The sequence below is a fragment of the Arsenicicoccus cauae genome, from assembly GCF_009707125.1.
Classification (GTDB): Bacteria; Actinomycetota; Actinomycetes; order Actinomycetales; family Dermatophilaceae; genus Arsenicicoccus; species Arsenicicoccus cauae.
Genome location: NZ_WLVL01000004.1, coordinates 55,295 through 107,845, shown reverse-complemented (window position 1 = coordinate 107,845; position 52,551 = coordinate 55,295). Strand labels below are relative to the sequence as shown.

At 72.8% G+C, this 52,551-nt stretch carries 53 protein-coding genes; 16 read left to right on the top strand and 37 right to left on the bottom strand.

Annotated features, from left to right (window positions below; translation table 11 throughout):
• Window positions 1–122: 122 nt before the first annotated feature.
• Both GGG17_RS01570 and GGG17_RS01565 read right to left on the bottom strand, forming a co-directional pair.
• Window positions 123–1,025, bottom strand: coding sequence for an oxidoreductase (locus GGG17_RS01570; protein ID WP_154592046.1), 903 nt, complete (start codon window positions 1,023–1,025; stop codon window positions 123–125).
• A 14-nt stretch (window positions 1,026–1,039) separates the two neighbouring features.
• Entirely contained in the window at window positions 1,040–1,882 is an 843-nt protein-coding gene (locus GGG17_RS01565) for a PhzF family protein (RefSeq protein WP_154592045.1), read from the bottom strand.
• A gap of 115 nt (window positions 1,883–1,997) precedes the next feature.
• Between GGG17_RS01565 and GGG17_RS01560 the strand changes: the two genes are divergently transcribed.
• The gene (locus tag GGG17_RS01560; RefSeq protein WP_154592044.1) at window positions 1,998–5,579 is read left to right on the top strand and encodes a proline dehydrogenase family protein; all 3,582 of its coding nucleotides are present in this window, start codon (window positions 1,998–2,000) and stop codon (window positions 5,577–5,579) included.
• Window positions 5,580–5,680: 101 nt separating this feature from the next.
• Window positions 5,681–5,854, top strand: a complete 174-nt coding sequence (locus GGG17_RS01555) for a hypothetical protein (protein WP_154592043.1) — start codon at window positions 5,681–5,683, stop codon at window positions 5,852–5,854.
• Window positions 5,855–5,881: 27 nt separating this feature from the next.
• Here GGG17_RS01555 and GGG17_RS01550 read toward each other — a convergent pair whose 3' ends face one another.
• From GGG17_RS01550 to GGG17_RS01540, 3 genes are all read right to left on the bottom strand, one after another.
• Window positions 5,882–6,706, bottom strand: a complete 825-nt coding sequence (locus tag GGG17_RS01550) for an alpha/beta fold hydrolase (RefSeq protein WP_195849077.1) — start codon at window positions 6,704–6,706, stop codon at window positions 5,882–5,884.
• A 67-nt stretch (window positions 6,707–6,773) separates the two neighbouring features.
• Entirely contained in the window at window positions 6,774–7,769 is a 996-nt protein-coding gene (locus tag GGG17_RS01545) for a hypothetical protein (RefSeq protein WP_154592041.1), read from the bottom strand.
• Window positions 7,759–8,277 carry a SigE family RNA polymerase sigma factor gene (locus tag GGG17_RS01540; protein ID WP_154592040.1) on the bottom strand — a complete coding sequence of 173 codons (519 nt, stop codon included), beginning with the start codon at window positions 8,275–8,277 and terminating at the stop codon, window positions 7,759–7,761. Before GGG17_RS01540 ends, GGG17_RS01545 begins: the two co-directional genes overlap by 11 nt.
• Before the next feature lie 203 nt (window positions 8,278–8,480).
• Here GGG17_RS01540 and GGG17_RS01535 point away from each other — a divergent pair, with 203 nt between their 5' ends.
• The 4 genes from GGG17_RS01535 (at window position 8,481) to GGG17_RS01520 (ending at window position 11,776) form a co-directional block, all read left to right on the top strand.
• Window positions 8,481–9,200, top strand: coding sequence for an amino acid ABC transporter ATP-binding protein (locus tag GGG17_RS01535; protein ID WP_375804490.1), 720 nt, complete (start codon window positions 8,481–8,483; stop codon window positions 9,198–9,200).
• A 33-nt stretch (window positions 9,201–9,233) separates the two neighbouring features.
• A complete protein-coding gene (locus GGG17_RS01530; protein ID WP_154592038.1) occupies window positions 9,234–10,091 on the top strand; it encodes a glutamate ABC transporter substrate-binding protein in 858 nt (285 codons plus the stop codon).
• Between the two features lie 135 nt (window positions 10,092–10,226).
• Complete coding sequence (locus GGG17_RS01525; protein ID WP_154592037.1) at window positions 10,227–10,907, top strand: amino acid ABC transporter permease; 681 nt, start codon at window positions 10,227–10,229, stop codon at window positions 10,905–10,907.
• Window positions 10,904–11,776 (top strand): amino acid ABC transporter permease, encoded by an 873-nt coding sequence (locus tag GGG17_RS01520; RefSeq protein ID WP_154592036.1) that lies wholly within the window; start codon window positions 10,904–10,906, stop codon window positions 11,774–11,776. The genes GGG17_RS01525 and GGG17_RS01520 overlap by 4 nt, the downstream gene beginning before the upstream one ends.
• A gap of 22 nt (window positions 11,777–11,798) precedes the next feature.
• On the opposite strand, the gene yczE is transcribed toward GGG17_RS01520, so the two are convergent.
• The 3 genes from yczE to GGG17_RS01505 form a co-directional block, all read right to left on the bottom strand.
• Window positions 11,799–12,497: a membrane protein YczE gene (gene yczE / locus GGG17_RS01515; protein ID WP_230082570.1), complete on the bottom strand. Its 699-nt coding sequence runs from the start codon at window positions 12,495–12,497 to the stop codon at window positions 11,799–11,801.
• A gap of 248 nt (window positions 12,498–12,745) precedes the next feature.
• Complete coding sequence (locus tag GGG17_RS01510) at window positions 12,746–13,543, bottom strand: D-hexose-6-phosphate mutarotase (protein WP_154592035.1); 798 nt, start codon at window positions 13,541–13,543, stop codon at window positions 12,746–12,748.
• A 66-nt stretch (window positions 13,544–13,609) separates the two neighbouring features.
• Window positions 13,610–14,620, bottom strand: coding sequence for an ANTAR domain-containing protein (locus GGG17_RS01505; protein WP_154592034.1), 1,011 nt, complete (start codon window positions 14,618–14,620; stop codon window positions 13,610–13,612).
• A 247-nt stretch (window positions 14,621–14,867) separates the two neighbouring features.
• Here GGG17_RS01505 and GGG17_RS01500 point away from each other — a divergent pair, with 247 nt between their 5' ends.
• Window positions 14,868–15,977, top strand: coding sequence for a DUF3592 domain-containing protein (locus GGG17_RS01500; RefSeq protein ID WP_154592033.1), 1,110 nt, complete (start codon window positions 14,868–14,870; stop codon window positions 15,975–15,977).
• Window positions 15,978–15,990: 13 nt separating this feature from the next.
• Here the strand turns inward: GGG17_RS01500 and GGG17_RS01495 are convergent, their stop codons facing one another.
• Window positions 15,991–16,596, bottom strand: a complete 606-nt coding sequence (locus GGG17_RS01495; RefSeq protein WP_311966341.1) for a class I SAM-dependent methyltransferase — start codon at window positions 16,594–16,596, stop codon at window positions 15,991–15,993.
• A gap of 80 nt (window positions 16,597–16,676) precedes the next feature.
• Between GGG17_RS01495 and GGG17_RS01490 the strand changes: the two genes are divergently transcribed.
• Window positions 16,677–17,090, top strand: coding sequence for a cupin domain-containing protein (locus tag GGG17_RS01490; RefSeq protein ID WP_154592032.1), 414 nt, complete (start codon window positions 16,677–16,679; stop codon window positions 17,088–17,090).
• A 59-nt stretch (window positions 17,091–17,149) separates the two neighbouring features.
• On the opposite strand, the gene GGG17_RS01485 is transcribed toward GGG17_RS01490, so the two are convergent.
• Together GGG17_RS01485 and GGG17_RS01480 are read right to left on the bottom strand one after the other, a co-directional pair.
• Window positions 17,150–18,172 (bottom strand): Glu/Leu/Phe/Val dehydrogenase dimerization domain-containing protein, encoded by a 1,023-nt coding sequence (locus tag GGG17_RS01485; RefSeq protein WP_154592031.1) that lies wholly within the window; start codon window positions 18,170–18,172, stop codon window positions 17,150–17,152.
• A gap of 109 nt (window positions 18,173–18,281) precedes the next feature.
• Window positions 18,282–19,694 carry a cation:dicarboxylate symporter family transporter gene (locus tag GGG17_RS01480; protein ID WP_154592030.1) on the bottom strand — a complete coding sequence of 471 codons (1,413 nt, stop codon included), beginning with the start codon at window positions 19,692–19,694 and terminating at the stop codon, window positions 18,282–18,284.
• A 56-nt stretch (window positions 19,695–19,750) separates the two neighbouring features.
• Here GGG17_RS01480 and GGG17_RS01475 point away from each other — a divergent pair, with 56 nt between their 5' ends.
• Window positions 19,751–20,332 carry an LOG family protein gene (locus tag GGG17_RS01475; protein WP_154592029.1) on the top strand — a complete coding sequence of 194 codons (582 nt, stop codon included), beginning with the start codon at window positions 19,751–19,753 and terminating at the stop codon, window positions 20,330–20,332.
• 167 nt (window positions 20,333–20,499) lie between these two features.
• On the opposite strand, the gene GGG17_RS01470 is transcribed toward GGG17_RS01475, so the two are convergent.
• From GGG17_RS01470 to GGG17_RS01440, 7 genes are all read right to left on the bottom strand, one after another.
• Window positions 20,500–21,522, bottom strand: a complete 1,023-nt coding sequence (locus tag GGG17_RS01470; RefSeq protein WP_154592028.1) for an NAD(P)H-dependent flavin oxidoreductase — start codon at window positions 21,520–21,522, stop codon at window positions 20,500–20,502.
• Window positions 21,523–21,626: 104 nt separating this feature from the next.
• The gene (locus GGG17_RS01465; RefSeq protein WP_288797533.1) at window positions 21,627–21,833 is read right to left on the bottom strand and encodes a PspC domain-containing protein; all 207 of its coding nucleotides are present in this window, start codon (window positions 21,831–21,833) and stop codon (window positions 21,627–21,629) included.
• A gap of 94 nt (window positions 21,834–21,927) precedes the next feature.
• On the bottom strand, window positions 21,928–22,995 hold the full coding sequence (locus GGG17_RS01460) for a sulfate/molybdate ABC transporter ATP-binding protein (protein ID WP_311966340.1): 1,068 nt from the start codon (window positions 22,993–22,995) through the stop codon (window positions 21,928–21,930).
• Complete coding sequence (locus tag GGG17_RS01455; RefSeq protein ID WP_288797531.1) at window positions 22,992–23,807, bottom strand: ABC transporter permease; 816 nt, start codon at window positions 23,805–23,807, stop codon at window positions 22,992–22,994. Before GGG17_RS01455 ends, GGG17_RS01460 begins: the two co-directional genes overlap by 4 nt.
• On the bottom strand, window positions 23,804–24,616 hold the full coding sequence (gene modA / locus GGG17_RS01450) for a molybdate ABC transporter substrate-binding protein (protein WP_154592027.1): 813 nt from the start codon (window positions 24,614–24,616) through the stop codon (window positions 23,804–23,806). Before modA ends, GGG17_RS01455 begins: the two co-directional genes overlap by 4 nt.
• An 8-nt stretch (window positions 24,617–24,624) precedes the next feature.
• Window positions 24,625–25,029 (bottom strand): TOBE domain-containing protein, encoded by a 405-nt coding sequence (locus GGG17_RS01445; protein ID WP_050347596.1) that lies wholly within the window; start codon window positions 25,027–25,029, stop codon window positions 24,625–24,627.
• Between the two features lie 75 nt (window positions 25,030–25,104).
• Window positions 25,105–26,364 carry a saccharopine dehydrogenase family protein gene (locus GGG17_RS01440; RefSeq protein ID WP_154592025.1) on the bottom strand — a complete coding sequence of 420 codons (1,260 nt, stop codon included), beginning with the start codon at window positions 26,362–26,364 and terminating at the stop codon, window positions 25,105–25,107.
• Between the two features lie 185 nt (window positions 26,365–26,549).
• Here GGG17_RS01440 and GGG17_RS01435 point away from each other — a divergent pair, with 185 nt between their 5' ends.
• A complete protein-coding gene (locus GGG17_RS01435) occupies window positions 26,550–28,055 on the top strand; it encodes a long-chain-fatty-acid--CoA ligase (RefSeq protein WP_154592024.1) in 1,506 nt (501 codons plus the stop codon).
• A 62-nt stretch (window positions 28,056–28,117) separates the two neighbouring features.
• On the opposite strand, the gene GGG17_RS01430 is transcribed toward GGG17_RS01435, so the two are convergent.
• The gene (locus GGG17_RS01430; protein ID WP_154592023.1) at window positions 28,118–28,846 is read right to left on the bottom strand and encodes a sirohydrochlorin chelatase; all 729 of its coding nucleotides are present in this window, start codon (window positions 28,844–28,846) and stop codon (window positions 28,118–28,120) included.
• Window positions 28,847–29,006: 160 nt separating this feature from the next.
• On the opposite strand from GGG17_RS01430, the gene GGG17_RS01425 reads away from it, so the two are divergent.
• On the top strand, window positions 29,007–30,422 hold the full coding sequence (locus GGG17_RS01425; RefSeq protein ID WP_154592022.1) for a sodium:proton antiporter: 1,416 nt from the start codon (window positions 29,007–29,009) through the stop codon (window positions 30,420–30,422).
• 143 nt (window positions 30,423–30,565) lie between these two features.
• Here GGG17_RS01425 and GGG17_RS17030 read toward each other — a convergent pair whose 3' ends face one another.
• Window positions 30,566–31,243 (bottom strand): M15 family metallopeptidase, encoded by a 678-nt coding sequence (locus tag GGG17_RS17030; protein ID WP_195849076.1) that lies wholly within the window; start codon window positions 31,241–31,243, stop codon window positions 30,566–30,568.
• A gap of 59 nt (window positions 31,244–31,302) precedes the next feature.
• Entirely contained in the window at window positions 31,303–32,742 is a 1,440-nt protein-coding gene (locus tag GGG17_RS01415) for an APC family permease (protein ID WP_154592020.1), read from the bottom strand.
• Between the two features lie 173 nt (window positions 32,743–32,915).
• On the opposite strand from GGG17_RS01415, the gene GGG17_RS01410 reads away from it, so the two are divergent.
• Complete coding sequence (locus GGG17_RS01410) at window positions 32,916–33,584, top strand: hypothetical protein (protein WP_154592019.1); 669 nt, start codon at window positions 32,916–32,918, stop codon at window positions 33,582–33,584.
• A 66-nt stretch (window positions 33,585–33,650) separates the two neighbouring features.
• Here GGG17_RS01410 and GGG17_RS01405 read toward each other — a convergent pair whose 3' ends face one another.
• The 3 genes from GGG17_RS01405 to GGG17_RS01395 form a co-directional block, all read right to left on the bottom strand.
• Complete coding sequence (locus GGG17_RS01405) at window positions 33,651–34,778, bottom strand: D-alanine--D-alanine ligase family protein (RefSeq protein WP_154592018.1); 1,128 nt, start codon at window positions 34,776–34,778, stop codon at window positions 33,651–33,653.
• A 108-nt stretch (window positions 34,779–34,886) separates the two neighbouring features.
• Window positions 34,887–36,419 carry a Mur ligase family protein gene (locus GGG17_RS01400; protein WP_154592017.1) on the bottom strand — a complete coding sequence of 511 codons (1,533 nt, stop codon included), beginning with the start codon at window positions 36,417–36,419 and terminating at the stop codon, window positions 34,887–34,889.
• Window positions 36,416–37,189, bottom strand: a complete 774-nt coding sequence (locus GGG17_RS01395) for an alpha/beta fold hydrolase (protein WP_154592016.1) — start codon at window positions 37,187–37,189, stop codon at window positions 36,416–36,418. Before GGG17_RS01395 ends, GGG17_RS01400 begins: the two co-directional genes overlap by 4 nt.
• A 105-nt stretch (window positions 37,190–37,294) precedes the next feature.
• Between GGG17_RS01395 and GGG17_RS01390 the strand changes: the two genes are divergently transcribed.
• On the top strand, window positions 37,295–37,480 hold the full coding sequence (locus GGG17_RS01390; RefSeq protein WP_154592015.1) for a hypothetical protein: 186 nt from the start codon (window positions 37,295–37,297) through the stop codon (window positions 37,478–37,480).
• Window positions 37,481–37,489: 9 nt separating this feature from the next.
• Here the strand turns inward: GGG17_RS01390 and GGG17_RS01385 are convergent, their stop codons facing one another.
• The 8 genes from GGG17_RS01385 to GGG17_RS01350 form a co-directional block, all read right to left on the bottom strand.
• Window positions 37,490–38,719, bottom strand: a complete 1,230-nt coding sequence (locus GGG17_RS01385; RefSeq protein ID WP_154592014.1) for an acyl-CoA dehydrogenase family protein — start codon at window positions 38,717–38,719, stop codon at window positions 37,490–37,492.
• Window positions 38,719–39,801, bottom strand: coding sequence for a phosphotransferase family protein (locus GGG17_RS01380; RefSeq protein WP_154592013.1), 1,083 nt, complete (start codon window positions 39,799–39,801; stop codon window positions 38,719–38,721). Before GGG17_RS01380 ends, GGG17_RS01385 begins: the two co-directional genes overlap by 1 nt.
• The gene (locus GGG17_RS01375; RefSeq protein ID WP_154592012.1) at window positions 39,801–40,256 is read right to left on the bottom strand and encodes a MaoC family dehydratase; all 456 of its coding nucleotides are present in this window, start codon (window positions 40,254–40,256) and stop codon (window positions 39,801–39,803) included. Before GGG17_RS01375 ends, GGG17_RS01380 begins: the two co-directional genes overlap by 1 nt.
• 50 nt (window positions 40,257–40,306) lie before the next feature.
• A complete protein-coding gene (gene fabG / locus GGG17_RS01370; RefSeq protein WP_154592011.1) occupies window positions 40,307–41,068 on the bottom strand; it encodes a 3-oxoacyl-ACP reductase FabG in 762 nt (253 codons plus the stop codon).
• 97 nt (window positions 41,069–41,165) lie between these two features.
• The gene (locus GGG17_RS01365) at window positions 41,166–42,149 is read right to left on the bottom strand and encodes an NADPH:quinone oxidoreductase family protein (RefSeq protein ID WP_154592010.1); all 984 of its coding nucleotides are present in this window, start codon (window positions 42,147–42,149) and stop codon (window positions 41,166–41,168) included.
• Window positions 42,146–42,943, bottom strand: coding sequence for an SDR family NAD(P)-dependent oxidoreductase (locus GGG17_RS01360; RefSeq protein ID WP_154592009.1), 798 nt, complete (start codon window positions 42,941–42,943; stop codon window positions 42,146–42,148). Before GGG17_RS01360 ends, GGG17_RS01365 begins: the two co-directional genes overlap by 4 nt.
• An 8-nt stretch (window positions 42,944–42,951) precedes the next feature.
• Window positions 42,952–43,716 carry an SDR family oxidoreductase gene (locus tag GGG17_RS01355; protein ID WP_288797516.1) on the bottom strand — a complete coding sequence of 255 codons (765 nt, stop codon included), beginning with the start codon at window positions 43,714–43,716 and terminating at the stop codon, window positions 42,952–42,954.
• A gap of 203 nt (window positions 43,717–43,919) precedes the next feature.
• Window positions 43,920–45,065 (bottom strand): acyl-CoA dehydrogenase family protein, encoded by a 1,146-nt coding sequence (locus GGG17_RS01350; protein WP_154592008.1) that lies wholly within the window; start codon window positions 45,063–45,065, stop codon window positions 43,920–43,922.
• Window positions 45,066–45,187: 122 nt separating this feature from the next.
• On the opposite strand from GGG17_RS01350, the gene GGG17_RS01345 reads away from it, so the two are divergent.
• Window positions 45,188–45,787, top strand: a complete 600-nt coding sequence (locus GGG17_RS01345; protein ID WP_154592007.1) for a TetR/AcrR family transcriptional regulator — start codon at window positions 45,188–45,190, stop codon at window positions 45,785–45,787.
• A gap of 103 nt (window positions 45,788–45,890) precedes the next feature.
• Here GGG17_RS01345 and GGG17_RS01340 read toward each other — a convergent pair whose 3' ends face one another.
• Together GGG17_RS01340 and GGG17_RS01335 are read right to left on the bottom strand one after the other, a co-directional pair.
• Window positions 45,891–47,138, bottom strand: coding sequence for an AI-2E family transporter (locus GGG17_RS01340; RefSeq protein ID WP_195849075.1), 1,248 nt, complete (start codon window positions 47,136–47,138; stop codon window positions 45,891–45,893).
• 163 nt (window positions 47,139–47,301) lie between these two features.
• Window positions 47,302–48,240 carry a DUF389 domain-containing protein gene (locus GGG17_RS01335; RefSeq protein ID WP_154592005.1) on the bottom strand — a complete coding sequence of 313 codons (939 nt, stop codon included), beginning with the start codon at window positions 48,238–48,240 and terminating at the stop codon, window positions 47,302–47,304.
• 37 nt (window positions 48,241–48,277) lie between these two features.
• On the opposite strand from GGG17_RS01335, the gene GGG17_RS01330 reads away from it, so the two are divergent.
• Window positions 48,278–49,009, top strand: coding sequence for a ZIP family metal transporter (locus tag GGG17_RS01330; protein WP_154592004.1), 732 nt, complete (start codon window positions 48,278–48,280; stop codon window positions 49,007–49,009).
• Window positions 49,010–49,227: 218 nt separating this feature from the next.
• Here GGG17_RS01330 and GGG17_RS01325 read toward each other — a convergent pair whose 3' ends face one another.
• On the bottom strand, window positions 49,228–49,809 hold the full coding sequence (locus GGG17_RS01325; RefSeq protein ID WP_311966339.1) for a sugar O-acetyltransferase: 582 nt from the start codon (window positions 49,807–49,809) through the stop codon (window positions 49,228–49,230).
• Window positions 49,810–49,836: 27 nt separating this feature from the next.
• On the opposite strand from GGG17_RS01325, the gene GGG17_RS01320 reads away from it, so the two are divergent.
• Window positions 49,837–51,165 (top strand): MFS transporter, encoded by a 1,329-nt coding sequence (locus tag GGG17_RS01320; RefSeq protein ID WP_311966338.1) that lies wholly within the window; start codon window positions 49,837–49,839, stop codon window positions 51,163–51,165.
• Between the two features lie 27 nt (window positions 51,166–51,192).
• Here GGG17_RS01320 and GGG17_RS01315 read toward each other — a convergent pair whose 3' ends face one another.
• On the bottom strand, window positions 51,193–51,501 hold the full coding sequence (locus GGG17_RS01315; RefSeq protein WP_288797510.1) for a hypothetical protein: 309 nt from the start codon (window positions 51,499–51,501) through the stop codon (window positions 51,193–51,195).
• A gap of 13 nt (window positions 51,502–51,514) precedes the next feature.
• The gene (locus GGG17_RS01310; RefSeq protein WP_154592002.1) at window positions 51,515–52,378 is read right to left on the bottom strand and encodes an aminodeoxychorismate lyase; all 864 of its coding nucleotides are present in this window, start codon (window positions 52,376–52,378) and stop codon (window positions 51,515–51,517) included.
• Window positions 52,379–52,551: the final 173 nt, after the last annotated feature.

The following is a 52,551-nucleotide window of genomic DNA, read 5'->3' as shown; positions in this document are numbered from 1 at the left end:
CCTCGTCTGGTGAGTGCAAACGAGCCCCGCAGCGGATCGACCGACAGATCCTGTTAAAGACCCTCAGTCAGTCAGACGCTGAGTCAGGACGACCGCTGCGGGGCTCACTCACATCATCACTGTCAGACGCGGAAGGGGATGCCCGTCAGCTCCTCGCAGAGCTGCCACAGCTGGGCAGCCTTGCGGCGGTCGTGGGAGGCCGCCGTCGAACCGACGGTGCGCGGGTGCCCGTGCGCCTCCATGAACCCGTCCGGCCCGACGAACGACCCACCCGGCAGGTCGTCGACCGTCGCGGCGTACAACGAGGGCAGCGCCCCCATCGCGGCGGGCTGCGCCACCGTGCTCACCTTGTTGAGCTGCAGCATCACCCGGTCGGGCCAGGCGGACCCGGTGCGTCCCTGCAGGTTGGTGGACGAGTAGCCCGGGTGCGCCGCCATCGAGCGCAGCGGCGAGCGAGCACCCGTCAGCCGCCGCTGCAGCTCGTACGCCAGCATCAGGTCGGCGAGCTTGCTCTGCCCGTAGGCGACCCACGGGTTGTAGCGCCGCCGCTCGAAGTTGGGGTCCGCCAGGTCGATCCGGCCCATGCGGTGCATCAGCGAGGACAGCCACACCACGCGATCCGTCAGGCGCGGCAGCAGCTGAGCGGTCAGCGCGAAGTGCCCCAGCACGTTGGTGCCGAGCTGCGTCTCGAAGCCGTCCTCGGTGCGCGAGAACGGCACGGCCATCAGCCCGGCGTTGTTGATCAGCGTCTCGATGCGCCAGTCGTCGACACCCTCGGCGAACTCGCGCACCGAGGCCAGCGAGGCGAGGTCGAGGTGTCGCACCTCGGCCCCGCCGGGCCCGCTCAGGTCCAGGGAGGCTCGGGCCGCCTCGCCCTTGTCCGTGTCGCGGCAGGCCATGACGACATACGCGCCCTTGTCGACGAGCGCTCGCGTGGTCGCGAGGCCGAGCCCGGAGTTGGCTCCGGTGACGACGAAGACGCGGCCGGTCTGGTCGGGGATGTCCTTGGCGGTCCAGGTGCTCATGGCACCAGTGTGGCTCAGAGGGCCATCTGACCGCGCGCGACCTCCTTGACGATGCCGCCGAGCGAGACCTGGCCGTCGGCGTCGATGTCGAGGTGGATCATCGAGGGGCGCTCGATGTCCTCGCCCTGGTAGACGCGGTAGTGCTGGTCGCGCTCGCCCCGGGACACGAGGACCTCGCCGAGCCGGCCGGCGCCGGACGCCGTCGCCGCGACCTCGAGGACGCCGCCCTGCGGTCCGTAGAACATGCGGGAGGCGACGTCGCCGTCCTCGCGCCAGGCCCAGACGTAGATCTGGGGCTCGACGTGCAGCAGCATGGCGTACTGGTGCAGGAGGCGGGCGTCGATCTTGGACTCGCGCACGTCCTGGGCGGTCGCGAGCTGGAGCACGATGGTCGACCGGGTGAAGGTGACCTTGACGGTGGGATCGACGATCGCGGGGATCTTGCGGCCCACGAGCCCGGCCAGGAAGCGCTTCTCCGTGCGGATCTCCTCGATGACCGAGCTGCGGCCGAGCATCGTCCACCGGTCGCCGGAGTCGATCACGTGGATCAGCTGCTTCCTGCCGGCGAGGTAGACGTCGCCCTCGCCGCCGTCCAGCTCTCGCACGACGTGCGCGGTCGCCATGGACGCGCTGCCGGCGAAGCCCGAGGCGCCCTCGGGCTGGAAGAAGCGGACCGTGGCGTGCCCCTCGTCGTCCTTGCCGGTGATGAACGAGCACTCGGTCCCGAGCTGCCGAGCGGTGCGCTTCATGGTCTCCTCGTCGAGACCGCCGGCGTCGGTGAACACGGCCACCGCGTTGCCGGAGAACAGGTCGTCCGGCGTGGTGAACACGTTGAGGATTCGGTAGTCGGAAGGCATGGGCTCAGGGTATCGGCCCTGCCCGCGCACGTCCTCGGGAGCCCGGGACGAGCCGTTGTGAGACGGGTCGCACCCCCTTCGCCCCCTGTCGGTGCCGTGGTCCACAATCGACGGTATGACGGATCAGAGCCGACCCCTCGCGCCCCAGCCCGACGACCTCACCGGACCGGCGGCGGTCGCTGCCGTCGCGGACGAGGCCGTCGAGGTGGCCCGACGCTGGGAGCGCGCCACCGCCGAGGGCGCGACCCGGTCCGAGCGCGCCACGTCCGACCAGCTGGGCGCCCTGCTGCGCGACGAGACGGGTCTGGACCTGGCGGTGACCTTCGTCGACGAGGTGGCCCGGCCCGAGGATCCCTATGTCGCGGCCAAGGTGCTCTCCACGCTCACGGCCGGGGACGCCGGTGCCTTCCTCGGCCGGGTCGACCGCTCGTTGCTGGGCCTCGGCGCCAAGGTCGCCCGGCTCGCCCCTCCCGTGGTCGTGCCGATCGCCCGCGCTCGGCTGCGCCAGATCGTCGGCCACCTGGTGGTGGACGCCGACGACCCGGCGCTCGCCCGGCACCTCGCCAAGGCCCGCGCCGAGGGCTTCCGGCTCAACGTCAACCTGCTCGGCGAGGCCGTGCTCGGCGAGCACGAGGCCGCGAGCCGGGCCGAGCGCACCCGCCAGATCCTCGCCCGCCCCGACGTCGACTACGTCTCGATCAAGGTGTCCTCCTTGGTCAGCCAGATCTCGACGTGGGACAGCGAGGGCACCGTCGACCGGGTCCTGGACCGCCTGCGCCCGCTCTACCGCACCGCCGTCGCCAAGACTCCGCACGCCTTCGTCAACCTCGACATGGAGGAGTACAAGGACCTCGACCTGACCATGGCGGTCTTCGAGCGGCTGCTGGCCGAGGAGGAGTTCCACGACCTCGAGGCCGGCATCGTCCTGCAGGCCTATCTCCCCGACGCGCTGCCTGCCCTGGAGCGCATGCTCGACCTCGCCCGCCGCCGCCGGGCCGCAGGGCACGCCGGCATCAAGGTCCGCGTCGTCAAGGGCGCCAACCTCGCCATGGAGCAGGTCGAGGCCGAGCTGCACGACTGGGAGCAGGCGCCCTACACCACCAAGGAGGACGTCGACGCCAACTACCTGGCGTTCGTCGAGCGCGCGCTGCGCCCCGACGCCACCGAGGTCATGCGCCTCGGCGTCGCCTCGCACAACCTCTTCGACACCGCCGTCGCCTACCTCCTCGCCCAGCGGCGCGGGTGCCTGGACGCGCTGGACATCGAGATGCTGCAAGGGATGGCGCCCAGCCAGGCTCGCGCGGTCAAGGCCGCCGTGGGGTCGGTCCTGCTCTACACCCCCGTGGTCGCGCCCAAGGACTTCGACGTCGCGGTCAGCTATCTGATCCGGCGCCTCGAGGAGAACGCCCAGAAGCAGAACTTCCTGCACGCAATGTTCTCCGCCGACGGGGACGGCACGGGAGCCTCGCCGAAGGGCCGGCCCGGCGCCGCCGACCGACCGCACGACGCGATGGCCGACCAGGAGCGACGTTTCCGCGAGTCGGTCGCCGCCATGGCGACCACGCCCGTCGGCCCGCGCCGCTGCGCCGAGCGCGCCCGCATCGGGGACCGCTTCGCCAACACCCCCGACTCCGACCCGTCGCTGCCCGCGACCCGTGCCTGGGCCCGGGACGCCCTCGCCGCCGACCCGCACACCTGCACCTCGCCGGTCCTGTCGACCCCGGACGAGGTCGACGCGGTGGTCGCCCGCGCGGTGGCGGCGGCCCCGGGATGGGCCGGGCGGTCGGCATACGACCGGGCGCAGGTGCTGCGTGACGCCGCCCGCGCGCTGGAGGCCCGGCGCGGCGAGCTGATCACGATCATGGCGGCCGAGGGCGGCAAGACCGTCGCCGAGGCCGACCCGGAGATCTCCGAGGCCATCGACTTCGCGCGCTACTACGCCGAGCGCGGGCTGGAGCTCAGGACCGGCGCGAGCGCGCACACCGACGGGTCGCGCTTCACCCCCGACCGGGTCGTGCTGGTCACCCCGCCGTGGAACTTCCCCGTCGCCATCCCCATCGGCGGCGTGCTGGCCGCCCTGGCAGCCGGAGCGGCGGTCGTCATCAAGCCCGCGCACCCCACCCCGGGCTGCGTGGAGGTGGCCGCCGAGGCGCTGTGGGAGGCCGGCGTCCCCCGCGAGGTGCTGCAGGTGGTCCGCACCGACGAGCGCGAGGCCGGCCGCGCCCTGGTCTCGCACCGGGAGGTCGACACCGTGATCCTCACCGGGGCCTCCGAGACGGCCCGCATGTTCGCCGGGTGGCGCACCGAGCACCCCGCCGGGCCCCGCGTCTACGGCGAGACCTCCGGCAAGAACGCCCTGGTCGTGACCCCCGCCGCGGACCTCGACCTCGCCGCCGCCGACCTGGTCCGCAGCGCCTTCGGCCACGCCGGCCAGAAGTGCTCGGCCGCGTCGCTCGGCATCCTCGTCGGCTCGGTGGCGCGGTCGGAGCGCTTCCGGCGCCAGCTCGTCGACGCCGTGCGCTCGCTGCGCGTCGGCTGGCCGCACGACCTCGGCACCACCATGGGCCCGATCATCGAGGTGCCCGAGGACAAGCTGCGCCGAGCGCTCACGACGCTGGAGCCCGGCGAGTCCTGGCTGGTCGAGCCCGAGCAGCTCGACGACTCGGGTCGCCTCTGGTCGCCCGGCCTCAAGGAGGGCGTCCGGCCCGGCTCGTTCTTCCACCTCACCGAGGTGTTCGGCCCGGTCCTCGGCCTGATGACCGCCCGGACGCTCGAGGAGGCGGTCGAGCTGCAGAACGCCACGGCCTTCGGCCTCACCGGCGGGCTGCACAGCCTCGACCCCGACGAGATCGCCTGGTGGACCGAGCACGTCGACGTGGGCAACGCCTATGTCAACCGCCACATCACCGGCGCGATCGTGCAGCGGCAGAGCTTCGGCGGGTGGAAGGACTCCGTGGTCGGCCCCGGCGCCAAGGCCGGCGGTCCCAACTACGTGGCCCTGCTCGGCTCGTGGAGCGAGGACGGGCTGCCGCAGCACGGGGCCGAGCCCTCGCCCCGCGTGCGCCGGCTGGTGGGCCGGCTCGCGCCGCTGGTCGTGGGCGCCGGTGGCGCGGGCGACGCCGGTGACCTGGAGCAGGCCCGCACCTGGCTCGACGCGGCCCTGCGCTCGGACGCGCAGGCGTGGCGCTCCGAGCTCGGCGTGGAGGTCGACGAGACGGGGCTGTCGGTGGAGGCCAACCTCTTCCGCTATCGCCCGCACCCCGAGGTGACCGTCCGGCTCGAGCCCGGCGCCCGCCCGGTCGAGCTGGTCCGCCTGCTGGCGGCCGCCGAGCTCGCCGGGTCGGCCGTGCGCATCAGCGCCGACCCCCAGGCCGCCGGCCCGCTGGAGGCACTGCGCACCGGCGACGGCGAGGCCCGCCAGGCCGCCGACGACCTGGGCGAGCTGCTCACCATCGAGGACCGACCGACCTTCGTCGAGCGGCTGCAGGGGAGCCAGACGTCGGCGCGGGTGCGCGCGGTCGGGCAGGACGGCGAGGTCGCGGACCTGGTCCACGCCCTCGCGGGATCCCCCGTCACGGTGCTCGCCGACCCGGTGCTGGCCAACGGTCGCCGCGAGCTGCTGACCTTCCTGCGCGAGCAGGCGATCAGCCGCACCCTGCACCGGTACGGTCACGTGGCGCCGGACCTCGCCCGATGACGGTCCGCCGCTCCCCGGCCCCCCCGCACCAGCCCGACCCCGCACACGAGGGGAGGGCCGGGCGCAGGAGCCGGTCGTGGGGGTCGCGCCTGGGCGAGGGCTTGGTCCTGTCCGTCACCTTCCTGATCTTTCGGCTGGTGATGGGCTGGCTCGGGCTGTTCGAGCGCGAGCCGTTCCTGGCGAGCGCCTCGGCGGCGCTGCTGTTCGGCGCGTTCTGGGTCGTGGTCGACCTGGCGTGGGACGTCTGGCGGCGCCGGCGGGAGGAGCGCCGGTGACGCGGGGTCGTCCCGTCGTCCGGGCGCTCACCGTCGCTGAGCCGACCGCCGAGGCGCGACCCGCCGCAGGACGACGTCCGCGATCTCGGCCGCGTGCTCGACCGGCAGCCCGTGCCGGGCGCCGCGCAGCACCACCAGCTCGGCCCCGGGTATGCGGCGGGCGAGCAGCTCGCCGTTGCCCAGCGGGTTGACGCGATCGGCATCCCCGTGGACCACGACGGTGGGCGCGGCGATGCGGGGCAGCGAGTCCCACGCGTCGTGGCCGTGGGAGGCGCGATAGTGCAGGCCCCGCTGCGCCGATCGGGTCGTGGTCGCCGCGTCGGCGGACTCGGCGAGCTCGTGGTGCGCCCCGAGCCAGGCGGGGGTGTAGCTCAGCAGGGCCATCTCCATCGGGTCGCACCGCGCGATGGTGGCGTCGACGTCGTCCGCCCGCGGGACCCCGTGCCGGTCCCCCGGCGAGGTGCACAGCAGGGTCAGGCTCGCGACGCGCTCGGGGTGCCGGATCGCGAGCCACTGCGCGATGCGTCCACCCATGGAGTGGCCGACCACGTGCGCCCGCCCCACGCCCAGCCGCTCCAGCACCCAGGCCGCGTCGTCCGCGAAGGATCCCGTGGTCGGCGGGTCCCTCCGGTCCATGTCGTCGCTGTCACCGGTGCCGCGCTGGTCGATCGCGATGGTCTCGACGTCGCCCTCGAGCACCCCGCGCGCCGCGAGCTCGGCGACCAGCACGTCGTAGAGCCGGTGGTCCTGGCTCATGCCCGGCAGCAGCAGCACCGGCGCGCCGCCCTCGACGCCGGACCGCCACACCGCCAGGCGCGAGCCGTCGGCCAGCTCGACCACGTCCTTCGGCATACGGCCCCGTCCTCCCTGGCGACCCGCGAGTGAACGCATGGCGACCGACGACGGCCGCTCCGCCAACCTAGCGCCCCGTGACGAGCGTGGTCGGCTCGGCGTCGGGCTGGGCGCGCACGGTCACGCGCCCGGAGTCCATCTGCCAGACCAGCTCGTGCGGGGCCCCGGTGCCCTTGACGGTCACGCCCTCGCTGGCCCAGCCGACGATCTCGCCCTGCCACTCCTCGGGCACGATGTAGGACGCGCGCGTGCCCGGCTGACCGACGCGGTAGGCCTCGAGCCGCTCGCCGCCGTCGTCGTGGATCGCCACGACGACGAAGCGGCCGTTGGGGCTGGTCGCGAAGCTGTGGGCCGAGCCGTTGCCCGCCGAGGCGAGCACGATGGCCGACCCGTCGCTCGCCACGCTGAGGAGCCGCGCCTGGTTGGGCGGTGCCGAGTCGGTCGTCGAGTCGTGGGACCCCACGAGGGCGACATAGCGGTCCCCGACGCGGGTGCCGGCGATCTTGACGCGGGCGCCGGTGGGGAACCCCACGGGACCGAAGGGGGTGTCGAAGCTCTCGCCCGACGCGGTCCCGCCCGTCGCGGTCGGCGTGCTCGCCGGGGTCGGTGTGCTCGCCGGGGTCGGTGTGCTCGCCGGGCTCGACGTCGACGTGGCCGATGGGACGTCCGTCGGCGACGCCGACGTGGAGCGGGGGGCAGACGGCTCGTCGGAGGTAGCCCCCGGAGTGCTGGTGCGGGGGCTCGGCCCCCCGCCGGACCGGGTGCTGCTGGGCGCGGGCGTCGGGTCGGCGGGCTCCGTCGTGACCTGCGACGTCGGGGGTGTCGCAGGCACGACCTTGTCCTCGGGGTCCTGACCGTCCGAGAGCCGCGGCACGAGGACCGCCGCCCCCACCACCAGCGCGAGCGTCGTGCCCGCACCGGCCATCGCGGTCACGCGACGGCGGCGACGCACGACCTTGCCGCGCTCCACGACCCACTCACCGAGGTCGGGCGAGGGCCGCACGTCGTGGGCGTGCCCCTCCAACGCCCGCCTCACCAGGCGTCCGAGATCGTCATCCCGCATGACCCAACCCCCTCTCCCACACCTCGTCACGGGCAGGCACGACCTTGCGCAGGTTGGCCAGGCCACGTGAGATCTGGCTCTTCACCGTGCCCAGGGAGCACCCCATGACGTCTGCTATCTCCGCCTCCGGGAGGTCCTCGTAGAACCGGAGCACGAGCGCCGTGCGCTGACGCGACCCGAGCGTCTGCAGCAACGCCCACATCCCGTCCCGCTCGTCGATGTCGTGCCGGTCGTCGACGGCCTGGTCCGGTGTCGTCTCCGTTGCGTACTCACGCCGCCCGACCTTGCGCCACACCGAGATGTTGGTGCGCGTCATGGCCGTGCGGGTGTAGGCATCGACGGACCTGTGGTCCGCGATCTTGTGCCACGACAGGTAGACCTTGACCAGAGTGCTCTGGAGCAGGTCCTCCGCCGCGGCGTGATCACCCGTCAGCAGGTACGCGTAGCGGAGCAACGGTCCGGAGCGTGCTGCCACGAAGGCAGTGAACTCCTCGTCGCGCTCGTCCATGGGGCTCCATCCCTCCCCCAAGAGGTGCTGACACCCGAAGGACGCGGGCGCCGCTCCTCAGGTTGCACACCATGGTCACGATCTGCCAACCGTTCCCCTACCTAGGCCGATAGGGGGAGACCGCGTCGGAGTCGGGGGCTACTCTCCCCTCCATGAGCACCGCCGCCAGCGCCCCCTCGGGCGACCGCCGTCCCCTCGTGGTGATGGAGCAGGTCAACAAGCACTTCGGGGACCTGCACGTCCTCCGCGACATCGACCTGACGGTCCACGAGGGTGAGGTCGTCGTCCTGATCGGCCCCTCGGGGTCGGGCAAGTCGACCCTGTGCCGCACGATCAACCGGCTCGAGACCATAGAGTCCGGCTCCATCTCCATCGACGGCCGCCCCCTCCCCGAGGAGGGCAAGGCCCTCGCCCAGCTGCGGTCCGACGTGGGCATGGTCTTCCAGTCGTTCAACCTCTTCGCCCACAAGACGATCCTCGACAACGTCACCCTCGGCCCGACCAAGGTGCGCGGGGTCGGCCGCAAGGACGCCGAGGCCCGGGCCCGCCAGCTCCTGGACCGGGTGGGCGTCGGGCACCAGGCCGACAAGTACCCCGCCCAGCTGTCCGGCGGCCAGCAGCAGCGCGTCGCGATCGCCCGCTCCCTGGCCATGGACCCCAAGGTCATGCTCTTCGACGAGCCGACGTCGGCCCTGGACCCCGAGATGATCAACGAGGTCCTCGACGTCATGACCCAGCTGGCCCGCTCCGGCATGACCATGATCGTCGTCACCCACGAGATGGGCTTCGCCCGCAAGGCCGCGGACCGTGTCGTGTTCATGTCCGACGGGCGAATCGTCGAGCAGGCCACCCCCGAGCAGTTCTTCACCAACCCCCAGTCGGATCGCGCCAAGGACTTCCTCGGCAAGATCCTCACCCACTGAGCCGGCCCGCCGGCCACCACCCGAGGAGATCTCATGACGATCCGTCGCACCACCACCGCCGCGGCAGCCATCGCGCTCGCCGCCACCTCCCTCGCCGCCTGCGGCAGCTCCGGCGACCAGGCCGGCTCCGGCTCGTCCGGCTCCGGCGCCTCCTCCGGCGCCGGCGGGGGGACCGTCAAGGTCGGCATCAAGTTCGACCAGCCCGGCCTCGGCCTCAAGCAGGGCTCGACCTATTCCGGCTTCGACGTGGACCTGGCGACCTACATCGCCAAGGAGATGGGCAAGACCCCCGAGTTCGTCGAGGCCGTCAGCGCCCAGCGCGAGGCCATGCTGCAGGCCGGCAAGGTGTCCTACATCGTCGGCACCTACTCGATCACCGACAAGCGCAAGCAGAAGGTCGACTTCGCCGGCCCCTACTTCGTGGCCGGCCAGGACCTGCTCGTCCGGGCGGACGACACCACGATCACCGGCCCCGACGCTCTCTCCGGCAAGAAGCTCTGCTCGGTCAAGGGCTCCACCTCGGCCACCAAGATCAAGGACCAGTACCCCAACGTCCAGCTCCAGGAGTACGACACCTACTCCAAGTGCGTGGAGGCCCTGTCCAGCGGCTCCATCGACGCGCTGAGCACGGACAACACGATCCTCGCGGGCTACGCCGGCCAGTCGCAGTACCAAGGCAAGCTCAAGGTCGTCGGCAAGACCTTCAGCACCGAGAACTACGGCGTCGGCATCAAGAAGGGCGACACCGCCACCTGCCAGAAGGTCACCGACGCGATCACCAAGTACATCTCGTCCGGCGAGTGGCAGAAGTCGATCGACAAGAACCTCGGCACCGGCGGCTTCAAGGTCGACACCAGCAAGAACCCCCCGAAGCCCGCGGCCTGCGCCTGACCTCGGGCTCGCGTCCTCCCCGCCGCACCCTCCTCGCGGCGGGGAGGCGCCTCGCACGGTGAGCCCGTATGCCGGGGCGCCCCGGCATACGGGCTCACCGCACCCCCGCCGGCCCCCCACCCCCAAGGAGTCCGGATGCAAGAGCTCTTCAGCGAGTTCGACATCCTCGGCGCGTTCTGGATGACCATCAAGCTGACGGTCATGTCCGGCATCGGCGCCCTCGTCATCGGGACGATCCTCGCGATCTTCCGCCTGTCCCCCGTCCCGATGCTGCGCTTCCTCGGATCGCTGTACGTCAACGTCGTCCGCAACACCCCGCTGACGCTGATCGTCGTCTTCTGCTCGCTCGGGCTCGTCGCGCAGCTCAACCTGCGCCTCGCCAGCGCCCAGTCGCCGACCTTCATCAGGGACAACAACGTCAGGTTCGCGGTGGCGGCGCTGTCGATCTACACCGCCGCGTTCGTGTGCGAGGCGCTGCGGTCGGGCGTCAACACCGTGCCCGTCGGCCAGGCGGAGGCGGCCCGTTCCCTCGGCCTGGGCTTCCGCCAGACGCTGACCCAGGTCGTGCTGCCGCAGGCCTTCCGCGCCGCGTTGGTGCCGCTCGGCAACACGCTCATCGCCCTGACCAAGAACACCACGGTCGTGTCCGTCATCGGCGTCGCCGAGATCTCCTACCTGCAGGCCCAGGTCATCGAGGACCGGCCCGACGCGATCATGGCCTTCTTCGTGATCGTCGCGCTGGGCTTCGTGATCCTCACGCTGCCGATGGGGCTGCTCTTCACCCGTCTCGCCACCCGCCTGGAGGTCAAGCGATGAGCTCGGACGCATCCGTCCTGTTCGACGCCCCCGGTCCGCGGACCCGCCGCAACCAGCGCGTCGTCGCCGGGGTCCTCCTGCTGGTCGCCGTCGCGATCGGGGTCTGGGTCCTGATGCAGCTCGGCGCCAAGGGCCAGCTCGCGGCCGCCAAGTGGCGCCCGCTGCTGTGGACGGACGTCTGGTCGGAGTACCTCCTGCCCGGCATCCTCGGCACGCTGCGCGCCGCCGCCATCTCGATCGCGGCCGCGTCGGTGATCGGTCTGCTGCTGGGTGTCGGGCGCCTGTCGGGGATGACCCCCGTCCGTTGGCTGTGCGGGGCGGTCGTGGAGGTCTTTCGTGCGATCCCGGTGCTCGTGATGATGCTCGGGTCGTACGCCCTCTACGTCGACCGCGGGATGTTCCCCGGCTACGAGTCCCTCGCGGGCGTGGTCACCGGGCTCACGCTCTACAACGGCTCCGTCATCGCCGAGCTGGTCCGCTCCGGCGTCAACAACCTCCCCAAGGGCCAGGCCGAGGCGGGGCTTTCGATCGGCCTGCGCCCCGGCCAGGTGATGCGCTCCGTGCAGCTCCCCCAGGCCCTCACCGCCATGCTCCCGTCGCTGGTCAGCCAGCTGGTCGTGGTGCTCAAGGACACGGCGCTGGGCTACGTCATCCTCTACGAGGAGCTGTTGCGCAAGGCCGACCAGATCGGCTCCTGGCAGGGCAACGTCGTGCCGGCGCTGATCTTCGTGGCGGTCCTCTACATCGTGATGAACTACGCCCTCACCACGCTGGCCGGCCTCATCGAGCGCCGGATGCGTCACCGCGGTCACACGGCGGCGCTCCCGGCCACGCCGAGCGCCGCCGAGGGTCAGCCGGCCGCTCCCTAGCCCTCCCACCCCCGCCGACTGGTCACTTCCCGGCGCGCGACGCCGTCGGGAAGTGACCAGTCGGCGAGGGGGTGGTGGGGGCCGTGACCGGCACGATGCACCAGGGCAGCAGGTGCTGCACGATCGGCCCGATGCCCACGGCATACAGCACGGTCCCGAGGCCCACGCCGCCGCCGAGCAGCCAGCCGACGGCGAGGACGGTGACCTCCAGCGAGGTGCGCACGAGCCGCAGCGACAGGCCCGTGCGGTGCGCGATGCCGGTCATCAGGCCGTCCCGCGGGCCAGGCCCGAGCTGCGCCCCGATGTAGAGCGCGCCTGCCAGCCCGTTGAGCACGATCCCGGCCACGAGGAGAACCGCGCGCACCCACAGGGACGACGGCGCGTCGAGCCAGCTCAGCGTCCAGTCGGTGGCGACGCCGATCCAGACCGCGTTGGCCACCGTGCCGAGACCCGGCCACTGCCGCAGCGGTATCCACGCCAGCAGCACGGCCACGCCCACGACGATGACGGTGACCCCGATCGACATCGGCAGGTGCAGGGCAACCCCGACGTGGAAGACGTCCCACGGGTCCAGGCCGAGGGCTGCGCGGATGATCATGCTCATCGACACGCCGTAGAGCGTGAGCCCCACCATCAGCTGCGTGATCCGTCGCGGCAGGCGGCCGGCACGCAGCTGCTGCACCGGGGTCATCGGCTGGAGGGTGCGGGTGGGGCGCGTCATACGACCATCATCACCGACGACTGGATTGGTCGGACATGGCCACTGGAGCGTTGGCGGACCGTATGCCGCCCCGCCGCCTCTCGGTGCCCGTGACCACCTGCACACCCTCGTGACCGCGGCCCTGCCCGGCTGGGAGGCCCAGGTGCCCCGCGGCGGCCTGAGCCTGTGGTGACGCCTGCCCCGACCGCGGTCGTCCGCGCTGGTCACGGCCGCCGCCCGGCGCGGGGTGCGGCTGGCACCCGGGCGGGCTAGAGCGCGAGCACCTCGATCTCGTAGCGCAGCGTGTGCGTGTCCCCCGGCGCGAGGGTGATCTCGTCCGCCAGCACGTTGCCGCCCTCCACGCACAACATCCCCGGCCACTCGTCGTCTCCCATGTCGGCGAGGCCGGCGGCCTTGTCCGCCCAGGGGTTCCACACGACCGTGCTCGCCGACCCGGACGTCGTCACGCGCAGCCGACGCCCGAGCACCGGGTCGACGACGGTGACCGGGCACGCCGAGCGATAGACCCGGTCGGTCTCGCCCCGCAGCGTCACCGGCCCCTCCTGGCGGTGGGTGCGGCCCTGGTCGGTCTTGTCGACGTAGGACGCCCGGTCCAGGCCGTCGAGCCGCACCTGGCGCACGTCACCCACCACCAGATAGGCGTGCAGGGCCTCCTCGTAGGTCTCCTCCTGCGACCCTACGTTGGTCACGCGCAGCGCGAGCTCGAGGCGGCGGCCGGCGCGGACGTCATACGTCGCGCGGAGCGCACCCAGGGTGAGGGAGAGCTGCGCCCGCCCCTCCTCGATCCCGACCGGCTCCCAGGGTGTCGTGCGCGCGGGGCCGTGCGAGGGCTTGCGGTCGCCGGAGCGGCCGGGGCCGAACCACGGGAAGCAGATGGGCACCCCGCCCCGGATGGCCGTCCCCTCCTGGAGGAAGGTGTCATGGCTGACCCACAGGACCGGCTGCTCGCCGACGGGGGTCCAGGTCACCAGGTGCGCCCCCTGCTCGTGGATCGCAGCGGTCGCCTCGGGGCCGGAGATGTCGTGGGGTGCGGGGAGAGTGCCCATGACCAGACCGTATGGCGTGCCCGCGGCCGACGTCACCCGGGGTGGCCGCTTCCGGTGCAGCCCGGGTCAGGCCGGCTCGACGTCGCGCGTGGCACGCACGAACCGGCTCTGCGACAGCCCGGCCGCGACCAGCTGGGCACGAGCAGGGCCGGCGACGACGCGCAGGTCCGCCGAGGTGGCGAGGTGCTTGGTCACGACGCCGGCCACCGCCAGGACCGCCGCGGGCCCGAGGTAGCCCACCCCCGACAGGTCGAGGACGTGGGGACGGGTCGGCTGCGGCAGGCCGGCCAGCTCGTCCCGCAGCTGCGGGACGGCCTCTGCGGCGCCGGCCGCGTCGAGATCCCCGGCCACGGCGACCACGGGGATGGCGAGTTGATGCCCCACCTCCACGGACGGGGCAACGCGCTCGGCCGACCACGCCGGGGCCGCCTCGCCCTGGGGGACCTCCAGCAGCGGGGCGCACCGCGGGTCCAGCAGCACCGACAGGAGTCGGTCCAGGTGGGTCGGGTCGCCGGCTCGCGCGCTCGCGCCCTCGACCAGGCGGGCAGCGAGGGTGCGCACGCGCGTGTTGGTGCGCTGGGAGTACCACCCGAGCAGGGAGAAGGCCTCGTCCGCGGTGATGCCGTAGGCCAGGACGAGGACGCCCTTGGCCTGCTCGATGAGCGCGCGGGCCTCGACGACCTCGTCGAGCTGGTCCGTCATCTCCTCGGCGACCGCCCTCTGCACCATCGGCCCCACGTCGAGCAGGTAGCCGGACGCCCCGACGAGGGAGCCGTCGTCGTCGTAGGAGCCGAGCCCCACGGCCAGCACGTCCCGCTCCTGGCCGTCGTGCCGGACGAGCCGGCGGCGGTGGGCGAACGCCTCGCCGCGGCGGAGCGCCTCGGAGGCCGCCACCGCGAGGTCGGCGTCCGCGGGGTCGAGGTGGGTCAGGAACAGGTCCAGGCCGTCGGGGCCCTGACCGGGCTCGAGTCCGTGCAGGGCGTACAGCTCCGGGGACAGCGACCACTCCAGGTCCTGGGGACCGCGCACCTCGACCTGCCACGACGCGGGGAGGATCGTGGGCCTGTCGTCACTCATGTCGTTCACGTCGCTCCAGAGCCGTGGGACGCGCACCGAGACGGCGCAGGATCTGTCGCTAGGGCTGAACGACGCGCTGGCCCGGGAGCACCCGGGGCCAGCCGACGCATTTTAAGCCCTGCACGGCTGCCCTCCCAACTGCGGCTGCTCCTCTCGGCGCTGCTCCGCGTGACGGGTGACCCACCGTGCCAGAGTGACGGTGCGAGCTGCCTCCGTCGGAGGCGGGTGGCGACGTGGAGGTGGATCCTTGCGGACCCCAGCGACCGACCGGACCCGGGTCGCCGCCCTGACCTGTGCGGTGGTCCTGCTCGTCGTGGTGGCAGCGCATGCGTTCGTCGGCTGGGCGCGGCACCGTGGCCCCGGGCAGCCGCCGGCCATCAACCCCACCGTGGTGGTCCTCGGCCTCGTCACCGCCTTGCTGCTCGCCGGGTGGGCCCTCGTGGGCCGGGCCCGGGACCGCGTCACCGACCGCATCCGCGCCCACCACCCCGAGCGCCGGGTGGTGCTGGAGACGGCCGACCTGCCGTCGGGCACCGGTGCGGAGACGGGCGCTGAGGTTGCGGCCGGGGCTGGCGCGGCGGCATGGGACGACCCGCTGACCGCGGCTGCGTGGCGAGGCGCCTGTCGGCGGCGCCTGGTCCCCCCGCTCGTCCTCGCGCTGGCGGCCCTGGTGCTCCTGCTGGTCACGGGCCTGATGTCGCGTATGGCGAGCGCAGAGCTGCACGACCGCGGGGTCCGCACGCCGGCGCAGGTGACGGCCTCGGGGTGGACCTACACCGGGCTCGGTCACTCCCCGTGGGTCCGGGTGACCCACGTGGAGGGCGGCCGGACCTATGCCTCGGTCGTGCACGGCGTGGATCCGCAGGTGGTGCCGGTGGGCACGCAGCTGACGGTGGTCGTCGACCCGGACGACCCCGAGACGGTGGGCGCGGTCGACGACCCCGCCCCGTCCGCCGTCACGCAGTGGTGGCAGAACCTCCTGCGTCTCGCGCTGGTGGTGGGTCTCGGCTGGGCCGGGGTGGCCGGGGCACGCATGCTCGCGTGGCGATCGGCGCTGCGGAGCGGGCCGTGGCAGCCGTGGCGCCTGCTGTCGGCCGCGCCCGCGGGGCGGGGCGTCGTGCTGGCGCTGCAGGACCGGGCCGGGGACGTCCCGGTCGTCGCCCGGTCCGGCGGGGTGCCCGGGGGCGGGGTGCCCGCCGACCTGCGCGGCGCCGCGGGGACCGACGAGGTGGGCGTGCTCCCGGGACCGCGTCATCACCTGTTGCTGGGCCGGCGCCTGCTCCTCGCCACGTCCTCCGGGGTCGTCGAGGCGGTCCTCCCACGCACCGTCGCCGAGGCGTCGCGCCTGGCCCGTTGAGGGGGGTGGCGCGTCAGCGCTCGAGCACCGCCACGAGGAAGTCGCTGCCCTGACGGAACGCCCTCAGGTCCCACGACGACAGCAGCACCGACTCCGTGAGGCCCGCCACGCGCGTGTCCATCCGGAACGCCCCGAAGTCGTAGCCACGGCCTGCCCCGAACCCCACGACCAGGCGTCCACCCTCGGCCAGGTGCGACCCCATCCGGCGCAGCACCTCCACCCGGGTGCTCGCCGCGAGGAAGGTCATGACGTTGCCGCCGCACACCACGACGTCGAAGCCCTCGGGGATCCCCGCCGCAGCCAGGTCGAGCTCGGCCAGGTCGCCGACCAGCCAGGTCGGACCGGGGTGATCGGCCTCGGCGGCGGCGATCAGCACCGGGTCCACGTCGACGCCGACGACCGTGTGGCCGAGGTCGTGCAGGAAGCCGCCCACGCGGCCGGGTCCGCACCCGGCGTCGAGAATCCGCGAGCCGCGTCCGACCATGGCGTCGACCATGCGCGCCTCCCCTGCCAGGTCACGCCCCTCGCGCGCCATACGACGGAACCGCTCGACGTAGCGCTCGGAGTGGGTGGGGTCGGCGGCGACGATCTGCTCCCAGTCGCTGGGCACGCGGGTCACGGGGGCTCCTCGGGTGGGGTGTGTCAGACCGCGAGTCTAGAGTGTGCGAGGACCACCGCACCCGAGCGAGAGGAGTGGACATGGCCGATCAGGGCCCTGCGCCGTTCGTGACCGACATCGAGCGAGCGACGCTCGACAACACCATGTTTCGCGACACCTTGTGGACCGGGCAGCACCTGCAGCTGACCGTGATGGCGATCCCGCCGGGAGGCGAGATCGGCCTGGAGATGCACGACGACACCGACCAGTTCCTGCGCGTCGAGGCCGGCCGGGGCCGCGTGATGATGGGCAGGGCGAGCAACGACCTGCAGTTCCAGGAGGTCGTGTCGGACGACGACATCGTGATGGTTCCCGCCGGCTCCTGGCACAACGTCGTCAACATCGGCGACACGGTGCTCAAGGTCTACTCGCTCTACGGCCCGCCGGACCACGTGCACGGCACCCGCCACGCGACCAAGCAGGACGCCGACGAGGACCCCAACGAGCAGGACTGAACCCGGCTCGCGGCGCCGACCTGCTCGAATGCCGCAGCCGGGCGCCTCGGGGGCCGGTGTCAGCGGCGGGCCGCCGCCAGGCGAGCCCGTCCGCGGGCCAGGGCGGCCTCGACCGGGCTCCCGCCGGCGGCATCCTCGAGCAGGTCGGTCACGCGGGGCCCGATGGCGTCGACCGCCTCGGTGAGCTGCTGGTCGGTCCACGCCTGCGCGCGGGCGTGCTCGTGGATCACTCCCCCGGCGTTGGCGACGAAGTCCGGGACGAAGGTGATCCCCCGCTGCGCCAGGGCCCGTTCGCACGAGGGGTCGTCGAGGACGTCGTTGGCGGCGCCGGCGACGACCCGGCAGCGCAGCAGCGGGATCACGTCCGCCGTCACGACCCGCGCGACGGCCGAGGGGGCGAGCACATCGCACTCGCAGGTCACGACCTCGGCGACGCCCACGACCTCGCCGCCGCACTCCGCGGCGACCGACGCCGCGCGCTCGGCGTCCACGTCGGCCACGAGCACCCGCGCCCCGTCACGGGCCGCCAGCCGGGCGAGCTCGCCGCCGACGTTGCCGACGCCCTGGACCGCCACCGTGAGTCCGTCCAGGGTGGGCGCGCCGCACGCGTGCCGGACCCCGGCGCGCATCGCGACGTAGGCCCCGCGCGCCGTCCACGGAGAGGGGTCGGCGTCCGCGCAGTAGACGCGCGCCCCGCGGGAACGGATGACCTCCATGTCGGCCAGCGTCGTGCCCATGTCCACGCCGGGGATGTAGAGCCCGTGCGTGCGGGCCACCGCGTCCCCGAACGCCTCGAACACCGCTCGGCGGGCGGCGTCGTCGCGTGGCGCCCCGTCCGCCAGGATCACGGACTTGGCCCCGCCGTAGGGCAGCTCGGCGAGCGCGTGCTTGTAGGTCATGGCCCGCGCGAGACGCTGCGCCTCCTGGACCGCCGCCTCGGTGGACGGGTAGGGGCGCCAGCGCACCCCGCCGAACCCCGGCCCGAGCGTCGTGTCGTCGATCGCGATGACCGCCCTCAGGCCGGTCGTCCGGTCGGCATAGGTGATGACCTGCTCGCTGGCCCAGGGGTCGATCGCGCTCATGCCCCGACTCTGCCACCTGCACGGCCCGCCACCAACGCCCGAGTGGTCACCTCCCGACGTCGGGAGGTGACCACTCGGGCGTTGGGGCCTGGGCGAGGCGGCGGCCCCGTCAGTCGTCCGTGCGCGTGGACCCGTCGGCGTGACGGGCGTGCTCGGCATAATCCTGCAGGTTGACCTGCGGGGTGGGCTGCAGCCGGTCGGCCGGGTTGACGGGGCTCGGGACGTGGCCGGGGCGCACCTCGGTGGCGTGCGGGTCGTCGTCCAGCGTGGCGTAATCGAACGGCCGGTCGCCGGACAGCACCGCACGCGCCTGCTCGTGGTCGAGGGTGCCGGTCCAGCGACCGATGACCAGGGTGGCCACCGCGTTGCCGGCGAAGTTGGTGACGGCGCGTGCCTCGGACATGAACCGGTCGATGCCGACGATGATGCCGACGCCGTCCAGCAGCTCGGGGCGGTGCGCCTGCAGGCCTCCGGCGAGGGTGGCCAGGCCGGCACCGGTGACGCCGGCGGCGCCCTTGGACGCGATGATCATGAAGACCAGCAGACCGATCTGCTCGCCCATGCTCATGGGCTTGCCCATCGCATCGGCGATGAAGATCGACGCCATGGTCAGGTAGATCGCGGTGCCGTCGAGGTTGAACGAGTAGCCGGTCGGGACGACGACGCCCACCGTGGAGCGGTCCACGCCGGCGTGGGTCATCTTGGCCATGAGGTGCGGCAGCGCCGACTCCGAGGACGACGTCGCCACGATGAGCAGGAACTCCCGCCCGAGGTACTTCAGCAGCGTGAGGATGTTGATCCGCGCGACCAGCCACAGCACGGAGCCGAGGACGACCACCACGAAGAGCAGGCAGGTGAGGTAGAAGCCGAACATCAGCTTGAGCATCTCGCCGACGGCCTTGGGGCCAGAGGTGCCGACCACCGCGGCGATGGCGCCGAAGGCACCGATCGGGGCGAGCCACAGCACCATCGTCAGGATGCGGAAGACGACCTTCTGCAGCACCGCGACCGCGGCGAGTGCCGGCTCCCCGGCACGCCCCATCTTTTGGATCGCGAAGCCCACGAGCAGCGCGACGAACAGGGTCTGCAGCACGGACCCGGAGATGAGCGAGCTGAACAGCGTCTCGGGGATGATCCCCTGGACGAACTCGACGGTGCCGCCGCCGTGCTCGGCCTGCTCGGCGTACTTCTTGCCGGCGCCCGCGACGACCTTGATCCCGTGCCCCGGCTGCAGAAGGTTGCCCACGACCAGGCCGATCGCGAGGGCGAAGGTCGACATGGTCAGGAAGTAGGCGAGGGCCATGGAACCCGCCTTGCCCACCGTCGCGGCGGCCCGGACCGAGCCGATGCCGAGGACGATGGTGCAGAAGATGACGGGGCTGATCATCATCTTGATCAGGCTGACGAACGAGTCACCGACCCACTTCCAGCCCTTGGCCGCGTCCGGGGCGAGCATCCCGAAGGCGATGCCCCCGAGCACCGCGATGATGACCGCGATGTATGCGGCCAGGCGGGACGGCATACGACTCAGAAGTCTGACCGTCACCTGATCGATATGGGCGGTGGCACAGTGTCGGCATGAGATCCCTGTGCGTCTTCTGCGGCTCCTCCCCCGGCCGGTCCCCGTCGTATGCCGCCGCGGTGGCCTCCCTCGGGGCCGCCCTGGCCGCGCGCGGCACCCGCGTGGTGTACGGCGGGGCGCGGGTGGGCACCATGGGCGTGCTCGCGGAGGCCACCCTGGCGGCGGGCGGTGAGGTGGTCGGCGTCATCCCGCAGCACCTCATGGACGACGAGGTCGGCCACGACGGGCTGACCGAGCTGCACGTCGTGGGCTCGATGCACGAGCGCAAGGCGCTGATGGCCGACCTGGCGGACGGGTTCGTGGCCCTGCCGGGCGGGATGGGCACGCTCGACGAGCTCGCCGAGATCCTGACGTGGGCGCAGCTCGGGCTGCACCGCAAGCCGGTGGGTGCGCTCGACGTCGACGGCTACTGGCAGCCGCTGCTCGCCTTCCTGGACCACGCGCGCGACGAGGAGTTCCTGCGTCCGGCGCACCGCGAGCTGCTGATCGCCCGCCCGACGGTGGACGCCCTGCTGGACGCGTTGGAGGCGCACGCGCCGGCCGACGGGGACGCGCCCGACGCGTGGGTGGACCGCTGACACCGCCCCGCCCCTCCAGACGACCCGAACTGAGCCCCCAGCCCCCAGCCCGCCGCCCACGCCCGCACGACCGAGCAGTGCCCCTCACCCTCCGGGATCGGGGGTGTCTGCTCCAGGGACGGTGGACGAGACACGCACGATCCCGGGGGCACGAGGCGAGGGAGCGGTCAGGGGGCGAGGGACGCCATGACTTCGGCGGCGGGCAGCTCCTGCGCGGCCTGCCAGCCGGCCCCCGCCCACAGCGACACGCCCTGCGGATCGCCACCGGCCGCAGCAGCGGCGCGAAGGGGCTTGGTCAGCTGGTCGACCTGCGGAAACACCGCGGGCGCATCGCCGTCGTGCGCCTCGACGAAGGCGTTGCGCAGCCCCCGAGCGGGACGCCCGGAGAAGGCCCGGGTCACCACGGCCGAGGCTCCCGGCAGGCGCAGCCCCGTCCGGTGCGCCGCCGACGTGCCCGCCTCGGGCGTGAGGAGCAGCGCCGTGCCGACCTGGACGCCCACGGCGCCCGCCCCCATTAGCCGCCGCACGTCCCCCGCCGTGGCCACCCCGCCGGCGGCGACGCAGGTCACGCCGAGATCGCTCACCGCCGGCAGGAGCCCCAGCGCGTCGAGACGGTTGGGCTCGTCCTCGACCCGGTGCGTCGAGCGGTGCCCACCTGCGTCGAAGCCCTGCACCACGAGCACGTCCACACCGAGCGCGGCAACGTGGGCCGCCTCGTCCTCGCTGGTGACGGTGACCCACACCTCGCTGCCGGCCTCCTGCAGGGCTCCCACGACCTCCGGCGACGGAAGCCCGAAGGTGAACGACACGATCGCCACCGGCTCGGCGAGGGTGAGCAGGGCGATCTTGTCGTCATACGCGTCAGTGTCGGACCAGTCCGGCTCGGGGAGGGTGACGCCCAGCCGCTCGGCATCCGCCTGCAGGGTCGCACGATAGGCCTCGACGGCCGCCGACCCGAGGGCCCCCACTGACCCCGAGGGCACGAAGACGTTGACCCCGAACGGTCGGTCGCCCACGAGGTCGTGGGTCTCGGCGATCTGCTCGGCGACCTGCGCCGGAGACCTGTAGCCGGCGGCGAGGAGGCCCGTGCCGCCTGCCGCGCAGCAGGCCGCGACGAGTGCGGGGGTCGAGGGGCCACCCGCCATGGGAGCGCCGACGAGCGGGAGGTCGAGGGTCTCGATCAGGCTCATGCATCCAGCCTGGCAGACCGGCCCTCACCTCGCCGACTGGTCACTTCCGTGCGTCCCCCTCGGTCGTACGGAAGTGACCACTCGGCGGTGGTGTGGGGCGAGGATCAGTCCTCGGGCATCAGGACCATCAGGGCGAGGTAGATCAGCACCTGCGACCCGGGGATGATCAGCGACGCGATGAAGACGAGGCGCACGATGTTGGCGTCGATGCCCAGCTTGCGCCCGATGCCGGCGCACACGCCCATGGCGACGCGTCCGCTGCGGGGGCGGGTGAGGCCGTTGCGGCGCATGGTGGCGTAGATCGAGTTCACGTGGGTCCTCCTCGGTAGTGGCTGTGGCACCAGCCTGGTAGACCTCGGTGGGCGCCGCCATGAGGGTCGTCCCTGATCCGACCCCGTCCGACCCTCAGGGGGCAGGCAGGATGCGCACGCCCTGGGCCTTGACGGCGAGGGTGACGGCGGTGCCGGCGCGCAGCCCGAGCTCGGCGCAGGCGAGGGGGGTGACGTCCGCCCCGACGCGGACCCCGGAGGGGGTGCAGGCCCAGAGGCGGACGGCACCTGCGTGGGTGGCCAGGTCGGTGACGACGGCCGGTATGACGGTCCGCGGGCTGCCGGTCACGGGTCCGACGTGCACGGCGACGTCGGCGGGATCGCAGAGGGCCACCGCCTCGCCGCCGACGGGCAGGTCGCCGCGGCCGTGCACGACCAGACCGTCGGGCAGTCGCACCTGGCCAGGAGCGATGACGGTGCCGCGCAGGAGGTTGCGTCCGACGAACCGCGCGGCGAACGCGCTGCGGGGGGCGTCGAGCAGCGTGACGGCGGGGCCGCGCTCGGTGACCCGGCCGCCCTCGACGACGGCGACGTCGTGGGCGAGGGACACGACGTCCAGCAGGTCGTGCGTGACGAGCAGGACGCGGGTGTCGCTGCCGTGCAGCAGGTCTCGCAGCACGTGACGCACGTCGGCGGCGACCTCGACGTCGAGGGCGGACAGGGGTTCGTCGAGCAGGAGCAGGTCGGGCCGGCAGGCCAGCGCGCGGGCGAGGGCGACGCGCTGCGCCTGGCCGCCGGACAGCTCGGAGCCGCGCCGCCCGGCCAGGTGGGCGATGTCGAGACGTTCGAGCCACGCGTCCGCGCGCGACCCCGCCTCGCGGCGCGGGACCCCCTGGGCGCGGGGTCCGAAGGCTACGTTGCCCCGCACGTCCAGGTGGGGGAAGGCGAGCGGGTCCTGGCCGAGCAACGCGACGCGGCGCCGGTGGGGTGGCAGCCAGGTGCCGGCGTCGGTGTCGACGAGGACGCGGTCGCCCAGGACGACGCGGCAGCGGCGCGGGCGCAGGAGCCCGGCGACGGCGGCGAGGACCGTGGACTTGCCGGCGCCGTTGGGCCCGACGAGCGCGGAGACCCCTGCGCCGTCGAAGGTCTCGTCGACGGCGACGCCCCGCTCGGGGATCTCCACGCGCACCTGCAGGGCCGTCACGCGCGGCCTCCGACGGGGCCACCCGCGGGGCGGTGCACCAGCCCGACGACGACGCCGGCGACCACGACCAGCACCAGCGAGAGCGCCACGGCCGCAGCCGGATCCGTCTCGCGCTGCAGGTAGACCTCGAGCGGGAGGGTGCGCGTCACGCCCTGCAGGGACCCGGCGAAGGTCAGGGTCGCCCCGAACTCCCCCAGGGAGCGCGCGAAGCACAGCACCGTCCCGGACAGCAGCCCCGGCAGGACGAGCGGGAGGGTCACGCGCCGCAGCACCGTCGTCGGCGCGGCCCCCAGCGTCGCCGCCACGGCCTCGTAGCGCTCCCCCGCCGTCCGCAGCGCCCCCTCCAGGGCGACGACGAGGAAGGGCAGAGCCACGAAGGCCTGCGCGAGGACCACCGCCGTCGTCGTGAATCCCACGCGCACGCCGAGCAGCTCGAGGTGCTGACCGATCAGTCCGCGTCGCCCGAGGGTCAGCAGCAGGGCGAGCCCGCTCACCACCGGCGGCAGCACGAGCGGCAGCAGGACGAGGGCACGCAGGACCCCGAGCCCGGGCAGCCGCGTGCGGGCGAGGGCGAGCGCGAGCGGCACCCCGAGCACCAGGCAGAGCGCAGTGCTGGCGAGCGCGGTGCGCAGGCTCAGCCCCAGCGCGGCGACCGAGGACTCGCTGGTCACCAGCTCGCCGAAGCGGCCCCACTCGACCTGAGCGACCATCGCGACCAGCGGCAGCAGGACGAAGGCCGCGCCCGCCAGCGCCGGGAGCCAGGCCCACCCCGGCAGCCGTCCGGCGACGACGTGAGCACCCTTGTGGCTCACGGCTGCTGGAATCCGGCCTGGGCCAGGACGGCCCGGCCCTGCGGCCCGGTGACGAGGTCCACGAAGGCCTGGGCGTCGGCGCCGCCCGCCGTCGCGGTGACGGCGATCGGATAGGTGTTGACGGCGGCGGAGGCCTCGGGGAGCGGTATGACGTCCACCGCGGAGCCCGCCGCACGGGCGTCGGTGGTGTAGACGAGACCGGCGTCCGCCTGGCCCGCCCGCACCTTGCCGAGGACGTCGGTCACCGACTGCTCCTCGCTGACGGGCTTGAGCGTGACGCCCGCGGACCGCTCGACGCGCTCGGTCGCTGCGCCGCACGGCACGGGAGGGGCGCACACCACGACGGCCACCCCGTCCCGCGCGAGGTCGGCCAGGCGGGTGATCCGCCGGGGGTTGTCGGGCGGGGTGACGATGGTCAGGGTGTTGGTGGCGAAGGCGCGCGGCTCGGCGCCGAGCAGGCGGGCCCCGAGGGCCTTGGTCATGGTGCGCTCGTCCGCGGTGGCGAGCACGTCGGCCGGGGCGCCCTGCTCGAGCTGGGCCACGAGGTCGCTGGACCCGGCGAAGCTGAAGGTGACGGTCACGCCCGGGTGGGCCCTCTCGTAGTCCGCACCGAGCCGGGTGAAGGTCTGCCGCAGGCTGGCGGCGGCGAAGACGGTGAGCGTACGCGCTGCACCGGAGCCGGTGCCACCGGGAATGGAGCTGCCGGTCCCGGCGCCACCGGGCGACGTACCGCCGCAGGCCGACGCGAGCAGCAGCGTGGCGGCGGCCAGCGCGGTGCGGATCCCCAGAGTGCGCCGGGCGGTCGGCATACGGCCGGTCATGACTGCCCTGCCGGGGTCTCGACGATCACGGTGGTCGCCTTGACGACGGCCACCGCCACGCGACCGGGCTCGAGACCGAGCGTCTCGGCCGAGCGGCGGCTCATCAGGGACACCATCGTGAACGGGCCGCACTGCACGGACACCTCCGCCATGACGCCGTCCGCCACGACCTCCGTCACCAGCCCGACGAGACGGTTGCGGGCCGAGGAGCCGACCCCCAGCACGTCGGGCAGCGCGGCCGCCTGCTCGCGCGCCAGGCGAGCCAGGTCGGGCCCGTCGACGACGAGGCGCCCCGACGCGTCCTTGACCGCGGCGAGCCGTCCCTGGTCGACCCACCGCCGCACGCTGTCGTCGCTGACGCCGAGCAGCGCCGCGGCGTCCTTGATGCGGATGCCTTCCACGACAGACCTCCATCCTGACCGCAGATGCGGACAGCGTCCAGCATAGTCGCCGCAGGTGCGGAGTCAGGTCCGGCGTCAGGTGCGGCGCGTCCCGATCGTGAAGCCCTGGTCGACGAGGCGCGCGGCGTAGACCTCGCCCAGCCCCGTGGCCGGCGTGAGCACGCCGGCGGTGTCGGGCAGGCGTGGCCTGTCCAGGACCAGCGCCAGCGCGGCCTCGCCGATCATCACGGCGGTGCCGTCGTAGCCCGGGTCGAACGGTGCCGACACCGTGGTGACGTAGCGCGCGCCCGTCGTGGTGGTGGCGTGCACCTCCATGGCGAACTCTCCCGCCGCGCGGGACTTCTCACTCGGTCCCTCGCCCGGCGAGGGCAGCACGCGGTCCGCCACCTGCCGCAGCCCAGGCGTCGAGAATCCCGTCACCAGCGCCGGCATGACGGCGGCCATCGCCATGGCCTTGAGCGGCGCGGCACCCTTGCGCCCGGTGTCCACGACCTCCCGATAGCGCATCCCCCGGCCGTAGGCCCACCCCGCGAGGGCGTTGCTGCGCCGCACGACCTGGGCGTTGAACGTGCCCATGAAGAACGGCGCCGCCCAGGACCCGGTGTCCGCGCTGCGCTCCAGCCACACCTGACCGATCCGGCCGACCGGCTCGGGCTCGGCCTCGCGGTCGGGGCTGAGGGCATAGGGGTCGATCGCGGTGCGGACCCGTGACCGGTCGCCCCGCACCGTGTCGACCTGCACGCGCATCGAGTCCAGGGTCCCGCCGCTGAAGCCGCCCTTCATCCGACGCACGTGCAGGGTCGTCTCGAGCAGCGTCCCCTCGCCGTCCTCGTGGACCTGGTCCGCGGTGAGCAGCACCCCGAGGTCGGACGGCACGGAGTCGAAGCCGCACGAGTGCACGATCCGCGCCCCCGACTCCCGCGCCGCCTCCTCGAAGCGGTCGATCGAGTCGCGGACGAAGAGGGTCTCGCCCGTGAGGTCGACGTAGTCCGTGCCCAGCTCGGCGCACACACCGACCAGCGGCAGGCCGTGCCGGGCATAGGGACCGACGGTGGACAGCACCACACGGGTCCGCACCGCCATGGTGGCCAGGGACCCCGCGTCGTCCGAGTCGGCCACCACGAGCGGCCAGTCCGCGGCCCGGGCCGGCAGCCCCGCCCGCACCGACTCGAGACGCCCGACCGAGCGTCCTGCCAGGGCGATCCGCACGCCGTCCGGCGCGTGACGGGCGAGGTGGCCCGCGATCAGGCCCCCGACATACCCCGTCGCTCCGTAGACGACGATGTCCAGCTCGCGATCCGCGGTGGGGGTGGTGGGGTGGCTCGGGCTGGTCATGGCAAACCTCTCGCACGACGACGACGGCAGGATGTCGACCGATCCCACCACGCCCGCCGGACCGGGACAACCATCCCGCCCGGACCTCGGACGGTCTATGGACGCGGCAAGCCCCGCCGCCTACGCTCTGGTAACCCTCGATCACGGGGGTGACCACGCCCGTGCAACGACGCCAGGAGCAGCTGATGGCCAACCTCGCCCAGATCCTCACCGACACCGCGTCCCGGCACGGGGACCGGATCGCCGTCCGGCAGGACGAGGAGCAGCTCACCTATGCCGAGCTCGACCAGCGCGTGGCGCTCGCGGCGGGGTGGTTGCGCAGCCAGGGCGTCGGTCCCGGCGACCCTGTCGTGCTGAGCCTGCCCAACATCACGGCGTTCGTGGTCGCCTACTACGGCATCCTGCGCGCCGGCGGGGTCGTCGTGCCGATGAACCCGCTCTTCAAGCCCCGCGAGGTGGCCTACTACCTGCAGGACTCCGGTGCCCGCCTGATCATCGCCGCGACGCCCGACGCCGCCGAGGGAGCCGAGGAGGCGGGATCGACCTTCGTGCCCGTCACCGACCTGCCCGGGCTGCTCGCGGCGGCCGAGCCCGTCACCGAGGCGGTCGAGCGGGACGACGAGGACACCGCGGTCATCCTCTACACCTCCGGCACCACCGGACGCCCCAAGGGTGCCGAGCTGCGGCACCGCAACCTGCGCAGCAACGCCGAGGTCTGCGGCCGCACCCTCCTGCGCCTCACCCCCGAGGACACGGTCGTGGGGTGCCTGCCGCTGTTCCACGTCTTTGGCATGACCTGCGCCATGAACACCGCGATCCTGGCCGGCGCGACCCTCAGCCTGATCCCGCGGTTCGCGCCCGACAAGGCGCTCGAGGTCATCCAGCGCGACCGGGCCACGATCTTTGAGGGGGTGCCGACGATGTATGCCGCCATGCTCCAGTCTGCGCGCGCCGTCACGGCCGCCGGTGGCGAGATCCCCGACCTGTCCTCGCTGCGCACCTGCATCTCCGGGGGCGCGTCCCTGCCCGTCGAGGTGCTGCGGGCGTTCGAGGAGACCTTCGACGCGATGATCCTCGAGGGCTACGGACTGTCCGAGACGTCACCCGTCGCGTCCTTCAACCACCCGGAACGGGTGCGCAAGCCGGGATCGATCGGCACCCCGATCGAGGGCGTCGAGATGGACCTGCGCACCCCCGAGGGCGAGCCGGTGCCCGAGGGCGAGATCGGCGAGATCGTCATCAAGGGCGCCAACATCATGCGCGGCTACTGGGGCCGGCCCGACGCCACGGCCCAGGCCATCCAGGACGGCTGGTTCCGCTCCGGGGACCTTGGGCGGCGGGACAGCGACGGCTACTACTACATCGTCGACCGCGCCAAGGACATGATCATCCGCGGCGGCTACAACGTCTATCCGCGCGAGGTCGAGGAGGTGCTCTACGAGCACCCGGCCGTCCTCGAGGCCGCCGTCGTCGGCCAGCCGCACGAGCACTACGGCGAGGAGGTCGCCGCGTTCGTCGCCCTGCGGCCCGAGTCCGGCCTGGCCGGCGGCGACGCCACCGCGGACGAGCTGCGCGAGTTCTGCAAGGCGCGCCTCGCCGCTTACAAGTACCCGCGCCACATCACGTTCGTGGACGCGCTGCCCAAGGGCGCGACCGGCAAGATCCTCAAGCGGGAGCTCCCCACCCCCTGACCGCTGGTGCGGGCGCCCCGGGCGTGCGAGACCAGGGCGCCCCCACGCCCCCACGCCTGCGCTCAGGCCGTGGCGGCCATGGTGGTCCAGGGGTGGTGGCGACCGCGTCCGAGCGTCTGCCGGTACGCCGCCGCCAGCCGGGCCGCCACCTCGCGCGTCGGCCCGACCGGGTCGAGGACGGGCACGGGCAGGTGCTGCACGGTCTCGCGCAGCCGCACGGTGAACGCCCCGGCCACCAGCTCCCACGGCACCACCACGACGTGACCCCGCGTGCGGGACCGGTGGTGGCGGACCTGCTCCTCCAGGCGGTCCGCTCGGCAGGGGATGATGCGGGCGGGGGTCTGCTCCTGGATCGCCATACCGGCCCACGAGAGCGAGACCTCCACCTCCGACTCCCAGCCGAACGGCGCGACCACCAGGCACACGTCCTCCGGCGAGTCGAGGCCCTGGTCGAGCAGGCGCCGTCCGAGGGCCTTGGCGATCGTCCCGTCCGTCCCCAGGGCGTTCGCGACGATCGCGCCGCTGCGGGACCGGGCGAGCTCGACCTGGATCTCCTGCAGGAGCTGGCGCTGGGGGGTGAGCGAGAGGGGCACGACCACGGTGGGGGCGCCGGAGGCCGCGTCGAGGTGGCCGGCCAGCGCGTGCGGGGTGGAGAGGCGCAGGTCGACGCCGTGGAGCTGCTCGCCGGCGCGGGAGATCAGCACGAGCAGCGGGGCGCGCTCCATCGGGGCGATGCGGGCGACGCCGATCACGGTGGGGCGGCAGGTCGCGGACGTGGGGAGGTCGGTCACGTCCGGGACGCTAAGCGCGTGAGATCACGGCTCGGTGTTGTTGATGTTTCAGGCGCTTTACGCCTACGGATAGTCATGCGTCAGGCTGGATGGAGTCACCGCGCGCGCACCGGCATCGCCTCCCTAGACTGGCGGCTCGCGGACCAGGAGGTGCGGTCACATGCAGGTGGCGTGGTGGGGGCTCATCCCCTTCGTGACGATGCTGCTGTCCATCGCGGTGCTGCCCCTGCACCCCGTGACGGCGCACCACTGGGAGCGACCCAAGGTGCAGGCGGCGGTGGCGCTCGCGCTGGGGCTGCCGACGGCCCTGTGGGTGATCCTCGCCGGCGAGCACGCGCTCGTCTGGCACGCCCTGCTGGAGTACGCCCAGTTCATCACCCTGCTGCTGTCGCTGTTCGTCGTCGCGGGCGGGCTCTTCCTCGCGGGCGACATCCGGGCGACCCCGCGCAACAACACCGCCTTCCTCGCGGTCGGCGGGCTCCTGGCGAGCTTCATCGGGACCACCGGCGCCGCCATGCTCATGATCCGCCCGCTGCTCAACACCAACGCCGACCGGCGGCACAAGGTCCACACGGTCGTGTTCGCGATCTTCGTCGTCGCCAACTGCGGTGGCCTGCTTACCCCGCTCGGTGACCCGCCGCTGTTCCTCGGGATGCTGCGCGGCGTGCCGTTCACCTGGACCTTCTCGCTCCTGCCCGAGTGGGTGTTCGTCAACGCGCTGCTGCTGCTCACCTACTACGGCGTCGAGCGGCGCGCCTACCACCAGGAGCGTGCGGCGGACCTCGAAGCGGATCTCGCCCACGAGACGCCGCTCGGGCTGCACGGCAAGGCCAACGTCGGCTGGCTGGTCGTGATCGTCGCGGCGGTCGCCTTCCTGCCGTCGGTGGACGCCCACGCCATCGAGTCCGGGCACGCGACCGCCCTGCAGCTGGTCCCCTGGCGCGAGCTGGTGATGCTGGGGGCGGCGGGAGCGTCGTACGCGCTGGGCGACAAGCGGACCCGCTATGACGACAACGGCTTCACCTGGGCGCCCATCATCGAGGTCGCCGCCTTGTTCATCGGGATCTTCCTGACGATGATCCCGGCGCTGCGCTTCCTGCGGCAGGTGGCGCCCTCGCTGCCGCTGGGCGAGGTCACGTTCTTCGTCTTCACCGGCGGGCTGTCCGCGGTGCTCGACAACGCCCCCACCTACGCGACCTTCTTCGAGATGGCCTCGCAGCTGCCCGGCGAGCCCCGCGTCGCGGACGTGCCCGAGCTGTATCTGACGGCCATCTCGCTGGGGTCCGTGCTGTGCGGCGCGATCACCTACATCGGCAACGGGCCCAACTTCATGGTCAAGTCGGTCGCCGAGAGCGCCGGGGTGACCATGCCGAGCTTTGGCGGGTATGTCGTCCGCGCCCTGCGATGGCTGGTCCCCGTGCTGGCCGCGATGGTGCTGGCCTTCATCGCCGACCCGTGGTGGTGCCACCTCATGGGCTGGGCCCTGGGCGCCGGGATCGCGGTGCGCGGGTTGCTGGCGCTGCGCGTGCCGCTCACCCCGGCGGCGGACGACACCGCCACGCCGGCCCGGGGCTGAGCGCGCCCCAACGCCCACCCCCACGTGACCAAACTGCTGCCCCACCGCACCTCCACCACGCCCACCCCACCCCCACGTGACCAAACTGCTGCCCCACCGCACCTTGGTGCCGTGCACGGCAGCGCACGGATCGGTCGACGCCGTCAGGGGGCCTCCACCGGCGCGTAGATGGTGCGGTCCAGGCGGTGCTGGGCCGCCCAGCGCTGCTCGCCGTAGGACCAGTGCCACCACTCGAGCGGGTAGGGCGCGAGCCCGGCGCCGGTCAGCACCTGCCCGAGCAGACGCCGCAGGTCGCGCGCCACGCGCCGATGGGCCTCGTCGTCGTCGCCCACCGACTCCAGCGCCAGCAGGTGGGCCGCGTCGTCGAAGCTGTCGAAGTCCGTGCCCAGCGCCAACGCCACCCCCTCGTGAGCGAGCGTCAGGTCGACCGCCCCACCCGTGGTGTGCGGCGCCATGCGCGTGGAGGACACCGGGTCGGAGACGTAGCCGTCGAGCGGCTCGCCGGTCTGCTCGCGGTAGTAGGCGAGCAGGTCGCCCTGGAACCGGGACGTCCGCCACCCGTCGAGCACGACCAGCGAGAACCCGTCCGGCAGGGCGTCCTGGGCCTGCAGGAGCCGCTCGACCACGCCGCGACGCAACCGCATCGCGAGCGGCGCGGTCGGCAGGTCGAGCTCGCGATAGCAGTGGCGGCGGCCCAGCTCGGGCGGCAGGACCACCAGCGGCTCCCCGCACTCACCGGCCCCGACCGCGTCCACCGCCTCCTCGGACGCGGCGGGCACCAGCGGCGGCAAGGACGGCGCGAGCGACGAGAGCACATGCACCAGAGCAGGATCCGGGTCGGTGAGCCATGGGACTGGCGTGGGGGCCGACCGGGGGGAGGTCATGGGCGCGTCCCCCTCGACGCCTCCGGCGCCCCCTCGACCAGGGTGTCGGCGTACTCGCCGAGCAGCGCGTCCAGCGCCTCCTCGCGAGGCAGGGAGCGGCTCACGGCATACAGGATCGCGCCGAGGCCGAGCCACACCCCGAGGATGAGGTACTCCGCTGGCCAGACGAGCGAGATCCCGGTGCCCGGCCACAGGGCCATGACGATGACGAGCGCCGCCCCCAGCGCACCCACGGCCGGGATCCACGACGTCTGCAGGCGTCGGCGCGCCGCGAGGTGCGGATAACGCCGGGGCAGCGCGTACTTCGCCAGCACGACCATGATCCACACGGCGCCGAGATAGATGCCGCCGGTGTCGAGGAACCACACCACTGCCGCCTTGCCGAGCCAGCCGAGCGCCAAGGTCACCACGACGGTGAAGACCAGCGCGTTGCGCGGGGTGCCCCGGCGCGCGTCCAGCCGCGCCAGCCCGGCGGGGAGCAGCCCGGCGCGCGCCATGGCCACGACGACGCGGGACGTCGCGATGAACAGCCCGAGGAAGCTGGTCAGCAGACCGAGGATCGCGATGGCGAACGCCCCCCACCCGAGCACCGGGAAGCCCGCGGCCTTGAACGCGTCGATCGTGCCGAGCTTCATGCCCGCGACCTCCTCCCACGGCATGACCCACGCGCTCGACAGCAGGACGAGGCAGTAGAAGGTGCCCGCCAGCAGGACCGTCCAGATGACGGCGCGCGCGATCCGTCGCGGCGGCAGGTCGGCGTCCTCGGCGAGCACCGCGACCAGTCCGAAGCCCGCCATGTAGGTCATCCCCGGCACCACGAAGCGCAGCGTGTCGGTGAGGGCGTTGTGGTCGGCGGCATACGGCGGCCAGAAGTTGCCGGGTGAGCCGGCGGCGAACCCGACCACCACCAGGGCCAGCCCGATCACCACCATCGCCGCGAACAGCACGACCTGCACCTGCGCGCCGACCTCCACGCCCCACCAGTTGAGGGCGAAGAGCAGCAGCGTCAGCGCCACCCCGGCGATCAGCACGGGCGCCGTGACCGCCTCCCCGTTGATGGAGTAGAGCGGGTGCTCCTCCATCACCGGCATGAACTTGCCGAGCAGGAGCCCGAAGGCCGTGACGTAGAAGGCGAGGCTCGACACGTAGGCACCGATCAGCATCCACCCCGTCAGGAAGCTCGCGGGCCGCCCGAGGATCGTGAACGAGTAGACGACCTCCCCACCCGCGCGCGGGAACAGCGTGGTCAGCTCCGCGTAGGCCAGCGCCACGCACGCCGCCAGCAGCGTCCCGATGGCGAGGCCGAAGATCATGCCGCCCGCGCCGTACTGCTCGAAGAACGCCGAGTTGGTGTAGATCCAGCTCGACCCGATGACCCCCGCCACCCCCAGCGCGATCAGCGGGAGGAACCCGAGGGTCTTCTTGAGCTCGGCCATGAGGGTGCCTCACCTTCGTCCGGGACAGGAGCCGTATGGCGAGTAGCCGCCACCTCCGTCATACTCCATCGTGGCTGCCGTGGCCACCTCCATCTGCCGGGTCCTGGACACGGGCGCCGGTGGTTCCCCCTAGGCTCGACGGGTCACAGCAGATCGATCGAGGGGGAAGTCTCGTGCGTCGCACGCTCGTCATCACCACCATCGCCGCCACCGCGCTGGGTCTCAGCGCGTGCGGGGGCGCACCCAAGGACCTGTCCCAGGACAAGGCCAAGTCGTCCATGCTGGAGGCGGGGGACCTGCCCGACGGCGGCTGGGAGGCCGGCTCCGTGGACGAGACCAAGCCCAAGCAGGACGACAAGTCGGCCGAGCAGATCTTCAAGAATGCCAAGGACGTCCCGCAGGCCTGCAAGGACGCGATGAACGCCATGAGCACGATGTCGGCCGACAACCCGTCGTCCTACGCCAAGCGCAGCTTCACCAAGGGCAGCGGCACGGACAAGACCCAGGTCGAGGTGGTCGTGGAGACGCTCGGCAAGGCCAAGGACGTGCCGGCGCAGCTGACCAAGGTGGCGGACTCCTGCAAGACGATCAAGATGGGGACCGGGGCCGTGTCGATCGACCTCAAGATGAGCTCGCCGAAGCTCGAGACCAAGGACGCCAAGGGCCTTCAGATGTCGGCCGAGGCGATGGGGCAGAAGATGGCGGTCTCGATGGGCGCCGTGAACCGCGGCAACAACCTCGTGGTCGTGCAGACCCAGGGCACGGACGTCGACAAGGCCAACAAGCTCGTCGACACCGTCCTCGGCAAGCAGGCCGACAAGGTCGAGAAGGCCGCCGGCTGATCCGGGCGGCCCTATGCCGAAGCCCCTCACCGCGACGAGCAGCGGTGGGGGGCTTCGGCATACGGCTCAGCGCTGGGGGCCGAGCCCGGTCAGCTTGCCGGAGATGCCGCCGGCCGCGCGCAGCGCCGCGCCCTCCTCGAAGGAGGCGGTCGGCACACGCCGGTTGGCGGTCTTGGCCTCCTCGACCATGGCGAGCAGGAGCCTGCCCGGGTCCTCGTCGGGCCACAGGTAGAGCGCCATCGCGCCGGGGATCGAGTTGACCTCGTTGACGTAGATGTCGGTGCCGTCGGTGAGGAAGTCGAGGCGGTTGATGCCGGTCAGGCCGGTGAGCTGCTGGACCTGGCGGGCGAGCTCGCGGGCCTGCGCCTCGAGCGCCGGGTCGATCTGCGCGGGTAGCTCACGCGGCGCGGAGGTCATGCCGTCGGCCCCGCCGCCCATGTACTTGCCGGCGTAGTCGTAGATCGCGCCGCCCTCCTTGCGCAGCGGCTTCTCGATCAGCGAGGTCTTGAACTGCGGGGCGGTGGTGAAGGAGATGTTGAGGTCCCACAGGTCGTCGCGGTAGGGCTCGACGACCGCGCCGGCGCGCATGTGCAGGCTGGACTTGAGCAGGGCGAGGGCCGTGTCGTAGTCCTCGACGACCTCGATGCCGATCGACGAGCCACCGAAGCGCGGCTTGACGATGTTGGGGCCGTCGAAGCTCGGGCGGAAGTCCGGGGAGACGATCTCGCGGCGCAGCGCCGGGACCCCGGCGTCGGCCATCAGCGCGCCGAAGGCCAGCTTGTCCATGCCGAGCGCCGCGGCGGCCGGGGACGAGCCGGTCGCCGGGACGCCCAGCAGCTCGAAGAGCGCCTGCGTCCCGCCCGACTCACCGGCGCCGCCGTGCAGGGCGAGCAGCACCGAGCCGAGGTCGAGGGTCTTGGTGCCACGGAAGCCGGCCTTCATCTGGAAGCCGTCGTCGGCGCCGGCGCCGATCTTGAGCTCGACCCTCTGCGCCTTGGCCGGGGCGCCGTCGAGGTAGTCCCGCGCCTCGGTCTGCGCCGGCACCGCGTGCCAGCGGCCACCGCGGTCCCAGTAGAGGCACTGGACCTGGGCGCCGGCGCGCTGCAGGACGCGCTCGCACTGCAGCCCGGTGAGGATGGAGATGTCGTGCTCGGCAGACGGCCCGCCGAAGACGACGGTCACGGTCTGGGACATGGTCGTGAGACCTTTCTGCAGACGGCAGGGTGGCTACAGGCGATCGTATGCCGCTCGCCCGCCGCGCGGCGGGGGTGAGCGTCTCGCGGCGCGCCGCCCTCACCGCCGTCAGGGGTAGTTGTCGGGGAGGTCGTTCTCGAAGAGCACCACGTCGCCCGCGCGCGTCTCGGGCATGATCGCGGCGGCCGCCTCCTCGCGCGAGGCGTAGGTGCGGACCTCGCCCGGCTGGCCGGAGGCACCGGCGAGCAGGGCCCGCTTGTTGGTGAGCTGCGTGATGGCGAGCACCTGGTTGGGGGCGGCCGTCGCGTCGGCGCCGAACGCCCGGTTGCGCTCGGCCTGCTGGTCGCCCAGCTCGACCATGCCCGGGGTGATGGTGTAGATGCGCCCGCCCTCGCCCACGGCCGCCCGGGCCGAGCGCAGCGCGGAGGCGGCGCCGTCGGGGTTGGAGTTGTAGGTGTCGTCGATGACGGCCACGCCGCGGTCGTCGCGCTGCAGCTCTGCGCGGTGCGCGGCGCCGGGCAGGTCGACCATCAGCGGCGCCAGGGTGGCGGGGTCGACGTCGAGGGCGCGCGCGATGCCCACGGCGATGGCCAGGTTGATCGGGTGACCCGCGCCGGGCGCGTCGACCGTGGTGACCTGCGCACCGTCGACGGTGACCTCCCAGCGACCCTCGTCGACCGGCGCCACCACCACGTCGGCCCGCGTGCCCGGCACGGTCGAGCAGCGCACGACCCGCTTGACCCCGTCGAGGCGGTCCGCGAGCGCAGCCAGCTCGGGCACGTCGACGTTGAGCACCGAGATCGCGGCGTCCTCGGTGATCTCGGACTTGGCGCGCACGATGGTCTCGCGGTTCTTCATCCGCTCGAGGTGGGCCTCGCCGATGGTCGTGATCGCGGCGATGGTCGGGGGGAAGACGCGGCACAGCTCGCGGATCTCGCCAGGACCATAGGTGCCCATCTCGGCGACGAAGACCTCGGTGCCGGGCACGAGCCGGTCGTTGACGGTGCGGGACAGGCCCATGAGGTTGTTGAACGACGCGGGTGAGGCCACGGCGGCGTGCGAGCGCGACAGCAGCTGGTTGACGTAGAGCTTGGTCGACGTCTTGCCGTAGGACCCGGTGATCGCGACGACGGTCGGGCGCAGCCGGCGCAGCTTGTCCTGGGCCTCGACCACCCACCGCTGGGCCAGCTTCTTCTCCACCGGGCGCATGATCGCCATCGCCAGGTCCACGAGCGGCACGGCGAGCAGGGCGACCACGGCGGCGGCATACGGCCCGCCGAGCAGGCCGGCGGCGGCCGCGAGGACGAGCTGCAGCCCGACAGTCACGGCGGTGAGCCGCTTCATCCGGTCGGTCCAGCCGAACTTCGCGGAGCGGCCGCGCACCGGCAGGCCGAGCGGCCACGCGGCGATCGCGGCCAACCCGAGCAGCGTGGCCGGGTGGGCCCACAGGCCGCCGGCGATGCAGAGCGCGGCGGCGGCGAGCAGCAGCTGGTTCTCGGGCTTGACCTTGCTCCACAGCCCGGCCATCGCGGTGGCGCGGCCCGGCTCGTAGTGCTCGCGCTGCGCGACCCGCAGCCAGCGCGAGTCCTCGGCGGCGAGCGCGGCCGCGACGGCGGCCCAGGTGATGACGTCGAGGATCACGGCTGAGTCTCCTTCGGGGTGTCGAGCAGACGGTCCAGGGCGGTGCGCAGGTGCGCGCCCAGCTGGTCGTCCAGCAGGTGCGCCGAGCCCGCGACGACGTCCAGGTGGGCGGTGGGGCCGATCAGCTCGGCGGCGGAGCGGGCCATCGCGACCGTGGCGGCCGTGTCCCCCTCGCCCCACACCATCTCGACCGGTATGCCGGCCGCGCGCACCGCCTCGAGCTCGCGCGTGTAGTCCTCGTTGACCGCCTTGACCAGGACGGTCCGCATGACGCCCTGCGCGGCGTTGTAGTCGGCGGAGCCGTACTTCTTGCGGTACTTGTCGACCACGGACTCGGGGACGATCCCGCGGGCGTGCAGGGCCTTGGCGATGCGCAGGTCGAGGGGGCCGCCCTTGCGCGCCGGGGCGCCGGACGCGTCGGGGCGCAGCAGCGGGACGCCGGTGAGCACGAGCCCGCGGACGGCGTCGGGCCGCAGCCGGGCGAGGTGCACCGCCACGCGTCCGCCGAACGAGTGCCCCATCAGCACGAGCGGCGAGGCGGGGTCCAGGAGAGGCAGCAGGCTCTCGGCATACTGCTCGGTCGACCACTCGCCCTCGGGGGGAGGAGTCGCGCCGAAGCCGGCGAGGTCGACCGCGACGGCGTCGTAACCACCGAGCACCGGGGCCCAGTCGTGGCGCGTGCGGGCCCAGCCGTGCATCGCGAGGACGCGGGGACTGCCGGAGCCGTGCTTCTCGGCCATCACCTGGCCGTCGAGGAGGGTTGTCAGCACCGCGTCAGTCTAGGGCGCCGGGCGCTCGACGCCCGGCAGGCACGACCTGCACCTTTCCCCTGGAGACGGTGGTTACCTGGGGGTACCGCGCCCGACGATGACGCCATGACCCCGGACGACGATCCGGTCCTCGAGCGGGCCTGGGACCTGCGGTACGGGGACCCTACGGAGTTCGGGCGCGCCGTGCGTGCGCTGCCTCGTTCCCCCGTCGCCACCCTGCTGCGCGGCCGGCTGGCCCAGGCGCGCCTCGCCTGGGGCAACGCGACTGCCTCGCGCCGCGCCACCGCGTAACAGCTGCCGTCAGGCCTGGCCCGAGCTCCGCGCCGCGTGCCGCTTGAGCTCCGCCTTGGCCAGGGCGTTCTTGTGCACCTCGTCCGGCCCGTCGGCCCAGCGCAGGGTCCGGATCCCCGCGAACATCCGGGCGAGGGGGGTGTCGGAGCTGACGCCGCCACCGCCGTGCACCTGCATCGCCTTGTCGAGGATCCACTCCACGGTGCGGGGGGTGGCGATCTTGATGGCCTGGATCTCGGTGTGCGCGCCCTTGTTGCCGACGGTGTCCATCAGCCAGGCGGTCTTGAGGGTGAGCAGGCGCAGCTGCTCGATCCGCACCCGGGACTCGGCGATCCAGTCGCGGATCACGCCCTGCTCGGCCAGCGGCCGGCCAAAGGCCACGCGCTCCGACGCCCGCTCGCACATGAGCTCCACCGCCCGCTCCGCGAGGCCGATCGAGCGCATGCAGTGGTGGATGCGGCCCGGTCCGAGGCGGGCCTGGGCGATCGCGAAGCCCATGCCCTCGCTCCCGATCACGTTGCTCGCCGGCACGCGCACCCCGTCGAAGACCAGCTCGCCGTGCCCGCCGTGGTCGTGGTCGTCGTAGCCGAAGACGGTGAGCCCGCGCTGCACCGTCAGGCCGGGGGTGTCGCGCGGGACGAGCACCATCGACTGCTGTCGGTGCCGCTCGGCGCCCGGGTCGGTCTTGCCCATGACGATGAAGATCTGGCAGTCGGGATTCATCGCCCCGGTCGTCCACCACTTGCGCCCGTCGATGACGATCTCGTCGCCCTCGCGGCGCATCGTCATCTCGATGTTGGTGGCGTCCGAGGAGGCGACCGCCGGCTCGGTCATGGCGAAGCCCGACCGGATCTCGCCCGCGAGCAGCGGCTCGAGCCACTGCTCCTGCTGCTCCGGCGAGCCGAACTGCGCCAGCACCTCCATGTTGCCGGTGTCGGGGGCCGCGCAGTTCATGGCCGGCGGCGCCAGCTCGATCGCGCGACCGCTGAGCTCGGCGAGGTGGGCGTACTGCAGGTTGGTCAGGCCCGCGCCGTGCTCACCGGGGAGGAAGAGGTTCCACAGGCCGCGCGACCGCGCCTCCGCCTGCAGCCGCCGGAGCGTCGGGGAGGCGGTCCAGTGCCAGCCCAGCTCGCCGCACTCGCGGGCGAAGTCGGCCTCGGCCGGGTGGATCTCCTCGCCGAGGAAGGCCCGCGTCCGGTCGATCCAGTCCTGCGTGGCGGCGTCGATCGTGAAGTCCATCAGCTCTCCTCCTTGAGGGCGCGCAGCCCGCCCGCGACGAGCGGCTCGACGTAGCCGCCGATCTCGGCGAAGCCCGCGCCCACGGTCTGTCCCTGGGTGTGGCGGTAGTAGATGCCCTCGAGGATCACGGCGAGCTTGTAGTAGGCAAGGGCGACGTAGAACCCGAGGTCGCGCACGTCGCGTCCGCTGCGCTCGGCGTAGCGGGCCAGCAGCTCGGGCAGCGGCAGGTAGCCGGGTGCCTCGGAGACGTCGGTGATCATGGCGCCACCCGCCCCGAGCCGCGCCAGCTGCTGATAGACGGCGAGCAGCCCCACGTCGGTGAGCGGGTCGCCGAGCGTCGCCATCTCCCAGTCCAGCACCGCCCGCACCTCGTCCCTCAAGTCGACCTCGGCGCCGACGGGGGCGACGGGGCCGATGAGCAGGTTGTCGAGCCGGTAGTCGCCGTGCACGATCGCCGGCGCCTGGTCGGCGGGCACGCGACGGGTCAGCCCGGCATACAGCTCGTCGGCGCCGGCCAGGTCCCGCGAGCGCGAGCCCTCGAGCTGGGTGCCCCACCGCTTGACCTGCCGGGCGAGGAAGCCCTCCGGTCGGCCGAAGTCGCCCAGCCCGACGGCCTGCGGGTCCACCGCGTGCAGCGTCGCGAGCACGTCGACCATGCGCTCGCTGATCGCCCGGGTGCGCTCGGGACCGAGCTGCGCCAGCTCGGTGGCTCGCCGGTACGGCGTCCCCGCCACGTGCTCCATGACGTAGAAGGGGGCCCCGATCACCGTCTCGTCCTCGCAGCACGCGTGGGTCACCGGCACCGGCACGTCGGTTTCCCGCAGGGCCGTGATGACCCGGTGCTCCCGGGCCATGTCGTGCGCCGTCGCGAGGACGTGCCCGAGCGGAGGCCGCCGCACGACCACGGTGGTGCCGGAGGCGTCGGTCACGGCATACGTCAGGTTGGACTTGCCACCCGCCAGCACCCGGGCCGACAGCTCACCCTCGAGCAGGCCCGGGGTCTCGCGGTCGAGGTAGGCGCGCAGGGCGCCCAGGTCCAGGCCGGGCACCTCGGCCCGGGCGGCCGCCGCTGCGTCGTCCATCAGGGCACCAGGAGGTAGACGACCTCGGCCACGCACGCGGGCTTGTCGGCGCCCTCGATCTCGACCGTCATCGCGAGGACCATCTGCAGGCCCGCCTTGGTCTGCGACGTCTCCTGCAGCTGGATGCCGACCCGGACGCGCGACCCCACGCGCACCGGCGTGAGGAAGCGGATCTTGTTGGCGCCGTAGTTCATCCCCATCGTGACGCCGCGCACCTCGTAGACCTCGGGCAGCAGCCCGGGGATCAGCGACAGGGTCAGGTAGCCGTGCGCGATCGTCCCGCCGAACGGCGTCTCGCGGGCCACCCGCTCCGGATCCACGTGGATCCACTGGTGGTCGCCCGTCGCCTCTGCGAACAGGTCGACCTGCTGCTGGGTCACCTCGTGCCAGTCGCTGTAGCCGAGGTGCTCGCCCGTCGCGGCGACGACCTCGTCGATCCCGTTGAACGTCCTCATGTCAGTCCTCTCCCGTTGCTCGTTCCTCGCTCGTGTCCTCGCGGGGTCGATCAGTCGCGTGGCCCGCCGGCCACGTAGATCACCTGGCCGCTCACGAACCCCGACTCCTCGGCGCACAGCCACGACGCCGTCGCAGCGATGTCCTCGGGCTGGCCGACGCGGGCCACGGGGATCTCCTTGGCGGCGCCCTCGAGGAACTGCTCGAAGGTGATGCCCATGCGCTCGGCCGTGGCCTTGGTCATGTCGGTGGCGATGAAGCCGGGGGCGATCGCGTTGGCGGTCACGCCGAACTTGCCGAGCTCGAGCGCCAGCGTCTTGGTGAAGCCCTGCATGCCGGCCTTGGCGGCGGCGTAGTTGGCCTGGCCGCGGTTGCCGAGCGCGGAGGTGGACGACAGGTTGACGATGCGGCCGTACCTCGCCTCGGTCATGTAGCGCTGCGCCGCGCGCGTCATCAGGAAGGAGCCCCGCAGGTGCACCCCCATCACGGCGTCCCAGTCGCCGACGCTCATCTTGAAGAGCATGTTGTCGCGGATGATCCCGGCGTTGTTGACCAGCACGGTCGGGGCGCCGAGCTCGGTGGCGACGCGCTCCACGGCGGCGGTGACGGCGGCCTCGTCGGACACGTCGACCGCCACGGCGAGCGCGTGCCCGCCGGCACCGGTGATCTCGTCGACGACGCTCTGGCACGCGGCCTCGTCGAGGTCGAGCACCGCGACGGCCATGCCGTCCGTGGCGAGTCGGCGGGCCACGGCGGCGCCGATGCCGCGGGCGGCACCGGTCACGATGGCGGTGCGCTGGGTCTGGTCGGTCATGTCTGCTCCTCGTGGGGTGGTCGTGCGTCGTGCCGTATGTCGGGCCGTGCGGGTGCGGCGCTCGCGGGGCCGGGGGCCACCGCGCTCACCGCCGGTCTCAGGGGGTCAGGACGACCCGTCCAGTGGTGTCGCCCGCGCCGAGGCGGGACAGGGCGTCGGGCAGGTCCTCCAGCGGGACGCGTTCGCTGACCAGCGGCGCGATGGCGCCGGTGGCGAGCAGCCGGGCCAGCTCCTGGTGGCAGGCGAGCAGCGAGCGGGGGTCCTTGCTGGCATAGAGGCCCCAGTGCAGCCCGAGGATCGAGTAGTTCTTGACCAGCGCGTGGTTGAGCGCCGGCGCGGGGATGTCGCCGGACGCGAACCCGACCACGACGATGCGCCCCTCGAAGGCGATGCACTTGGTCGACTGCTGGTAGGCCGCGCCGCCCACCGGGTCGTAGACGACGTCCGCGCCGTGCCCCTCGGTGATCTCCTTGACGCGGGCCACGACGTCCTCGCTGCGGCGCTCGATGACGGCGTCGCAGCCGAGGCGGCGCGCCACCTCGGCCTTGTCGGGCCCACCCACGACGCCGATGACCCGGGCGCCGGCGGCCTTGCCCAGCTGCACGGCGGCGCTGCCGACCCCACCCGCGGCGGCGTGGACGAGCAGCCACTCGCCCTCCTGCAGGTGGGCGCGACGGTGCAGGCCGAACCACCCGGTCTGGTAGGCGATGGTCAGCGACGCCGCGGCCTCGTCCGGGATGCCGTCGGGCACGGGCATGGTGGCGGTGGCGTCGAGCAGCGCCTCCTCGGCGAAACCGCCGTGCGGGACGGCCGCCATGCCGGCGACGCGGTGTCCTGGCTGGACGTGCTGCACGCCAGCCCCGACGGCGATGACGTCGCCGCAGACCTCGACGCCGGGGACGAACGGCAGCGGCGGCTTGACCTGGTAGAGCCCCTTGATCATGAGCACGTCGGGGAAGTTCGCGGCGGTCGCCCGCACGCGGACGTGCACCTGCCCGGGGCCGGGCTCGGGCGACGGCCGCTCGGCGAGCTCGAGCACGTCACGGGGCTCGCCGAGGGCGGCGACGGTCCAGGCCTTCATCGGGTCTCCTCGCTGGTTCGGGGCGGCGCGTCGTAGCGGCCTTGCAGGCGCTGCATCCCGCGCAGCCACGCGTCGGTGTCGGTGGCCCGGGCGACGGCATACTGCCGGACCTGGGGGTGGGGCAGGACCTGGTGGCGACCCTGCTCGATCGCCTCGAGGAGCGCCGCGGCGACCTCGGCCGGGGTGAGCAGGCCGTCCGCGGCGAGCAGGCCCTGCACCGCGCCCGCGTCGCGATAGATGGCGGTGTCCACGCCCTGGGGGCACAGGCAGTGCACGTCGATCCCGCGGTGGCCGTATGTCGCCGCCAGCCACTCGGCGAAGGCCACCGCAGCGTGCTTGGTGACGGAGTAAGGGGCCGCACCGATCATCGTGAGCAGCCCGGCTGCGGACGCGGTGACCACGAACCGGCCGCCCCCGCTCTCGAGCCAGGCCGGCACGAGCAGCCGGGCGGCGCGCACGTGCGCCATGACGTTGACGTCGTGCGCGAGCTGCCAGGTCTCGTCGGGCGTCTCGAGGCCGAGCCCGCCCTGGATGCCGGCGTTGCCGACCCAGACGTCGATGCCGCCGAGGTGCGCGGTCGCCAGCTCGATGACCGCCTCGATGCCGTCGTTGGTCGAGACGTCGGAGGGGACGGCATATGCGCCGAGGTCGGTGGCGGTGGCGAGCAGCCGCTCGGCGTCGAGGTCGGTGACCACGACCCTCGCACCCGCGGCCACGCAGGCCTCGGCTATGGCGCGGCCGATGCCTCCGGCCGCGCCGGTCACCACGACTCCCTTGTCGCGCAGCGCCTCCATCGCCTTGCTCAGCCCCCGATCGCGGAGCCGTCGATCAGCGTCGCGCCGCCGTCGAGGACCATCGTGTGGCCGGTGGTCCAGGCCGCGTCGTCGGACAGGAGGTAGGCGACCGCGCCGGCGATGTCCTCGGGCTCGCCGAGCCGCTTCATCGCGTAGCCGCGGGACGCCTTGTCCTCGCGCCCCTCGTAGAGCGCCTTGGCGAAGTCGGTCTTGACCACGGCGGGCGCGACCGCGTTGACCCGGATGCCAGGACCGAGCTCGACGGCGAGCTCCTCGGTGAGGTGCAGCAGCGCCGCCTTGCTGGCGCCGTACAACGCGATCCCGGGCGCGGCGCGCAGCCCCGCGACGGAGCCCACGTTGACGACGGCGCCGCCGTGCTCGCCCATCCAGGCGGCGTGGGCCTTCTGCACCCAGGAGAGCGCCGCGACGACGTTGGTGTCGAGGATCTTGCGGGCGACGTCGAGGTCGATGTGCATGAGCGGGCCGTAGGCCGGGTTGATGCCGGTGTTGTTGACCAGCAGGTCCAGGGAGCCGAACCGCTCGATCGCCGTGCGGATCGCCTCGTCCTGGTGCGCGGGGTCACCCGCGTTGCCCGCGACCGCCACGCACCGCCCCTCCCCGCCCATCGACGCGGCGGCCTCGGCGAGCGCCTCCGGCTTGCGCGCCGTGATCACGACACGGGCACCCTCGGCCACGAGCCGCTGCGCAACAGCCAGCCCGATCCCCCGGGACGCCCCCGTGACGATCCCGACCTTGCCATCAAACCTGTTCACTACCTGACTCCTTCGTCATGTGCTGCGTAGCAGAGGGTGGGCGCTGGGCCAAGGCGCGCCCGGGAGAGGGAGGGCACGAAGAGCCTGGGTGTACCGGCCGCGGTCGTGGCGGGTCTGGCGGGAGCCGCGAGGGACGAGCGGCGGATGGTAGGCCGCGGCCGGTACACCCAGACGACGCCGCGCAGGCGTCATACGGACAAGCCCTAGAGGCCCAGGTCGCGCCCGATGAGCTCCTTCATGATCTCGTTGCTGCCCGCCCAGATCTTGTGGACGCGGGCGTCGCGCCAGGCGCGGGCGACGCGATACTCGTTCATGTAGCCGTAGCCTCCGTGGAGCTGGACGCACTCGTCGAGGACGGCGCACTGCACCTCGCTCGCCCACCACTTGGCCTTGGCCGCGTCCACGGCGGTGAGGGTGCCCTCGGAGTGCGCGATCACGCACTGGTCGATGAAGGCCTGGGTGACCTCGCACTTGGTGACCATCTCGGCGATCTTGAACTTGTTGTGCTGGAAGGTGCCGATGGGCTGGCCGAAGGCCTTGCGGTCCTTGGTGTACTGGATCGTCTCGGCGAGGATCTGGCGGGCGTTGGCGAGGTTGCCGACGGCGGCACCGAGGCGCTCCTGCGGCAGGTGCTTCATCATCTCGATGAAGCCCATCCCCTCGGGCCCGAGGAGGTGGTCGTTGCTGACGCGGACGTTCTCGAAGAACAGCTCGGAGGTGTCGGACTCCTCCTGGCCGACCTTGTCGAGCTTGTTGCCCTTGGTGAAGCCCTCCATGCCTGCCTCGAGGACGAACAACGAGATGCCCTTGGCGCCCTTGGTGGGGTCGGTGCGGACGGCGACGACGGCGAGGTCGCACTGGTGGCCGTTGGTGATGAAGGTCTTGGAGCCGTTGATGACCCAGTCGTCGCCGTCGCGGACGGCGGTGGACTTCAGCGCTGCCAGGTCGGAGCCGCCGGAGGGCTCGGTCATCCCGATGGCCATGATCTTCTTGCCGGCGGCGACGTCGGGCAGCCACCGCTGCTTCTGCTCCTCGGTGCCGAGGTGCACGAGATAGGGGGCGGTGATGTCGGCGTGGATGCCGAAGCACGAGCCGGCGGCGTTGGTGAACCTGCCGATCTCCTCGGCGAAGACGGCGTTGAAGCGGTAGTCGTCGATGCCGGCGCCGCCATACTCCTCCGGGATGCTGAGGCCGAAGAAGCCCTGGGCCCCGGCCTCCTCCCAGATGTCTCGGGCGATGACGTGGTCCCGGATCATCTCCTCCGCCCGGGGCGCGAGGGTCCGGTCCACGAACTCCTTGACGGACTGTCGGAAGGCCTCGTGGTCCTCGTCGTAGATGGTGCGCTGCATCGCGTCTCCTCGGCTGGCGGATCGTGTGGGACGGGCTGACTAAGCGCTTGCTTAGTTCATGGTCTCGCTAGAGAATCACCCATGACCCAGGCCCGGGTCAAGAGGTGAGAGGGGTGATCCTTATGCCGCCCGGCCCGACCCGCGACGCGCGCCACCGCATCAAGGCCGCGGCGCTGCACTCCTTCGCCGCCAAGGGCTTCCACGCGACGACGACCCGCGACATCGCCGCGGCCGCCGGGATGAGCCCGGCCGCCGTCTATGTCCATCACGCCAGCAAGGAGTCGCTGCTGCACGCCCTCTCGCTGGAGGGGCACGCCGAGGTGCTGCGGCTGGCGCAGGAGGCCGTGGCGACAGGCGAGACCCCCACCGAGCAGCTGCGGGCGCTCGTGCACGCCTGGGTCCTGACGCACGCCGAGCGGCACACGGTCTCGCGGATCGTCAACTACGAGCTGGACGCGCTGACGCCGGAGCACCTGGCCGAGGTCGGGGACCTCCGCCGCCAGATCACCGACGTCTTCCGGTCCGTGGTGGAGGCCGGGGTGGCGTCCGGGGAGTTCGAGACCGACCAGCCCCGGATGACGGTGACCGCCCTCATCTCGCTGGGCGTTGACGTGGCCCGCTGGTGGAGTGACGACGGGTCGTGGACGGCGCAGACCGTGGCCGACCACTTCACCACGCTGGCCCTGCGCCTCGCCGGGGCCTCCAGGCGACCTCCCCCCTGAGCGGACGCGAGACGGGTCGCCCTGGCCTCGAAGACGCTGCTGGCCTGCGGATCATCCGCCTGGGGGACGAGGGCCGGTCGATGCCCTCGCCGGGGGCGGGTCGTCAGGCGACGGCGTGCTCGTGCTCGTCATCCGGGTCGACCGTGTCCTTGACCGTCCCCGTCTCGGCGGTGGCGGGATTGGCGGCGACGAAGGCGTTGGCCCACCGCGACCGCGGGTCGGAGTCGATCAGCACCGCCTTGATCAGCAGCGTCATCGGCAGCGCCAGGATCGCGCCCATCGGCCCCATCACCGACGCCCAGAAGAGCAGCGACAGGAAGGACAGCGTCGGGGTGACGCCCACCGCGTCGCCGGCGAACTTCGGCTGGATGATGGACTGCACCACGAAGTTGAGCACGCAGTACGCGACGACGACCCACAGCGCCGTCATCGGGCCCTTGGCCAGCAGCGCCATCAGCGCCGGCGGGATCAGGCCGATCACGAAGCCGATGTTGGGGATGTAGTTGGTGAGGAAGCTCAGCACCGCCCAGACCGCCGCCAGCGGGACCCCGAGCATGAGCAGGGCGACCCAGTCGAGCACCGCCACGATCAGCCCGAAGACCGACGACACGATCCAGTAGCGCCGCACCCCACCGCCGAAGGCGTCGAGCGCCTCCACGATGCGCGGGTGGTGTCGACGCCCGATGTCCATCCGCTGGCCCCACCCCGTCGCGTCCATCATCAGGAAGAACAGGACGGTCAAGATGACGGCGAGGAGCCCCGTGAAGCTCTGCAGGCCGGTCAGCACCGTGGTGGCGTAGCCCATGATGCTCTGCGGGTTGATGCCCTTGAGCTGCTCGAGCAACTTGGACTCGCTGAGCCCGAACTTGCTGAGCTGGTCCAGCGACTGGGCGTAGAGCTGGTCGAACTTGTCGCCGTACTTGGGGATCTCGCTCACCAGCGAGGCGATCGACCACCCGAGGGCGGAGAAGAAGGCGATGATCACGCCGAACACCACCAGCCCGGACAGGATCGAGCCGATCCACTCGGGCAGACCCTTGCGGGTCAGCCAGCCCTTGAGCGGGTAGGCCGCGATCATCAGGTTGATCGCGAAGAAGACGGGCGCGATCAGGTCCTTGTTGGCCTGCATCCCCTGGATCCCGATCCAGGCGGCCGCCAGGCCGAGCAGGATGACCAGCATGCGGGGCAGACCACCCGGGTGGGCCCACTCTCGCTCGCGCTGGTCAGCCACGGCGGCCCCGCGCTGCAGGCTCCCCGCGTGGGCCTCGTCCCGGGCCTGGCGCTTGTCGACCTTGGTCGAGCCCTCCTTGGCGGGACTCGGTGCGTGGTCGGCGTCATCCGCGTGGTCCATCGGTCGTTCGTCCATCGTGGTCCTGTGGCCTCTCGGTCGGTGTCATGCAGGTCGGTCCGGGGCCGGACCCCCACGGTTCGTCACCTAGCGTGCACCATCGAGGCCGTATGGCTGCGTCGCGCCACCGTCTCGATCCCACTCCGTGACCCGGCCCGGCCCGCCGTCAGGTCGACGCCGGTGACGCCAGCCGCCGCAGGAGCAGGTGCTGCGCCACCATCGTCACCGTCCCGGCCGCGACCATGCCGACCACGTTGACCCCGAGCTGGGTGAGCGACCCCAGCACCTCGGCCGGCTGCCAGACCGCCAGCGCCAGGGCGAGGTTGCCGGCCGCGGGGACCGTCGTGACGGAGATGAAGACGCCGACCAGGGTGCTCGACTTCTCGCCCGTCATGGCCAGCACCCCGGCCGCGCCCGCGAGCGCCGCCACCACCACGCTCCACAGGTCGGGGCGCCAGATGAAGCCGGTGGCCGGGCGCGGGCGCGTCACCATCTCGGGGTCGAGGACGCCTGTGGCCCGGGCGACCAGGGCCAGCACCGTGACGGCGGCCACGGCAGCGACATACCCGCGGACCAGCAGCCAGAGGGCACGCAGGCTCAGGCCCGGCGACCGGAGCGCGAGGCCGGCACACATGGCCCCCACCGGCCCGAAGTCGGGTCCCACGACCATGGCTCCCACCACCAGGATCGGGGAGTCGGTGATCACGGCCACGGCCGCCAGGGCGGTGGCGATCCCGAGGAAGGCGAAGTAGGCCCCAGAGGCCTCCGTCGCCGCCTCCGCGTCCCGCCGCACCACCTGCCAGATGACCCCGTCGTCGCCGGCCCCGGCCGCGCGGCGGTCGACCCGGTCGGCCTCGTCGAAGACGGTGCCCTCGACGGCGGTCAGCGAGATCCCGCCTCGGTGCGGCAGGCCGGTGCGGTCCAGCCGGTCGAGGACCGACTCGGCGGCCTCCCGCGCGACGTCCGCGCCGAACAGGTCGCCACGAGGCTGCAGGGCCGCGTCGCGCTCGAGGGTGACGTTGGTGATCCGGTCGTCGTCGAGCAGCAGCGCGACGACGTCGTCGGTCAGGTCGGCGGGCACGACGAGGCGCAGGTGCACGAGCATTCACCCATCGTGGCCCACGCAGGGCCATACTCCCCTCATGCTCGCTGCCGCGTTCTGGGGTTTCGTCGGCGGTGCTGCGCTGCTCGTCGGCGCGGTCATCGCCCTCACCGCCAGGGTCTCGACCCGCATCATCGGTCTCGTCATGGCCTTCGGCGCCGGGGTGCTCATCAGCGCCGTGGCGTTCGAGCTGACGCAGGAGGCCTACGACTCGGCCGGGGGCACGTCCGTCGTCGTCGGCCTGGCCGCGGGGGCGCTGGTCTACTTCGTCGGGGACTGGTGGGTCGACTCCGGTGGCGGGCACCGGCGCAAGTCCCCGACCGGCGAGCAGCAGGCCGGCGCGGGTGGCATGTCCCTCGTCCTCGGGGCCCTGCTCGACGGGATCCCCGAGTCCGCCGCCATCGGGGTCAGCCTCCTGGGCGGGGGCAAGGTCGGGCTGCCGATGGTGGCCGCCGTCTTCCTCTCCAACGTCCCCGAGTCGCTGTCCGCGACGGCCGGGCTCAAGGCCGCCGGCCGCTCCACGCGCTACATCGTGGGCCTGTGGTCGGCCGTGTGCCTGGCGTCGGCGCTCGCCGCGGCGCTCGGCTACGCCCTGCTCGGGGGCGCGTCGGAGTCTGTCGTGGCGACGATCCAGGCCTTCGCCGCTGGCGCGATCATCACGATGCTGGTCGACACGATGGTCCCGGAGGCGACCGAACACGCCGGGCGCTGGGTCGGGTTGTTCACGATGCTGGGCTTCGCGGCGGCGTTCCTGCTGAGCAAGTCCGCCTAGGGCCGGGCCGGTCGTGGACGGCCCTCGGCTTGCGCGACCTGACCCACGACATCGCCCGCAGCCTCCCCGAAACCGGCGGGTTCAAGCGGCATCCCGTTGGAGGTGAGGGCGAGCCTCATCGTTCGAGGGCGTCGTGGTCGGCGCGCGACCTCATGCCGGCAATGTGTGCCAGATCTGGTGCCGGTGTGCGCCCGGCTGGCGACAGTGCCAATCGGCGCTCAGAGCTCGCGGACGACCCGAGCGGGGTTGCCGACCACCACGACGCCGCGCGGCACGTCCTTGGTCACCACGGCCCCCGCGCCGACGATCGAGTCCTGCCCCACCGTGACGCCGGCGAGGATGATCGCGCCGCCCCCGATCCACACGTTGTCCTCCACGGTGATGGGGCGCGCCGCCTCCCACCCCTCGCGGCGAGGTCCGGGCTCGACGGGGTGGGTCGGCGTGAGGAGCTGCACGTGGGGCCCCATCTGCACCTGGGCGCCGACCCGGATCTCTGCCACGTCCAGCGCCATCAGGCCGTAGTTGGCGAACGTCCCCTCACCGACGTGCAGGTTGTCCCCGTAGTCGACGTAGACGGGGGCCCGCAGGTGGGCGGTCTCGGCATACGACCCGAGGAGCTGCTCCAGCAGTCGTCGCCGCTCGTCGGCGTCCTCGCACGCGTTGGCGCGCCGCATGGTGGCCTGGGCCCGCTCCATGGCGGCGCCGAGCTCCTCGTCCACGCGATAGGGGTCGCCGGCGTCGCGCCGCTCGCGCATGGTGCGGGTGTCGGTGCTCTGGCCGGTCTCGCTGATGTCCGTCACGCCTCGACCGTAGGCGAGACTGGACGCGTGAGTGCGCGCGGGTGGATCGTCTGGGTCGTCGGGGTCATCGCCTACACCGCGGCGGTGCTGCAACGCACCTCCCTGGGCGTCGCCGGGATCGACGCCGCTCATCGGTTCCACGCGCCCGCCGGCATCGTGGCGTCCTTCGTGGTCCTGCAGCTGCTCGTCTATGCCGGGCTGCAGGTGCCGGTCGGTATCGCCCTGGACCGCTTCGGGACGCGGCGGATGGTGACGATCGGGGCGGCGATGATGGCGGTGGGGCAGCTCCTGATGGCCACCGCCGACGACGTGCCGACCGGTATGGCGGCCCGCGTCCTCGTCGGCGCCGGCGACGCGATGACCTTCGGCAGCGTCATACGCCTCGTCCCCTCGTGGTTCCCACCCGGTCAGGTGCCGTTGTTCACCCAGCTCACCGGCCTGCTGGGGCAGGCCGGGCAGGTGCTCGCCGCCATCCCCCTGTCGGCCCTGCTGCACGGTCCGGGGTGGACCGTGGCGTTCGGCACCGCCGCCGCGCTCGCCGCCGCGTCCTGCCTGCTCTCGGCGACGCTGCTGCGCGACGCCCCGCCCGGCGCCGCCACCGCCGCCCCCACGGAGCGACCGCCGGTCCTGCGCCAGGTCAGCGCGGTGCTGCGGCACCCCGGCACGAGGCTCGGGCTGTGGACGCACTGGGTGACGGGGTTCGCGCCCATGGTCTTCGCGATGATGTGGGGCGTCCCCTACCTCGTCCAGGGAGAGGGCCTGTCGCCGCAGACCGCGTCGGGCCTGCTGACGCTCTTCGTGGTGCTCGGGCTGGGCATCGGTCCGGTGCTCGGACTCCTCACCCAGCGGCACCCGCTGCGCCGCTCCAACCTCGCCCTGACGGTCGCCGCGTGCAACATCCTGCCGTGGGTCACCGTGCTGCTGTGGCCCGGTCGCGCGCCCATGTGGCTGCTCGTCGTGCTCGTCGTCGGGCTGGCCACGGGCGGGCCGGGGTCGTCGATCGGGTTCGACTTCGCGCGCACCTTCAACCCCTCGCACCGTCTCGGCGCGGCCACCGGCGTGGTCATCATGGGCGCCTTCACCGGCGCGCTGCTCGCGATCCTCGGGATCGGCCTCGTGCTCGACGCGACGTCGTCCGGGGGCCGCTACACGCTGCACGACTTCCGGCTGGCGATGGCGGTGCAGCTGCCGGTCTTTGCCATCGGTCTGGTCGGGCTCTATCGGTGCCGGTGGCTCGCCCGACGGCGCTGGCGCGAGGAGGAGGGCGTCGAGATCCCCACCTGGAGCGAGGCGCTGTCGCGGGAGTTCGGGCCGTGGCTGGAGCGTGGGCTGCGGCGGGGAAGCCGGGCGCGCTGAGGGGTCGGCGCGAGGCGCTGGCCGAGGTCAGCGGACCAGGACCCACCGGCCCCCGACGCGGCGCAGCGCCCTGCCGTTGCGGCAGCGCGCGACCTGCGCGACGGCATGCACCATGCGGGCGCGCACCACGCGGGCCTCGTGGTCCTCCTCGTCCCGGCTGCTCGCGTCGACCGTGAACCTCACCGTGATCTGCGGCGTCCCGCCCACGACGTCGAGCCGGTCCGCCTCGACCACCTGCGTCTCGCCCACCGTCGCGACGGCGGTCCGCAGCACCTCGGGCGGCGCATGGCCCGGCAGGACGTCGAGGACGTCCAGGGTGATGCGGTATGACGGCACGCCCGCCGCCTGCTCAGAAACCGTTGAGGGCGCGGACGATCCGCGTCGCCTCGGGGTCCGTGCGCAGCGCCCGCCCGTCGAGCTCCGTGATCGGCGCGACGCCCCGCACCGACGACACGAGCCACGCCGCGTCGGCCTCCGCGAGCTCGTCCGGGGTGACGAGGCGGCGCTCCGCGCGCCAGCCGTGCTCGGCCGCACCGCCCAGGATCTTGCGCGCGCTGATCGAGTCCAGGATCCCCGTGGCGCCCGTCGGCGTCGTCGCGACCACCCCGTCGCGCAGCCAGACGACCGCAGAGGTCGGCGCCTCCAGGAGGCAGCCGTCGCTCGAGGTGAAGATGACGTCCTCGGCCCCGCGTGCGCTGGCCTCGCGTTTGGCGGCGACGTGGACGGCATACGACAGGAGCTTGACCCCGCCGAGCAGCCACGGCGCACCCTCGAAGGCGTCGCTGGCGTAGCCCCGCGAGAGGGTGACGACGCGGATGCCGTCGCGCTGGGCCTGCATCCCCGCGTCGACGGCCGTGAGGGTCAAGAAGGCCAGCGGCGTGCCGTCGCCGTGCTCGTCGCCCCTGGTCAGGACCATCTTGAGGGCGGCCTCGTCCGCGCCCTGCCACACCTGCAGCGCGTCGCCGACCAGCTCGATCCACGCGTCATCGTCGGCGAGGGGGATTCCGAGCGCGTCGGCCGACCGCCGCAGCCGCTCGAGGTGCTCGTCGAGGTCGTGGACCAGCCAGCCCTCACCGTCCCAGGCCACCAGCGTCGCGTCGAAGCACCCGTCGCCCCTGGTGAGTCCGAGATCGTCACCGGTGGCGACCGGCGCGCCGGTGTCGACGACCCCGCGGCCCATGACCGCCACGACCTGTTGCACGCGCTCCGCCATCCCCAGAACCTACCTCGGGCAGGCACATCCGCCCGACTTCGCACCCCAGGTCGATGTGCCGAGCTCTCGACCTCGTGCCTGAGTCCGCGCTCCGACCCGACATCCGCGAACGGGTCCTCGCCGAAGCGGTCACGCTGTGAGGTCGATGGACGAGCTGCGCAGGGAAGCCCTCT

What these genes read in the sequence shown, in the direction of transcription:
- GGG17_RS01345 (WP_154592007.1), top strand. Translation starts at nt 45,188, where the DNA reads ATGCCGCCCGGCCCGACCCGCGACGCGCGCCACCGCATCAAGGCCGCG.
- GGG17_RS01380 (WP_154592013.1), bottom strand. Translation starts at nt 39,801, where the DNA reads ATGGACGACGCAGCGGCGGCCGCCCGGGCCGAGGTGCCCGGCCTGGAC.
- GGG17_RS01375 (WP_154592012.1), bottom strand. Translation starts at nt 40,256, where the DNA reads ATGAGGACGTTCAACGGGATCGACGAGGTCGTCGCCGCGACGGGCGAG.
- GGG17_RS01505 (WP_154592034.1), bottom strand. Translation starts at nt 14,620, where the DNA reads ATGAGTGACGACAGGCCCACGATCCTCCCCGCGTCGTGGCAGGTCGAG.
- GGG17_RS01360 (WP_154592009.1), bottom strand. Translation starts at nt 42,943, where the DNA reads ATGGAGGCGCTGCGCGACAAGGGAGTCGTGGTGACCGGCGCGGCCGGA.
- GGG17_RS01560 (WP_154592044.1), top strand. Translation starts at nt 1,998, where the DNA reads ATGACGGATCAGAGCCGACCCCTCGCGCCCCAGCCCGACGACCTCACC.
- fabG (WP_154592011.1), bottom strand. Translation starts at nt 41,068, where the DNA reads ATGACCGACCAGACCCAGCGCACCGCCATCGTGACCGGTGCCGCCCGC.
- GGG17_RS01310 (WP_154592002.1), bottom strand. Translation starts at nt 52,378, where the DNA reads ATGGCGGAGCGCGTGCAACAGGTCGTGGCGGTCATGGGCCGCGGGGTC.
- GGG17_RS01365 (WP_154592010.1), bottom strand. Translation starts at nt 42,149, where the DNA reads ATGAAGGCCTGGACCGTCGCCGCCCTCGGCGAGCCCCGTGACGTGCTC.
- GGG17_RS01415 (WP_154592020.1), bottom strand. Translation starts at nt 32,742, where the DNA reads ATGGCCGAGCTCAAGAAGACCCTCGGGTTCCTCCCGCTGATCGCGCTG.
- GGG17_RS01385 (WP_154592014.1), bottom strand. Translation starts at nt 38,719, where the DNA reads ATGGACTTCACGATCGACGCCGCCACGCAGGACTGGATCGACCGGACG.
- GGG17_RS01545 (WP_154592041.1), bottom strand. Translation starts at nt 7,769, where the DNA reads ATGCGGGATGACGATCTCGGACGCCTGGTGAGGCGGGCGTTGGAGGGG.
- GGG17_RS01340 (WP_195849075.1), bottom strand. Translation starts at nt 47,138, where the DNA reads ATGGACCACGCGGATGACGCCGACCACGCACCGAGTCCCGCCAAGGAG.
- GGG17_RS01530 (WP_154592038.1), top strand. Translation starts at nt 9,234, where the DNA reads ATGACGATCCGTCGCACCACCACCGCCGCGGCAGCCATCGCGCTCGCC.
- GGG17_RS01525 (WP_154592037.1), top strand. Translation starts at nt 10,227, where the DNA reads ATGCAAGAGCTCTTCAGCGAGTTCGACATCCTCGGCGCGTTCTGGATG.
- GGG17_RS01425 (WP_154592022.1), top strand. Translation starts at nt 29,007, where the DNA reads ATGCAGGTGGCGTGGTGGGGGCTCATCCCCTTCGTGACGATGCTGCTG.
- GGG17_RS01565 (WP_154592045.1), bottom strand. Translation starts at nt 1,882, where the DNA reads ATGCCTTCCGACTACCGAATCCTCAACGTGTTCACCACGCCGGACGAC.
- GGG17_RS01540 (WP_154592040.1), bottom strand. Translation starts at nt 8,277, where the DNA reads ATGGACGAGCGCGACGAGGAGTTCACTGCCTTCGTGGCAGCACGCTCC.
- GGG17_RS01485 (WP_154592031.1), bottom strand. Translation starts at nt 18,172, where the DNA reads ATGAGCGCGATCGACCCCTGGGCCAGCGAGCAGGTCATCACCTATGCC.
- GGG17_RS01440 (WP_154592025.1), bottom strand. Translation starts at nt 26,364, where the DNA reads ATGACCAGCCCGAGCCACCCCACCACCCCCACCGCGGATCGCGAGCTG.
- GGG17_RS01520 (WP_154592036.1), top strand. Translation starts at nt 10,904, where the DNA reads ATGAGCTCGGACGCATCCGTCCTGTTCGACGCCCCCGGTCCGCGGACC.
- GGG17_RS01475 (WP_154592029.1), top strand. Translation starts at nt 19,751, where the DNA reads ATGAGATCCCTGTGCGTCTTCTGCGGCTCCTCCCCCGGCCGGTCCCCG.
- GGG17_RS01330 (WP_154592004.1), top strand. Translation starts at nt 48,278, where the DNA reads ATGCTCGCTGCCGCGTTCTGGGGTTTCGTCGGCGGTGCTGCGCTGCTC.
- yczE (WP_230082570.1), bottom strand. Translation starts at nt 12,497, where the DNA reads ATGACGCGCCCCACCCGCACCCTCCAGCCGATGACCCCGGTGCAGCAG.
- GGG17_RS01490 (WP_154592032.1), top strand. Translation starts at nt 16,677, where the DNA reads ATGGCCGATCAGGGCCCTGCGCCGTTCGTGACCGACATCGAGCGAGCG.
- GGG17_RS01435 (WP_154592024.1), top strand. Translation starts at nt 26,550, where the DNA reads ATGGCCAACCTCGCCCAGATCCTCACCGACACCGCGTCCCGGCACGGG.
- GGG17_RS01470 (WP_154592028.1), bottom strand. Translation starts at nt 21,522, where the DNA reads ATGAGCCTGATCGAGACCCTCGACCTCCCGCTCGTCGGCGCTCCCATG.
- GGG17_RS01550 (WP_195849077.1), bottom strand. Translation starts at nt 6,706, where the DNA reads ATGCCGAAGGACGTGGTCGAGCTGGCCGACGGCTCGCGCCTGGCGGTG.
- GGG17_RS01335 (WP_154592005.1), bottom strand. Translation starts at nt 48,240, where the DNA reads ATGCTCGTGCACCTGCGCCTCGTCGTGCCCGCCGACCTGACCGACGAC.
- GGG17_RS01570 (WP_154592046.1), bottom strand. Translation starts at nt 1,025, where the DNA reads ATGAGCACCTGGACCGCCAAGGACATCCCCGACCAGACCGGCCGCGTC.
- modA (WP_154592027.1), bottom strand. Translation starts at nt 24,616, where the DNA reads ATGCCGACCGCCCGGCGCACTCTGGGGATCCGCACCGCGCTGGCCGCC.
- GGG17_RS01390 (WP_154592015.1), top strand. Translation starts at nt 37,295, where the DNA reads ATGACCCCGGACGACGATCCGGTCCTCGAGCGGGCCTGGGACCTGCGG.
- GGG17_RS01350 (WP_154592008.1), bottom strand. Translation starts at nt 45,065, where the DNA reads ATGCAGCGCACCATCTACGACGAGGACCACGAGGCCTTCCGACAGTCC.
- GGG17_RS01510 (WP_154592035.1), bottom strand. Translation starts at nt 13,543, where the DNA reads ATGGGCACTCTCCCCGCACCCCACGACATCTCCGGCCCCGAGGCGACC.
- GGG17_RS01405 (WP_154592018.1), bottom strand. Translation starts at nt 34,778, where the DNA reads ATGTCCCAGACCGTGACCGTCGTCTTCGGCGGGCCGTCTGCCGAGCAC.
- GGG17_RS01535 (WP_375804490.1), top strand. Translation starts at nt 8,481, where the DNA reads ATGGAGCAGGTCAACAAGCACTTCGGGGACCTGCACGTCCTCCGCGAC.
- GGG17_RS01480 (WP_154592030.1), bottom strand. Translation starts at nt 19,694, where the DNA reads ATGCCGTCCCGCCTGGCCGCATACATCGCGGTCATCATCGCGGTGCTC.